This is a genomic window from Maricaulis maris MCS10, from assembly GCF_000014745.1.
Taxonomy (GTDB): Bacteria; Pseudomonadota; Alphaproteobacteria; order Caulobacterales; family Maricaulaceae; genus Maricaulis; species Maricaulis maris_A.
Genome location: NC_008347.1, coordinates 1,357,295 through 1,414,122, shown reverse-complemented (window position 1 = coordinate 1,414,122; position 56,828 = coordinate 1,357,295). Strand labels below are relative to the sequence as shown.

Sequence of the window (56,828 nt, the reverse complement as noted above, 5' to 3'; positions counted from 1 at the left end):
TCGAGTGCGTCTGCGAGGCGCGAAGCGGCAAAGCAATACGCATCTGCCAACACGCTAATCGTCGCCCCGGTCCGACCGAAGAATTTTCCGGGGCCCCGACCGCCGCGTCCTCCCTTATCGGAGCGGGACGCTAATGGTAACTGCCGATGCGCGGGGGAGCGCCTGATGCCCAGAGCACTGAAAACAGGCCGCACCCCGTCCATCTCGCCCCCGCCGTCACTCTCCGCCCTGTCCCGCCTTCCGGCAGGAAACAGGCGAATGTGCGCGGGCGCAGGAGACGACTTTAATGTCCAAGAAAATGCTGATCGACGCAGGTCATCCCGAGGAGACCCGCGTCGTCGTACTCGACGGTTCGAAGGTTGAGGATTTTGATTTTGAAGCGGCCGCTCGCCGCCCCATCCGCGGCAACATCTATCTCGCGAAAGTAACGCGGGTCGAGCCGTCGCTGCAGGCGGCCTTCGTGGAATATGGTGGCAATCGTCACGGCTTCCTGGCCTTCAATGAAATCCACCCGGACTATTATCAAATCCCCTTCGAGGACCGTCAGGCCCTCGCCGAGGAAGAAGCCTCTGCGGCTGACGACGAGGACGACGAGGTCGAAGAGACCAAGTCCGAATCGGTGCGGTCTGCCGACAATGCCTCCGAGGATGCGGACGGCGAAGGTGAGGCCGAGGCACCTGAAACCATTGGCGATGACAGCGAAGACGACGACATCAGCGACCAGCAGGCTGCCCGCCGCCGTCGCCAGATGTTCCGCAAATACAAGATCCAGGAAGTCATCAAACGGCGCCAGATCCTGCTGGTCCAGGTGGCCAAGGAAGAGCGCGGCAACAAGGGCGCAGCCCTGACGACCTATCTGTCGCTGGCCGGTCGCTATTGCGTGCTGATGCCGAACACGCCTCGCGGCGGTGGCATTTCCCGCAAGATTTCCAATGCCTCTGACCGCAAGCGTCTGAAATCTGTTGTATCCGAGCTCGAACTGCCCAAGGGCGTCGGCTTGATCATCCGCACGGCGGGTGCCTCGCGCACCAAGACCGAGATCAAGCGGGATGCCGACTACCTGCTGCGCCTGTGGACGAATATCCGCGAGCTGACGCTGAGTTCGGTGGCACCGTCGCTGATCTATGAAGAAGGCAATCTGGTCAAACGCGTCATCCGTGACCTGTATGACAAGGAAATCGACTCGGTCCTGGTGGAAGGCGAAGAGGCCTACAAGGAGGCGAAAGCCTTCATGAAGATGCTGATGCCGAGCCATGCCAAGAAGGTTCAGCACTACAAGGAAGCCGTCCCGCTCTATCTGCGCCATCAATGTGAGGCCCAGCTCGAGGCGATTTATTCTGATGTCGCCCCGCTCAAATCCGGCGGCTATCTGGTGATCAATCCGACCGAGGCCCTGGTCTCGATCGACGTGAACTCCGGCAAATCGACGCGCGAGCGGAATATTGAAGCCACCGCGCTGAAAACGAATCTGGAAGCCGCAGCGGAAGCTGCGCGCCAGATGCGCCTGCGTGACCTGGCCGGTCTGATCGTCATCGACTTCATCGACATGGACGAGAACAAGAATAATCGTGCCGTCGAGAAGAAGATGAAGGACATGCTCAAGCGTGACCGGGCCCGCCTGCAAGTGGGTCGGATCTCGCAATTCGGGCTGATGGAAATTTCCCGCCAACGCCGCCGGTCCAGCCTGCTCGAAGGCTCCACGACGACCTGCCCGACCTGTAAGGGCAGCGGCCATCTGCGTTCGACTGAATCGAGTGCACTGGTTGCCCTGCGTGGCTTGGAAAAGGAAGGCACACGCGGCCGCGCCAAGCGGATTCGCATTTCGGTGCCAACCGCCGTCGCGATCTATCTGTTGAACGACAAGCGCGATCACCTCCTGATGATCGAGCAACGCTTTTCGATGAGTATCGCCGTCACGGCGGACGACACGATCCTGGCACCGGAATTCTCGATCGAAGCGCTGGAAAACCGCGAACCGGGCGAAGAGCTTGTCATGGCCCCGCTGTCGGTCGAATCGATCGAGGAGATCGAGATCCCGGACGTTCCGGAAGAGGACGACTCGGACACTGACGACGAACAGGAAGGCCGCGAAGCCTCGGGTGGGCGCCGTCGCCGTCGTCGCCGCCGTCGCAAGCCGTCTTCCGATGACACCACGGCCGCCATGGAAGTGGTCAATGTCGAGGCCGAGGACAGCGATGAGGGCGACAATGCCGACAAGGCAGAAAGCCGTCGTGATGGGTCGGGTGAGGACGATGATGACCAACCCCGTCGTCGCCGCCGTCGCGGCCGGCGTGGTGGCCGTGGTCGTCGCCGGACCGAAGGCGAGACCAATGGCGAGGAAGCCGTAGCCGGCGAAGCGTCAGCCGACGCGCCAGCCTCAGATGCGCCGGCTTCCGACACCGCCAATCCGGACAGCTCAGCGACCGAAGCGTCGGCCGAAGCCGAACCGTCTGCGGACGCGGCTGAGCAAGCCCCCAAGCGCAAACGCGCGCCGCGTCGGCGTTCGACAAAGGCAGCGACAAATGACGAGGCTGCGGCTTCGTCCGATGCGGAAACCAGCACCGAGCCAGCCGCAGATGCGGGCCCGGCCGACGCTGTGGCAGAGGACGCGCCGAAGAAACGGACCCGCCGCCCGCGCAAAAAGGCTGCAGATCCGGCCCCTGAGGCTGCCGATACCGAAGCAGCAGCGACCGAAGCGGACAGCCCGGCCGCAGAACCGGCCAAGGCTGAAGAGACTCCCAAGCCGAAGCGTCGTACCCGACGCAAGAAGGTTGAAGAGCCTGTCGCAACGGACGAGCCGGCGGCTGAAGCATCCGCGCCGGCCCCGCAGGCGGACCCGACGGAATCCGGGGCCGAGCCACGTGATACCCAAGCCGACAAGACGGACGAGGCTGCCGAAGATGATGGCAAGCCGAAGCGCCGCGGTTGGTGGAACCGGACCGGATTGTTCGGAAACTGACCAGGATCAGGGTTGCCCGGCATCGCCGGGCAACCCATCTTGGTAGCATTGGCTGGCGTCTTGGGGTGACGTCGCTATGATGGACCGAGCGGGGGCCGATCAGTGGAGGCAGGATGTCGATCCTGAAAACCGTCGCCGCAGCCTGCGTTTTCGCTGTGGCCACATACACACCGGCTTTCGGCCAGTCCTTGATCCGGGACACCGAAATCGAGCATATGCTGCGCGATTATGCTGACCCCATTCTCGTCGCCGCGGGTCTGCAGCCGGCCGATGTCGACATGTATATCGTCGCGGACCCGTCCCTGAACGCCTTCGTGACCGGCGGCCAGAACATTTTTCTTCACACCGGAATCATCCTGGAATCGGGCACGCCGAACCAGCTGAAGGGCGTGATTGCCCATGAAACCGGACACATAGCCGGCGCCCACCTGGCGCGCGTCAATGACGGCATCGCGGCTGCCCAGGCGCCGATGTATGTCAGCCTCGGCCTGGGCGTCCTTGCGGCCCTTGCCGGCGAAGGCGGTGCCGCTGGCGCCCTGCTCGCCTCATCGCAGCAATTCGGCGCCCTTTCCTTCATGACCTACAGCCGCGCCCAGGAAGCCTCCGCCGACCAGGCCGGGCTTCAATTCATGGAGGCCACCGGCCAGTCTGCCCAAGGGCTGGTCCAGTTTTTCGAGCGTTTTCGCTATCAAGAAGTGATGTCGAATGCGCGGCGTTACCCGTATTTCCGCTCCCACCCGCTCTCATCGGAACGCATCGCGAATTTGCGGGGTGGCGCCACAGAGTCGCCTTACTATGAAACACTCGACGGTCCCGAGGAGCTTGCCCGCCTGCAGCGGATCCAGGGCAAGATCTATGGCTTTCTCGCCGAACCCGAGTTCGTGTTCTACCGCTATCCCGAAAGCGACCAGTCCCTGCCCGCCCGCTATGCCCGGGCGGTAGCCTATTACCATGACGCCCGACTTGAGCGGGCCCTTGAAGAGATTGCCAGCCTGTTGGCCGAGGAACCGGAAAACCCGTACTTCCATGAGCTTCATGCGCAGATGCTGTTTGAAAGCGGCCGCCCGGGGCAAGCCATTGCGCCCAATCGGCGCTCGGTCGAACTCGAACCGACCGCGCCCCTGCTGCGGATCAATCTCGCCACGTCTTTGATCGCGACTGACGATCCGGATCACCTCGAAGAGGCTTCGCAAAACCTCCGCGTCGCGCTGGATATCGAGCCGGACAATGGATTCGCTTGGTATCAGCTGTCGATTGTGCATGAACGCAATGGTGATACGGCCCTCGCCCAATTGGCGATTGCCGAGCAATCCTACGCCGCCGGCAACCGCCAGCGTGCGCACCAGTTTGCATCGCGGGCGAGAACGGCACTCGAGATCGGCACTCCGGCCTGGGTCCGGGCGACAGAGATCGAATCGGTTTCCCTGCCAACCGAGGCCGAGATGCGTCAGATCCGACGCCAGCAACGAAACTGATCGGACCGCGAATGGCGCCTCCGGCGGATGATGGCGACCACCCCATGGCGCTAACCGTGCAGGCTGTCGGTTCGCTCGACGAGGTCGCGCGCGAGGACTGGGACCGACTCGCCAATCCACAAGGCGCCGAATACGATCCCTTTATCAGTTGGGATTTCCTGCAAGCCCTCGAACAAAGCGGCTGTATCGGCGAGGGCACCGGCTGGCTCCCGCGCCACCTGATAGCCAGGGACGCCCGCGGCGACCTTGTGGGTAGCGTCCCTCTCTATGTGAAATCCCATTCGATGGGAGAATATGTGTTCGACCAGGCCTGGGCCGATGCCTATGAGCGCGCCGGCGGACGCTATTACCCGAAACTCCTGACCGCGGTCCCCTTCTCTCCCGTAACCGGACGTCGCATCCTCGCTGCATCGGCGGATCTGCGTCATGCCCTGATCCAGGCTACCTGCGACATGGCCCGGCGTTGGGGCGTGTCGGGCTGGCACGTCAATTTTCCGGCCGGGGAACAGCGCTCGGAGCTCGCAACCGCAGGCCTATTGCCCCGCATTGATCGCCAGTATGTCTGGCGAAACCGAAGCTATAATAGCTATGACGACTTCCTGGCAGACCTGTCTTCGCGCAAGCGCAAAGCCTTGCGCAAGGAAAGGACGGCAGCCCAATCGGGCATCACGATCGAGCATTTGAGCGGTGAAGAATTGCGCCCGGAGCACTGGGACGTGTTTTACGCCTGCTATCAGGAAACCGGCTCGCGCAAATGGGGATTCCCCTATCTGAACCGCACCTTCTTTGACCTCCTTCATCAGCGCATGGCAGATCGTGTGCTGCTGGTGATGGCCAAGAAGGACGGCCGATACATCGCGGCGGCCCTGAACCTGGTCGGCTCCCACGCACTGTATGGGCGCTATTGGGGAAAACTGGAGGACCATCCCTTCCTGCATTTCGAACTTTGCTACCATCAGGCCATCGACGCCGCGATCGCGCGCGGCCTGCACCGGGTTGAAGCCGGTGCCCAGGGCGAGCACAAACTTGCCAGAGGGTATGAACCAACCGAGGTCCATTCAGCCCACTTCATCGAGAATGAAGGTTTCGGTCAGGCTGTCGGTCAGTATCTTGAGCAAGAACGAGCGGCCGTCCGGGCCGATATTCGTGCCCAGGACGCCGACAGCCCGTTTCGCAAGGACTTGCCTGTATGACCTCCAAGTCGTCGACATTTTCCCCCTGGCAGGGTGAAGCCGTGGTTGTTGCCTGTACGCTGCAGGCGGCCGGCATTCCCGCAATTGTGGCCGACTGGCACTTCATCTCGATCAAGCCATCGCTCGAATTCGGATCGAGCCGACCACGTGTCCTGATACCGCCGGCCTATGTGGCGGACGCGCAGGACTGGCTCGACTTTGTCCGGCAGCAAACACTGGAGCCGATGTTCCCCTGCCCGGACTGCGGCGCTGAGACCCGTCGTACCCGGCGCTGGTTTGCCATGGCCATCATCACCCTGTTGGGCTCCTTTCACCCGTTTTTCTCTTCGCGTCGATGGTGCGAAGCCTGTCAACGCAGCCATGCGCCCGCCGCACCCGCGCCATTCACAGAAGAAGAACTGGGATATCCGGTCGCCGACACCACGCCGGGCTCAAACTGGTTCGAACGGTTGCGAACAGCCGGCATGAATGGTGCCTATGGACGCCCCGATGAATGACCGCCTCCGCGCGAACGCTGGACGCAGTCATGACGAACGCGCTACCCAATTTCCGATGCCATCACTAGCGGAGCTGAAGCCATGAGCCTCGACGGTCAATACGATCCTGACAATATTTTCGCCAAGATCCTCCGGGGCGAGCTGCCATGCGTGAAAGTGTATGAAGATGCCCACGTCCTCGCCTTCATGGACATTTTTCCCCAAGCGCCCGGACATGTACTTGTTGTTCCGCGCGAGGCCGCCCGCAACGCGCTGGAGATGACAGACGGCGCCCTGCAAGCCGCCATTCTACGCGTCAAGCGCATCGCAAATGCCGTGAAGTCAGCCCTCAGGCCGGACGGCATCATCCTGACCCAGTTCAACGGCGCACCGGCGGGCCAGACGGTCTTTCACGTCCATTTCCATATCATTCCACGACAGGATGGTGTCGCACTGGGAGCTCATGGCGGCGGACAGGCGGACATGGCAGTCCTCGAGGATCAAGCCAGGCGCATCGCCGCGGAGATCACGATGCCCTGATTGCGGTCAGCGCAATCGCCCTTCAAATCTCAGAAAGACCAACAGGGCGATGATCGCGCCCTGTAGCGTGAAGGAAAACAGGGCCCACGTGTCGACATCAACCAGGATTGAAAACAGGTTGTTACTGCCCATGATGACCCAGTCCGCACGATCGCAGACAAAAGACAGGATAAAGACGGGGAGCGCCCAGTGCCGTCCGGCGAGAGTCAGTCCGAGCGCCACCATGTTCAGGGCCACATGCGAAAAGAAAAACACTTCCTGGGTCATCGTCAGGCTGTGCACAAAGGCGGTGGCCAAGGCCTGATTTTCCCAGAGATCCAGTCGAGCCGAAACGTCATATCCGGCCCAGTAGAGCCCATAGGCGACCTGAACCGACAACAATCCGATCAGGATGTAGAAAGGCGTATCTCGCTGTTTCATCGAAGCCTCCGACATCGGACTGTCACCCGCCGACATTTCTCCATGAAATCTGCCGAGAGTCACCATTCCGGAACAGGCTCAATTGGGTCCGCCATGCTCCTGCAGCACGTCGAGGAAAATCTGTCCGAATGTCTCAAGCTTCTTCGGCCCGACCCCGTTGACTGACGCCATGAGCTCCAGATTGGTCGGTCGGAGCTGCGCCATGTCGATCAGTGTCGCATCGGAAAAGACAACATAGGCCGGCACGTTACGCTCGGCGGCCAGTTCGCGCCGCCTGGCCTTCAACGCCGCAAGCAGTGTGGCATCCACGGTCGACGGGTCTACGCTCGCCGACTTGGGAGCGCGCCGCGACTTGGGCGGTTTGGTGCTGATCTCACGGATCTTGAAAGTCTGCTCGCCTTTCAGGACCGCGCGGGCCTCACCCGCCAGCTTGAGCGCACCAAACCCCTGAATATCTATCTCAATCAGACCCGCCGCCACGCTCTGTCGGATCAAACCCTGCCAGAACGGTTTGGGACGGTCTGAGCCGACCCCATAGGTCGGAAGACTATCATGGCCCCGGGCACGAACCTTCTCGGTGTCGGCACCGCGCAGAACGTCGATGACGTGGGCGGCGCCGAACATTTCCCCGGTTCTGAGGATGGCCGAGAACAGTTTTTGTGCGTCCAGACTGCCGTCAATCAGCACCGGCGGGTCGAGACACAGGTCACAATTTCCACAGGCCTGCCGGCCGGTTTCGCCGAAGTAGGCAAGCAGTGAGATGCGGCGACAACGGGTCGCTTCGCAGTAGGCCAGCAAGCTGTCGAGCCGCTTGTGCTCGCGCCTTTTGTGCTCGCCATCCTCACCATCCTGATCGATGAACTGGCGCCGCATGCGGGCATCGGACAAGCCGAAAAGCATCATGGTTTCCGCAGGTTGGCCATCCCGGCCAGCGCGACCGATTTCCTGATAATAGGCCTCCATGGAACCGGGCATGTGAAGATGGAAGACGTAGCGGATGTCCGGCTTGTCGATGCCCATCCCGAAGGCGATGGTCGCCACCATCACGACCGCTTCCTCGGCCATGAAGCGTTCCTGGTTCTCGCGCCGGGTCTCGGGAGACAGGCCGGCATGGTAAGGCAAGGCGTTGAACCCCTCCTCGCGCAACAAGCCGGCAACCTCTTCGGTCGATTTGCGTGACAGGCAATAGATGATGCCGGACTCGGAACGGCGGTCATCAAGGAATTCCAGCAGCTGGGATTTCCACGACGCCTTGGCGGCGACGCCGAGAGTGAGATTCGGGCGATCGAAACCGTGCACCACGATCTCGCCCCCCTGACCGAACAGCTTGTCGGCAATGTCCTGGCGCGTCGCCTCATCGGCTGTCGCGGTAAAGGCCGCCAGCCGCGCCGACGGGAAGCGGGCGCACAATTTCGACAAGTCTTCATATTCCGGGCGGAAACTCGCCCCCCATTTGGAAATGCAATGCGCTTCGTCGACGACAAACATGGCCGGATCCAGCGCTTCCAGCGCAGCCAGCATGCGCGGCGTCATCAAGCGTTCCGGAGACAGGTAGAGCAATTGCACATCACCCGACTGGACCTGGCGCCAGGTCTCGACATTGTCGACGCGATCACGACCGGAATGAATCGCGGCGGCGGCGACACCATTGGCCTGCAGCGCGGCGACCTGGTCATCCATCAGCGCTGTCAGCGGCGAGATCACGACCGTCATCCCGTCCAGCATCAGCGCCGGAAGCTGGTAGCAGATTGATTTGCCGGCCCCGGTCGGCATCACACACAGTGTCGGACGTCCGGCAAGGATGTGGTCGACGATATCCGACTGTCCCGGACGAAACCCAGGAAAGCCGAACGTCTCACGCAGCATGTCTTCAGGGCGGGTTTGGAGCATGACATCGATCCGATCACGAGCCCCTGTTTTGCGGGACATTGCGATTGGCTTCAATCCGCCAGGCGCACGCCAGCGCCACAACTGCGCGGCAGATGTCGGCTTGGTGTCGTGGCGGGCACCACCCTGATGGGTTAAAACGGTCCCGCAAAATCGGAGCGACGATCAAAATGAGCCTGAAAACACTCCGCCGTTCGCGCGGTTGGTCACAAGCGGACCTGGCGCAGATTTGCGATCTCAGCGAACGCACGATCCAGCGGATCGAGAGTGGACGCACGGCGAGCTTGGAAGCGGTCAAGGCGCTGGCCGCCAGTTTCGACATGACGGCGGAAGAGATCCAAGCCCACCTTGCAACCCGCGCCCGGTCCGAACCACCTGGTCGACAGTCCAGCTGGCAAGCCTGGCTCTGGCACGCGCTCGCCTTTTCAATCTATGCGTCGCTTGTTACCGCTCTGGTCCATCGGTTCGATTCCGATATGCGGATCGCCGTCGGGGTCGGCCTGCTCGGCCTTGGCGCGCTGCTGGTGCATCTTGCGTTCAATCTGCACCGGCAGGAACGCCGAGCCCAACAGACCCTCTGAGCAGACCGACCGCGGCTGCTTGCTCAATACGCGATATTCGGTGACCACATCATCATCCAGGCTCCGAACAGGCCAAGCGCCGTGATACCCGCGCCAAGCGCGATGGCGCCGGTTACTGCCAGCTTGAAACCCGACGACCGGCTGTCGCGGGCCCGCATGTAGAATTCGAGCAGGACGAGCGGAACGAGGAAGGCGGCATAGGGCATCAGGATATCCGCCGGGCCATTCAAGGAACGGCTCATACCGGCCCCGCCACTGGCAATCGCCCAGGCCATATAGCCGACCCGGACAAACCACACACCATTGACCACAACGAACAGGCGCATGGCCCAGCGCCGATGCTGGTCGATCCGGCGCGCGATTGCATGGCGCAAGGTGAAACCAGCGGTCACCAGGATCAACAGGCCGTCAATCGTGGTCCCCAACGCGGCCAGATCATTCATGCGCGTGCCACGCACCCAGACCAGGAGGATGCCGCCGACCGCCAGAAAAACAGCGACCGACATGTACGCCCGGCCGTTCCAGCGGTGGAAGGTCGGGAAACGCCGCCGGACAATGGGAAGAAGCTGCATCACGCCAGAAACGCTGACAAAAGCCGCCAACAGGACGTGGGAGATAAAGCCAAGATTGCCGATCAGGTCGCCCTGGGCATAGCCGTCAATCAGGCCGGTCTCATTCCAGCGCTCGAACTCACCGGTCGCCGTGCGCGGGACGTAGGCGCCAATGATGTAGTAGGCGAACAACCATTGCCCGGCGGCGGCAATCGAGAACCAGAGCACACCACTGGCACCCAACAGGGCTTGCGGCGTGAAACGGTGAAGCCGGGGCGGAACGGCAGCGGTGTCGGACATGATCTAACCCTTGCAAAAATTCAACAAAAACGGCCAGCCGAGGCCGTGCCCCTAACCAATACGTCCCAACACCAGCGGTCTTGCCGATTTGGAAATCGGCCGGTTTTTTATGCCCTCACCCGTGCAAAGCTTGATCCTGGCCCGGAATGTGCGACACCATGGGCTGCGCCGGGGGGCGAGAAGACCAAGGACGCGCTGCCAATGCTCGAAGTCGCCAACGCCATCAAATTCGCCATTTGTATCGCGGCAATCGCCTCCATCCTGATCGTGGTCTCCCGTCGGCAGCGCAGCGGATTGCAGATTGCCTGGGCCTGCTTCTGCACCGGCCTGGCAGCGGTCATGGTCCGGGAAGTTTTCGGATCCACGCCCGCAGCACTGACCCCTCTCCTCATCGTCGCTGGATGTGCCAGCTGCAGCTGCATCTGGCTGGTCGCCCGCGGCCTGTTCCGCACCGATGTCAGGTTCGGCTGGCCGCAAGCATTGGTGGTCAGCGGCATTTTCCTGCCCGCGGTGCTGGTCCAGTTACTGACCGCGGCGTCAGCGGAGCGCGTCTTCGGGGTTGCCGGCATGGAGGCGATCACGGCGGCGACTTATGGCTTCCAGGGGATGTTGTCTTCCACCGTGCTGGTTCTGGCCTTTTGGGAAGGTCTGCGCGGCTGGACGCAATCGGCGCCGGTCGCCGAGCGTCGTCTGCGCGTCGCCTTCCTTGGCAGTTTCGGGCTCGGTGTCGGGATTTGCGTGATGTTGCTGGATCACGGCGACTCGACCCGTTTCGACCCAGCCCTGATGGCGCTCCTGCAAGCGGGGTGTGCCGCAACCATTTTCCTGGTCACCGGATTTGGCGTGGTCTGGCGCAGCCGGAACCCACTGCTGGCAGCCGGCCGGCAGCCTCACACTTCGTCCGAAGCCGACAAGCGCGCCGATCAAGAATTGGGAGAATATATCCGCGCTCGGGTGGAAGCCGATGCTCTCTATCTGGATCCGGACCTCAAGGTCGCCTCCCTCGCCCGACATTTGCGCGAGCCTGACTACCGGATCAGCCGCGCCATCACGGCTGGCCTGGGCGAGCGCAATTTCAATCGTTTCATCAACCGCTACCGGATCAATCACGCCAAAGACCTGCTGCGGGCCAATCCGCAAGGCACGGGCAGTATCCTCGATGTCGCCCTGGACAGCGGCTTCGCTTCGATCGGCCCGTTCAACCGCGCCTTCAAGGAGAGCGTCGGCATGACGCCGCGTGAGTACAGGAATGGCCGGATCAGACAGGCCGCCAGGCCAGTGCATTTGCCGCAACCTGCATCCCGCTGAGCCCTCTGCAATTGGCCCGAAACGAAAAACGGCGCCCCGAGGGGCGCCGTTTCTCATTGAACAGAAAGGTGAGAATCAGACCTCTTCCTTCTTGTCCTTTTTCTTGGCATTGCGCGGCAGGAGCCGGTCACCGGGTGTGACATGGAAGTCGAGGCGTTCGCTGTCGGCCGCGTCGACATCTACCTTCACAAGACCACCCTTCTTGAGCTCGCCAAACAGGATCTGGTCGGCCAGGGGCTTCTTGATGTGCTCCTGGATGACCCGGGCCAGCGGACGAGCACCGAAGCGGCTGTCATAGCCGCGCTCAGCGAGCCAGGCCGTGGCATCCGGCGTCAGTTCGAAGGTCACGCCGCGATCAATGAGCTGGGCTTCCAGCTGGAGGACAAATTTCTCGACCACCCGACCGATGGAGTCCGGCGACAGCGGCGCGAACGGAATGACCGCATCGAGGCGATTGCGGAATTCCGGCGTGAACAGGCGCTCGACGGCCTTGTCGGCTTCGTCGGTCTTCTTGCCCCGTCCAAAACCGATCGACTCCTTTTGCGCATCCGAAGCGCCCGCATTGGTCGTCATCACCAGGATGACATTGCGGAAGTCGACCTTCTTGCCGTTGGTATCGGTCAGCGTGCCATTGTCCATCACCTGCAGGAGGATGTTGAACAGGTCCGGATGGGCCTTCTCGATCTCGTCGAGCAGCAGCACGCAATGCGGATGCTGGTCGATGCCATCGGTCAACAGTCCGCCCTGGTCGAAGCCGACATAACCGGGCGGTGCGCCGATCAGGCGGGAAACGGCATGGCGCTCCATGTATTCAGACATGTCGAACCGCTGCAGCTCCACACCCATCGTATCCGCCAGCTGCTTTGTCACCTCGGTCTTGCCGACACCGGTCGGTCCCGAGAAGAGATAACAGCCAATCGGCTTGTTCGGCTCGCGCAGCCCCGCACGGGACAGTTTGATCGCCGTGGACAATTGGCTGATCGCCTCATCCTGGCCGAAGACAACATGCTTCAGCTCGGTTTCCAGATTGCGCAGCGACTGCTCGTCATCCTTGGACACGGATTTCGGCGGGATGCGGGCCATCGTGGCAACAATGCCCTCGACCTCTTTCACACCGATGGTCTTCTTGCGCTTGGACACCGGCTGCAGGCGCATTTGCGCACCGGCCTCGTCGATGACGTCGATCGCCTTGTCCGGCAGTTTACGATCACCCATGTAGCGCGAGGAAAGCTCGACCGCCGACTTCAGCGCGTCATTGGTGAAGCGGACATCGTGGAAGTCCTCGAAATACGTCTTCAGACCCTGCAGGATCTTGATCGCGTCCGGCACTGACGGCTCGGCAACATCGATCTTCTGGAACCGGCGCACCAGGGCCCGGTCCTTTTCGAAATGCTGGCGATATTCCTTGTAGGTCGTCGACCCCATGCAGCGCAGATTGCCCGACTGGAGCGCCGGCTTGAGCAGGTTTGACGCGTCCATGGCACCGCCCGACGTGGCGCCGGCACCGATGACGGTGTGAATCTCGTCGATGAAGAGGACGGCATTGTCCTTTTCCTCGAGTTCCTTGACGACCTGCTTCACCCGCTCTTCGAAATCACCGCGATAGCGGGTCCCGGCCAGCAGCGATCCCATGTCCAGCGAATAAATGGTGGCGCCTTCGAGGACATCGGGAACCTGGTTCTCGACGATCTTGCGCGCAATCCCTTCGGCAATGGCGGTCTTGCCAACGCCCGGATCACCAACCAGAAGCGGATTATTCTTGCGACGGCGGCAAAGGACCTGAACGCAACGCTCGACCTCTGAATCACGGCCGATCAGCGGATCAACACCGCCATTGCGGGCCTTCTCGTTCAGATTGACCGTATAGGCGGTCAGCGCGTCGCCATCCTTTTGAGGCTCTTCGGCCGGTTCGGTGCCGCGGACGGCCCGTTCTTCCGACGCGCCCGGCTTGCGCCCGATGCCATGGGAGATGAAATTTACCGCGTCATAGCGAGTCATGTCCCGCTCGGCGAGGAAGTAGGCCGCATGGCTCTCTCGCTCGGCAAACAGGGCTACCAGCACGTTGGCGCCAGTGACTTCTTCACGCCCGGCATTCTGGACATGGATCACGGCGCGCTGGATGACACGCTGGAAACCGGCGGTCGGCTTTGCGTCCTCATCATCGTCGACCACAAGCTCGGTGAGTTCATTGTCCACATACTCGGTCAGGGTCGCTCGAAGTTCATCGAGATCAACGTCGCAGGCTTTCATCACCGCTGCGCCGTCCTGATCGTCCACAAGAGCAAGAAGGAGATGCTCCAGGGTCGCAAATTCATGCCCACGCTCATTGGCGTATCCCAGAGCGCGGTGCAGGCTGTCTTCCAAGTCTGAAGAGAATGAAGGCACCACTCTATTCCTTTTCCATTGTGCACTGGAGCGGGTGTTGTGCCCGCCGTGCGGCGTCCATGACCTGGGCTACCTTTGTCTCGGCAACCTCATATGTGTACACGCCGCACATTCCGACACCGTTCTGATGAACATGCAGCATGATTCGCGCTGCATCCTCGGGCGACTTGCGGAAAATCCGGGCCAGAACCTCGACCACGAACTCCATAGGCGTGTAGTCATCATTGAGTAGCAGAACACGGTAAAGCGATGGTTTCTTCGTGGCTGGCCGCGTCTTCGTTGCGAGGCCGGTTCCCTCTTCAACGCCAGTATCGTCATGTTTTCGTTCGGTCATATTTTAATCGTGCTCGAATATTACTTCGCTACTCATCAGCACAGATAGGAATCCGCGCCGGACTTGGAAAGGGACGGTCCGCAGCACCGCCCGTCCCCCAGAATAACACGCCCGACAAATTCGTGCTTCCCGTTTCGCCGCGAAGGGCCTAAAAAGGCGCTCCCTGCATTCGACGGGGAGCCGCCGGACCACAACGGGCCCGGTCGGGGAGGACACCAGCGTTTCGCCATGCAGCCGGAAAACCGGCGCCGGGACGCACTGGACGCCGGGTGATCGTCATCCGCCATCCCAAGACGGCCGACAAGGCCACGCCGACAAGGCAAGACTGCCCGCAACAGGGCGACGCCGACAAAAAAAAGGGCCCGGTGACAGATCACCGGGCCCAGTCGGGGAGGAAAATTCAAAATCAGTCGTCGCGCGGTGATCAGCGCTGAACTTGTGCGAGTTCCATGGCGGCCGCGACGCGATCGTTCAGCGGCTTCACGGAATTCTTGAACAGGTCGGAGAAGAGATCCGAGGTCTTGTTGATCTCGGCGAGATAGTTATCCATCGCCGACTTGGTGTACTCGGACTGGATCTCGAAGACTTCCTGGACAGACTTGGCCGACGCGAGCTTCTTGCCCACGGCGACGCCGTCTTCAGCGGCCGATTTGGCATAGGTCACGGCGTTGGCATTGGCGGTCTCGAAACCCTTGCCGGCGACCGTCGCCGAGGCGATCAGGGCGTCGATGGTTTCTTTCTGGAAGTTGCTGGCCTCGGTGACCGATTTCAGCGTCTTCTCGAAACCTTCCTTGAGCGCTTCATTGCTCGAGGCGGTCATGCTCTCAATGGTATCGTTCATGGCAAAGCTCTTTGATGCACGGGCGGCCGGCTTGGGCGTCTGAGCCGAGGCGGTCGCCTTGGGGGCGGGGTTAGACGGCGAGGATTTCACGGCCGCCGTCGACTTCTTCGGCGCGGCCTTTTTGGCCGGAACCGATTTCGGCTTGGTCGCCGTCTTCGGTTTGGCCGGGCTCGCCTTTGCAGTCGCCTTCACCGCTTTCGCCTGGACCGATGCGCCCTTGGAGGCGCCCGGAGCAGTCGCTTTGGCAGCGTCCGCTTGCGTTGCGGTAGAAGTTTTTTCGACGTTACTCATCTCAGGTCACTGTCTGGTTGCTATGCTTGCTGCGAATGCTCTTCGCAATCGCAATATAAATACGAACTCACCCCCTCGCCGTCAAGCCAAATATTGTGCACCGCACAAAATATATCTGATGACCTCGTCCAAGCCTTAACCGGCTGGCAATGTGCGATGGGCAGGCTGCGCCAATGATCAAGTCAGCCCGCCTCCTCATCCTGTCCTGCAGCCTTGCCCTTTTGGGTCTGTCGACGCCTGCCCATGCGAACAATTCACGCTATGCGGCATTCGTTGTCGAGGAGAACACAGGCGTGGTCCTCCACTCACGCCGGTCCGAAGCCGAACGATTCCCGGCCTCGCTGACCAAGATGATGACGCTCTACATGCTCTTCGATGCGCTCGAGGCGGGTGAGATCGGCCTGAATGACCCGATCCGGATCTCGGCGAACGCAGCCAATGCCAGCCCCTCGCGCCTCGGGCTGGCACCGGGCTCGACGATCTCGGCCGAAAACGCCATTCGCGCCCTGGTGGTCAAAAGCGCAAATGATGTGGCCGTCGCGGTCGGTGAACGGCTCGGTGGCGGCGAAAGCCGCTTCGGCGAACTGATGACCGCGCGTGCCGCTGAGATCGGGCTGACCAACACCACTTTCCGCAATGCGTCCGGCCTTCCCAACAGCCGCCAGACGACGACGGCCCGCGACATGGCTCGTCTGGCAATCGCCTTGCATCGCGACTTTCCGCAATATTTCGACTACTTCAACGAAGAGACCTTCCGCTACAATGGACGCACCTATCGCAATCACAATTCGCTGGTTGGACGCGTCCGCGGTGTCGATGGCCTGAAGACAGGATATATCCGCGCCTCAGGCTTTAATGTGGTTGTCTCGGCCGAGCGCGATGACCACCGGCTGATCACCGTCATCATGGGCGGGCCGAGCGCCGCGGCACGGGATGCCCATGCCGAGGAATTGATCGAGGCTGCCTTCGCGACCCTGGAGCAACGTCAGGACACCCGCCTGTTCGCCGCCCTCTCCTCGCCGCGCATCAACCCGGTGCGGCAGCAGGACCTGATCGCCCGCGATGTCGCCGCACTTCATCTCAGCGAGCCGATCGAGATGGGATCCGCCAATCAGCCTCCAGCCCTGCAGATCGTGCTGGCCGACGAGGATGAGATGCGGGTCGATACCCTGCCACCAGCCCGCACCAACGCGAGTCGCTCCGCGACAACAGCGTCGACAACGGCATCGACAACGGCAGAGCCCAGCCTGATCCATGGTGCCTGGGCGATCCAGGTAGGGGCCTACAACACGGCCGATGCTGCTCACGACCGTTTGGCGGAAGTGGCGATTTATTCCGGCGCCCTCGGCTCGGCCCAGCCCGCCGCCCGGGCCGTCACCATCAGCGGTGACCGGCTTTGGCGGGCCCGATTTGAGGACCTGACTGAAGACAGCGCCCGCCTCGCCTGCCGCGATCTGTCAGCCCGTGATCACCCCTGCTTCGCGGTCGCTCCCGGTCGCTGATACAGGCTCCCTTGCCCGAAATGCCCTGACATGTGCGCGTCGGACTGGAATACTCCGGTCGGTTGACACAACCTTTCGGCTCGAACACTTTCGCGCGCCTTGGCCGCCGCTGGGCGGTCCCTGCCACATGTCTGGAACCAAGTACCGATGAATGTTGTCGTCGTAGAATCCCCGGCCAAAGCCAAAACCATCAACAAGTATCTCGGTGCGGACTACACGGTTCTGGCGAGTTTCGGCCATGTCCGTGACCTGCCCGCCAAGGATGGGTCCGTCAAACCGGACGAAGACTTCGAGATGGCCTGGGAAATCGATACCGCCTCCGCCAAGCGCGTGAAGGCGATTGCCGACGCGGTGCGCGAGTCGGACCGACTGATCCTCGCGACTGACCCGGATCGCGAAGGTGAAGCCATTTCCTGGCACTTGCTGGAAGCGCTGCAAAAGCGCCGCGTCCTGAAAGACGTGACGGTCCAGCGCGTGGCCTTCAACGCCATCACCAAACCGGCCATCCTGGAAGCCATGGCCCATCCGCGGGCCGTCGACATGGAGCTGGTCAACGCCTATCTGGCCCGCCGTGCGCTCGACTATCTGGTCGGATTCACCCTGTCGCCGGTGCTGTGGCGCAAATTGCCGGGATCTCGCTCGGCCGGACGGGTCCAGTCCGTTGCCTTGCGCCTGATCTGCGATCGCGAGCTGGAAATCGAGAAGTTCCGCTCCGAGGAATACTGGACCGTGGATGCCGACCTGACGGCCAACTCGGATTCCTTCCGGGCCAAGCTGGTCACCCTGGGCGGCAAGAAGCTGCAGAAACTGTCGATCAAGGACCGCGCCAGCGCCAATGCGGCGGTCGAGGCGGTCAACAGTGCCAACCTGTCTATCACCGGGGTCGAGGCCAAGCCGGCCAAGCGCAATCCGCCGCCGCCCTTCACCACATCGACGCTGCAGCAGGAAGCCGCGCGGAAGCTGGGCTTTTCGGCCACGCGCACCATGCAAACCGCGCAGAAACTCTATGAGGGTGTCACGCTGGGCGGTGAGACCACCGGCCTGATCACATATATGCGGACCGATGGCGTCACCATGGTGCCCGAAGCGGTCAGCCAGGCCCGCGATGTGATCGGCAAGGAGCACGGCTCACTCTACGTGCCATCAGCGCCACGCCACTACGCCTCCAAGGCCAAGAACGCCCAGGAAGCGCACGAAGCAATCCGCCCGACCAGCTTCTCGCGCCTGCCTGAAAAGCTGTCGCTGGATGCCGACATGGCGCGACTCTACCAGCTGATCTGGCGCCGGGCTGTTGCCAGCCAGATGGAAAGCGCCCGCTTCGAGCGGACCACGGTGGATATCGCCAGCCCGGACGGCCAAACGGCCCTGCGTGCTGTGGGCACGGTCCAGCTCTTCGATGGCTTCCTGGCGCTCTATCAGGAAGGCCGTGATGATGAAGAGGATGAGGGCGAGAACCGCCTGCCCAAGCTGACCCAGGGCGCAGCGGCCACGGTCGCCAAGACCCATGCCGACCAGCACTTCACCCAGCCACCGCCTCGCTTCACCGAAGCCTCGCTGGTCAAGCGCATGGAAGAGCTGGGCATTGGTCGCCCCTCGACCTACGCCTCGACCCTTCAGGTGCTGCGCGACCGCGAATATGTGCAGATGGAAAAGAACCGCTTCCATCCGTTCGACAAGGGCCGGGTGGTTATCGCCTTCCTGGAAAACTTCTTCGCCCGCTATGTCGAGTATGATTTCACGGCCTCGCTCGAAACGCAGCTCGACAAGGTCTCGGCCGGAGAGCTCGACTGGAAGCAGTTGCTGCGCGACTTCTGGACCGATTTCCGAGCCGCCATCGACGAGATCGGCGAGCTGCGCATCACCAATGTGCTCGATGCCCTCAACGAGGCCCTGGCGCCGCATATCTTCCCGGAAAAGGAGGACGGTACCGATCCCCGCCTTTGTCCTTCGTGCAAGGAAGGCACGCTGAGCCTGCGTCTGGGCAAGTTCGGCGCTTTCCTGGGCTGCTCGAACCATCCGGACTGCTCCTTCACGCGCCAGATGAGCCCTCCCGGTGAGGATGATGCCCAGGGCGATCGCGTGATCGTCCAGCATCCGGAAACCGGCAAGGATGTCGAACTGAAGAATGGCCGCTTTGGCTGGTATCTCCAGATGCAGCTGGATGGGGAAGATAAGCCGAAACGCTCTTCCATCCCCAAGGGCTGGGACGCGGCGACCCTGACCGAGGAACAGGCGATCAAGCTGATCGACCTGCCGCGGACGGTTGGCGAGCATCCCGATGACGGCCAGCCGATCACGGCCAATATCGGCCGCTACGGTCCCTATGTTCACCACGACAAGACCTACGCCAACATCCCCTCGGTCGAGGAAGTCTTCGAGATCGGCCTCAACCGCGCGGTCTCGGTGATCGCCGACAAACGGGCCAATGGCGGACGCCGGGGTGCGACGGCCTCTGCTCTCAAGGAACTGGGCGAGCACGACGGCAAGCCGGTCCGGATCATGTCGGGACGTTATGGTCCCTATGTGAAGTACGAGAAGATCAACGCCACCCTGCCCAAGGATACCGATCCGGAAAGCGTGACCCTGGAACAGGCCATGGAATGGGTCGAGGCGAAGGCTGCCAAGGGCGGCAAGAAGAAAGCCCCGGCCAAGAAAAAGGCCCCTGCCAAGAAGAAGGCGCCGGCGAAGAAGGCGACCGCCAAGAAGCCCGCTGCCAAGAAAACGGCCGCCGCCAAAGACAAGGCGGAATAGACCCGATGGCCGGCAAGACTGAGTTTGATGCCGGCCTGACCCGCGAGGCGGTCATTGATGCCGTCCGCGAGGGTGGTGGCGAGTTTGGAAAGCGTGAACTGGCACGGGCGATGTCCCTGAAAGGCAGCGATGCCAAGCGGGCGCTCAATGACGCTCTCGCCGCCCTGACCGAAGATGGCACCCTGACCCGCTCCAACAGCAAGACCTACTCGCTTCCCGGCGCCCTGCCAGCGGTTTGCGTCGTACAGCTGATCGGTCGTGACAATGACGGCGAGCTGCTGGCCGAACCAGTCCGCCCGGACCGCCACGCGCCCATGATCCGCCTGGCCCCCGGCGAAGGCGCCGGCGGCAAGGGCACGCCCGCCATCGGCATTGGCGACAAGGCGCTGGTCCGTCTCGCCCTGCAGGAAGATGGCAGCTACCAGGCGCGGCTGATCAAGAAGCTCGGCCAGAGCGCGCACAAGCTGTTGTGCATGCTGCGCAAGCCGCAATCGGGACCCTTCCGTCTGCTGCCGGTCGACCGGCGCTCGCGCCATGAGCTGGTGCCGGCGAAGGGCGAGGCTGAAAAGGCTCACGATGGCGATCTGGTCCTGTGCGAGATCGCCAAGGAACGCCGGCATGGCCTGAAGACCGCCCGGATTGTCGAGGTCGTCGGCGATGCCAGCGCGCCAGGCGCCGGCAGCCTGATCGCGCTTTATTCGCATGGGGTTCCCCAGGGATTTTCCGAGACCGAGCAGCGTGAGGCCGACGAGGCCCCGACGGCACGGCAGGGCAAGCGCGAAGACCTGCGCGCCCTGCCCCTGATCACCATCGACCCTGACGACGCCAAGGACCATGACGACGCCGTCTGGGCCGCGCCTGACGATGATCCCAAGAACCCCGGCGGCTGGCAGGTCATCGTCGCCATTGCCGATGTGGCGGCCTATGTGACACCCGGCAGCGCGCTCGATCGCGGCGCTTTCAAGCGTGGCAATTCGGTCTATCTGCCGGACCGCGTCGTGCCGATGCTGCCCGAACGCCTGTCCAACGATCTTTGCTCATTGCGCGAGAAGGAGGACCGGCCCTGCCTGGCGGTCCGGATGGTGTTCGACAAGTCCGGCAACAAGCGCTCGCACACTTTCATGCGTGGCTGGATGCGCTCGGCCGCCAAGCTCTCCTACACACAAGCCCAGGACGCCATTGACGGCCGCGATGGCGGTCCGGCGAATGCGCTGCTCGACGACGTGCTCAAACCCTTGTGGGGCGCCTATTTCGCCGCCCGGGAAGCGCGTGGTCGCCGCGAACCGCTGGAGATCGACGCACCGGAGCGCCGGGTCCGTGTCGGCGAGGATGGTCAGGTGATCGGGGTGGAAACCCGCCAGCGCTTCGACGCCCACAAGCTGGTCGAGGAGTTCATGATCCAGGCCAATGTCTGCGCCGCGGAAACGCTGGAGCAGAAACGCACGCCGCTGATCTATCGCGTCCACGAGCCGCCCTCACGCGAGAAGATCGACGCGCTGTCCGACTTCCTGCCGACCGTCGGCATGAAATGGGCGAAAGGCAACAAGGTCGAGACCGGGCGTTTCAATCAGTTGCTCAAGCAGGCCAAGAGCTCCGAGCACTATGAAACCATCAATGTGGTGGTCCTGCGCAGCCAGTCACAGGCGGTCTATGACACCGAGAACGAGGGGCATTTCGGCCTGAACCTGCAGCGCTATGCCCATTTCACCTCGCCGATCCGACGCTATGCCGACCTGACCGTGCACCGGGCCCTGATCCGGGCGCTGGGACTCGGCGATGACGGCCAGAGCGATGAGGAACGCAGCCGCCTGACCGTGATCGCGGAAGAAATTACCCATGCGGAACGACGGGCCATGGCCGCCGAGCGTGATGCGGTCGACCGTTTCATTGCCGCCTATCTGGCCGACAAGATCGGCGCCGAGTTCGCCGGCCGGATCACCGGGGTGACCCGGTTTGGCTGCTTCGTGAAGCTGGACGAGACCGGCGCTGACGGGCTGGTACCGATCTCCCGGCTGGGCGAGGAGCGTTTCGAGCACGACGAGAAACTCCACGCCCTGGTCGGCCTGCAGACCGGATCGCGCTACCGGCTGGGCATGCCGGTCATGGTGCGCATTGATGAGGCCCAGCCGGTCACCGGCGGCCTTCTGCTCGACATGCTGACCGAGGCTGAAAAAGGCGAGCGTCCGAGCGGTCGCCGGCGTCCCAAATCCGGCGGACCACCCAATGGTCGCCGCTCCGGCAAGCCGTGGAAGAAGGGGCGACGCCGGTGAGTGACGAGCATCACCGCAAGGATATCAAGCCGATGCGCCCGCGCCTGGCGGCGTCCCTGATCCTCACCCGGCGCGAGGGCGACCGGATTGACGTGCTGATGGGGCGGCGCTCGGCCAAGCATGTCTTCATGCCCAATAAATACGTCTTTCCCGGCGGCCGGGTCGACCGGGCCGACAGCTCGGCCCCGCTGGCCCGGGACCTGGATGCGCGGGTGCTGGATGTGATGTCACGGACCATGGCGGCCACGCGGGCCCGCGCCGCGGCCGCAGCGGCGGTCCGGGAAACGGCCGAGGAAACCGGCCTTCTGATCGCCCGCGAAGCGCCTATTCGTAGCCGCCACGTCAATTGGCTGCCCTTCCGTGACGCCGGCGCCGCGCCCGATCTCGGCTCTCTCAAACTCATCACCCGTGCCATCACCCCGCCCGGTCGCACGCGCCGCTTCGATACCTGGTTCTTCACTGCCGACGCCTCGGCCCTGCTCGACGACCGGGCGCCCGAGCCGAGTGACGAGCTGGAGGATGTCCAATGGGTAACACTGGCCGATGCCCGCCAGCTGGACCTGCCCTTCGTGACCCATTTCGTGCTGGATGAACTCAAGCGCGTCCAGCCGCCGGCTCCCGAGCCTCCGCGCTGCATGCGGGCCGTGCGTGGCAAGATGGTTGTCGAGGCCTTGTGAGATGATCCGGTTTCCGACCCGCCGCCGAACTCCGCACAAGTATTATGGCTGGATTGTCGGCAGCATATGGGCGGCAATGATGGCCCTCACTTACTACGTATTCGATCTGTTCCAGGGCAGTTTCTCCACCGACAATCTCCCCCGCCATGCTATCCAGCATGGCGTTGGTGGTGTGATCGTCGGGAGCGCCCTGCACTGGTGGACATTTCGCAAATTGCGCAAGGCCCATGAGATTGGCGGGAACGACTCGGATCAGGACATCCCACCTGCCGCCTGAACAAGACGTCCGGACCGGCCAGCGCTATAGCTGAGCCATGACCAACCCGCTCACCGATCCCCGTTTTGCCAATAACCGCTCGCTGATCGCGGCGATCTGTTGTGCAGCCGTGTGTGGCATCGTGTTCGGGCTTTCCATGCCGCTGATCTCGCTGCGCCTGGAGGGCATGACCTCATCGGGTATGATTGTCGGTCTCAACGGGGCGGCGGCGGCAGCCTCGACGCTTGTCATGGCCCCGATCGTGCCACGCTTGCTGTCCCTGATGCCGGGACGCGTTCTGATCGTGATCAGCCTCGTTCTGGCCGGCACGCTGCACGCCCTCTTTCCCGTCTTTGACAATGTCCCGGCCTGGTTCGTCCTTCGCTTTGTCATGGGTTGCTTCATGACGGTGATCTTCGTGATCTCGGAGACCTGGATCAACCAGATCGCCACGCCGCTGCGTCGGGCGACCATCCTTGGCATTTACGGGACCGTGCTGTCCGGCGGCTTCGGGATCGGTGCTTTTCTCTTCGGACAGCTGGGTGCGGTCAGCAATGCCGGCTTTTTTGCCGGCGGCTTGATCTTCATGATCGGTGCGCTGCCCATCATTTTGCTGCAAGGCCCCGCCGCCCAGGCCCCGGACAAGGATGAAGCCGCACCACGCGCCATTCTGGGCGCCGCGAAAGCGGCGCCGGCGGCCATCGGGGCGGCGCTCGCCTTCGGGGCACTGGAGACTGTCCTTTTCTCCCTGGCACCGGTCTATGGCGACCGCCTCGACCTCGATGAGCATGGCATTTCCCTGGTGGCGATGGCCGCCGCGGCGGGCGCCCTCGCCTTCCAGATCCCGTTGGGCTGGATCGCCGACCGCACCGATCGCCGCGAAGCGCTGAAATGGATCGCGACGACGGCCGCCATCACCCCGCTCGCCATCTGGGCTGTCGGTGACTATCTGCCGGGCATGATGCTGCTTTTCTTCATCCAGGCCGGCGTCGCTTCCGGGCTCTACACGGTCGGCCTGGCCCTGCTCGGAGAGCGCTTCTCCGGTGGCGGGATCGCGGCGGCCAATGCGGCTTTCATCTTCGCCTATGGTGCCGGCTCGCTCTTCGGGCCGCCCGCATCGGGCACCGCCATGGATATGGTCGGACCACAGGGGCTGATGATCGTCATGGCCGGCATCGCAGCAGTCTATGCTGCGCTGGTGTGGCGGCGTGCATCGCGAACAGCCGGGAACAGTTGACAGCGGCGCTGCCGTGCGTATGTTCGCGCGCTCTCGCATCGGCACGGGGTCGATCGCGCGCACACACTATGCACCAGGACATTTAGAGCCATGGCGAAGCCGACAACCATCAAGATCCGCCTGAACTCCACGGCTGGTACGGGTTATTTCTACGTGACGAAGAAAAATGCGCGCACCATGACCGAGAAGCTCGTGCTCAAGAAGTACGACCCGGTCGCCCGCAAGCACGTCGATTTCAAGGAAGCGAAAATCAAGTAGGACGGAATTTCCGTTCGAACGGTTTTCCCCGCTCGACCATCAAGTTTTGTCAGGCCGCGGCGTTGTCCGCGGCCTGAACTTGATTCCGGCCGGCAGTCTTGGCTGCATAGAGCGCCTCGTCAGCACGCCGCAGCAGGGCATCCAGCGCCTCGCCGCGATGGGCCTGGGCGATGCCGATACTGACCGTCACCGGCACGCTTGTGCCGTCCGACAGATCAAAGCCAGAACCGTCGATACTGCTCCGCAGCCGCTCGGCCGCTATGCGCGCCTCGGCCAGCCCCGCCCCGGGCATGACAACGACAAATTCTTCGCCACCATAGCGGGCCGCCAGATCGAGCGCCCGCAGGCCGGTCTGCAAGCGGGATGAAAAATCGCGCAGGACACGGTCACCGGCATCATGGCCGTAAGTGTCGTTGATGTGCTTGAAATGGTCGATATCGGCGAGAAGCAGGGAAACCGGCGCGCCACCATTGCTGGCGCTGTCCATCGCCTGCCGCAGGCGCGACGAGATGTAACGACGATTGTGCAGGCCGGTCAGCGCGTCAGTGACCGCCATCTCCATGCCTTCATCGAGATGCGACCGCAACTGGTCGGCATAGCGCTTGCGGCGCAGCTGGGTACGAGAGCGCGCTGCCAGCTCGCCGGCATCAACCGGCCGCTGGATAATGTCATTCACGCCCAGATCGAGCGCGCGCACAGCCTGCTGGACATCCGCCGGACGAACCACAGCCAGGATCGGCAGCTGCCGCGTCGCGGCATCTGACCGGATCCGCGCGCACAGGCGCAGCCCGTCATAGCCCGGTGAGGTCAGGTCGACGATCAACAGGTCGGCGTCATTGCGGGCAGCGATGATCGCCTCGGCAGGATCGTGGGTTTCCAGGATCTCGGCCTTCGACGGAAGCGCCGCAGCAAAGCGGCAGGTCGCACGCGGGTCGGCGCTGACGACGACCACGCGGGCCGGTGCGTCGATATCGTCCTGCACATCACCGGAAATACCCGCCAACGCCGAACTGGACTCGCGGTAGCGCAGCTCATCCAGCACCTCCTTGAGCCGCAACAGGCTGCGGATGCGGGCAAACATGCTGACATCATCGATCGGCTTGGTCAGAAAATCATCGGCGCCGGCTTCAAGGCCTCGGATGCGGTCTTCGCGCTGGTCCAGCGCGGTCACCATCACAACCGGGATGTGGCGGGTTGCGGGGTCATCCTTGATCCGCGAACAGGTGTCATACCCGTCCATCACCGGCATCATGACATCGAGCAGGATCAGGTCAGGTTGTTCAGCCTTGGCCACGGCGATCGCGTCGGCGCCGTTGGTCGCTGTGCAAACCTCAAAATATTCAGCCTGGAGACGGGCTTCAAGCAGCCGGACATTGGCGGCCTGATCGTCCACGACGAGAATTCTTGCACTCATCGACGACCACCCCTAGTCAAGAAATTGACGAACCGTCTGAATGAAGGTGGCAACCGTGATCGGCTTGGACAGATAGGCCTCGCATCCGCCTTCACGAATGCGCTCCTCATCCCCCTTCATTGCAAACGCGGTGACTGCCACAACCGGAATCGCGGCCAAGCTGTCATCGTCCTTGAGCCACTTGGTGACTTCAAGGCCGGACACTTCCGGAAGCTGGATGTCCATGAGAATCAGATCGGGCGTGTGTTCACGCGCCATTTCGAGCGCCTTGAAGCCGTCCTTGGTCTGCAGGGTCTCATAGCCATGAGCCTCCAGCAGATCGTTGAACAGCTTCATGTTCAGCTCGTTATCTTCGACAATCAGGACCTTTTTGGGCATGACCTGCAGCATGTCGGTGACGCGCTTCCCGTTGTTTGCACGTATTTTATCGTGCTTGTTGAACCCCACCTGCACTAAACCCGACTTTCCTTAACCAACCATGAGTCACAGGCCACTTTTCGGGTCGCCCGGTACAAGATAAGAACAAAAGGGGGCCAATCCAATATAGCCCGCAAGACAAGGGACGACAGGATGAATCGGATCGGCATCGACCTCGGCGGGACCAAGATCGAAGCGCGCCTGTTCGCACCCGGCGGCGAGGAACTGTGTCGACAGCGTGTCGCGACCCCGCGCAACTATACGGGCACGATATCCGAGATCGAGCGCCTGGTCATGGCCATGGAGGCCAAATACGGAGCCGCGCGGGTCGGCCTGGCACATCCCGGCTCCATCAGTCCCGAAACCGGCCTGATGCGCAATGCCAATTCGGTCTGGCTCAATGGGCGCCCCTTTCGCGAAGACCTGTCGGCCCGGCTCGACCGCCCTGTCCGAACAGCGAATGACGCCAATTGCTTTGCCCTGTCGGAAGCGCGGGACGGCGCGGGCCGTGGCGCCGGGGTCGTTTTCGGTGTCATTGTCGGCACCGGAGTCGGAGGCGGCATCGTTGCCGGCGGTCAGCTCATCAATGGCACCCAGGCAATCGCCGGCGAATGGGGACACATTCCCCTGCCCTGGCCGCATAAGGACGAGCTGGATCCACCCGGCTGCTGGTGCGGCAAGACGGGCTGTCTGGAGACCTGGCTGTCCGGACCGGGCCTGGCGGCCTGCCACGCCCGCGCGCACGGCGGCGCCCTCACCGCCAACGAGGTTTTCCTCGCCGCGCGGGATGGTGATGCCGCGGCCATTGAGAGTGTGGAGCGTCACGGCGAGCGGATGGCTCGGGGCCTCGCGGTGGTCATCAACATTCTCGACCCCGACGTCATTGTCTTGGGCGGCGGCGTGTCCAATGCAGATGGACTGATCGAACGGATCAACCGCACCCTGCCTGCCTGGCTGTTCTCGGACATATGTCGCACCCGGGTCGTCCGCCATCATCACGGCGATGCCTCCGGTGTACGCGGCGCGGCCTGGCTGTGGGATGACGATGGGGCGGCACTGTGAGCGAGGCCGGCCAATCCGGTTATTGCCGCGCCTGTCTCGCGCCGCTGCCAGGCCCGGCCGACGCCTGCCCGGCCTGCGGCAGTCACAAACTGCTGCGCCATGCCGAGCTGGACACGCTGTCCATCGCCCATGTCGATTGCGATGCCTTTTTCGCGGCCGTCGAAAAGCGCGACAACCCGGCGCTCGAGGACAAGCCTGTCATCATTGGCGGCCAGAAACGCGGCGTGGTGTCGACCTGTTGCTATGTCGCCCGGCTGTATGGCGTCCACTCGGCCATGCCGATGTTCAAGGCGTTGCAGGTCTGTCCGGATGCGGTGGTGATCCGCCCGGAGCACGGCAAATACACCCGCGAGGGTTACCGCATCCGCGACATGATGAAGGACATCACGCCGCTGGTGGAACCCCTGTCGATCGACGAAGCCTTCCTCGACCTCACCGGCACCGCCCGACTGCACGGCGCCTCTCCCGCCCTCTCCCTGCTGCGGCTGCAACGCCGGATCGAGCTGGAAGTCGGCATCACCGTCTCGGTCGGGCTGTCCTTCAACAAATTCCTCGCCAAGACCGCCTCAGACCTGGACAAGCCCAACGGGTTTGCGGTGATCGGTGAGGCTGAAGCGCTCGACTTCCTCGCCCCCAGGTCCGTGCGCTCGATCTATGGCGTCGGCCCGGCCTTCGCCGCCAAGCTCGAGCGTGACGGGATCCGCACCCTGTCCGATATCCGCCGCCAGGGCGACAAGCGCATGGCCGATCGCTACGGCGATATGGGCTACCATCTCTCCCGCCTGTCACGCGGCGAGGACCGACGCTCTGTTTCGACCGATCGCGAGCGCAAGAGCGTGTCCTCGGAGACCACCTTCAACGCCGATCTGTGTGATCGGGAGGTTCTGGAAAAACACCTCTGGCGCCTGTGCGTGAAAGTCGCTGACCAGATGAAGGCCAAGGCGATTTCCGGGCAGGTTGTGACCTTGAAGTTGAAGACGTCGGACTTCCGGTCGCGAACCCGCCGCCGCACCCTGAACGAGCCCAGCCAGCTGGCCGACACCCTGTTCCGGGTCGGCCAGCAATTGCTCGAGCCGGAACTGGACGGGACACGCTTCCGCTTGATCGGGATCGGATTTTCCGGACTGCGTGACGCTGTCGGCGATGCGGGTGATTTGCTCGACCCGCAAGCCATCCGCCGCGCCACCGCCGAACGGGCGATGGACAGGGCGCGTGACAAGTTCGGCAGCGATGCGGTGGTAAAAGGGCGGGGCCTCAGTTCGAAACCGAAACCGGGCTCGAAGCCGAAACCTGGTCAAACCAGTTGAAAACCATTGGCCAGAATGCCGCGGACTCCTTCTTGAAGGCACCATGATGGTCAACGCGGTCGGCCCCGATGTCGGACGGGTCGAGCCGCAAATGCTCGGACGGCGCATTCGGATAGAGTTGCAGCAGGTCTTCAGCCGAGCGTCGGGCGCAGAGGCGGTCATCGGAAAACGTCCAAGAGCGGATCGGTGCTGTCACCGCGTCAAAATCATGCGGGGTCAGTTGATCGAGAAAAGCGCCGAAATAGTCCGGCTTCGCCGCCCATTGCCGCCATTGCAGGAAAACATCGCGCGGCAGGGCCGTCCCGCCCCAAATGCCGCCGGCCGGGATATGCCCGGTCAGAGCGAGGCATGCCGGGCCGTACAAGAGCCAGAACATCAGCGCCGAGGGGCGATAGGACAGCTCATGGGCGCCCCAAAAACCCGTCCCGACCGTGATGAAGGCGTGGGCTCTGATCCGGTCTGCATTGTCGGCAAATCCGACCAGATGCCCGCCCACCGAGTGGCCAACCGCAAGGAGCGGTCCGTCCGGCACCAGGGCTGCGGCGCGATCCAGCGCGGCGGAATAATCAAGCCGGCCCCAGTCGACGATATCCGCCTTGAAGCCCCGCATCTGCTTGGGAGCCGAGCCTGCGATGCCGCGATAATCATAGATCAGGCAGGCATAGCCGCGTTCGGCGGCGGCAACAGCGAAGCGACGATACAGCCCCTTGGGAAAGCCGGTCCCGGACGAGATCAGGACCGCGGCACGCGGATTGTCCGGTGCGATGATCCGACCGGACAACGAATAGCCGTCGCGGGCATCGAATCGGATCTCGTCTTCATGGATCAGGGTCATCATCCTTCCACCATGCCGGATGACGCGCGCGTCAAGTCAAGCGTGCAGATTGCATGGGGCCGATACGCCGCTAATCTCCCGTCGAAACGTCACTGACTGGAGCCTGACATGTCCGCCATCGACACCCGCCTCGCCGAGCTTGGAATCACCCTGCCGGAACCGGTCGCGCCGGTCGCCAATTATGTGCCCTTCGTGCAAAGCGGCAGCCAGGTCTTCATTTCCGGCCAGGTCTCGATCGGCCCGGACGGGCTGGTGAAAGGAACGCTTGGCAAGGATATGGACGTTGCCGCCGGCCAGGCCGCAGCTCGCCTGTGTGCCATCAACCTCATCGCCCAGCTCAAAGCGGCCTGCGGCGGCGACCTGTCGCGGGTGAAGTGCGTTGTGAAGCTTGGCGGCTTTGTTGCGGCGGTACCGGGCTTCACCGAGATACCGCAAGTCATCAATGGCTGTTCCGACCTGATGGTCGAGGTCTTCGGCGATGCCGGTCGCCACGCCCGATCTGCGGTCTCCTGCCCGGTCTTGCCGCTGGGTGCGGCCGTCGAGGTCGATGGCGTGTTCGAAGTCGCCTGATGAAACGCCTCCGCGCCCGCGACTTTACTGCGGACCGGGCCTGGGGTGCCGAGCGCCTTGCCCTGTTCGGCTCCACCGGCGTCAGCCTGCACTGGACCGATCGCCCCTATCGCTGGCACCGCAATACCGGCGACGAGGTCTTCGTGGTGCTCGATGGCCGGGTCGAGATGAAATATCGCGAGGACGGTGAAGAAAAATCCATGCAGCTCGAAGCCGGCGACGCCTTGACCATCGGCGATGGCGAGGAACATGTCGCCCATCCCGTGGGCGAAGCGCGCATCCTCGTGATCGAGGATATCAACAGCGAGTGACGCTGTTCTTCCGGCCATGATGTGACCCGCAAGGGGCGAATGGTGGCTGCGCCGGACACCGCAACTGCGTATCGCACCACACAATGATTTTACACACGATGCGCTCGCCGCGCGCGACCAGGTCCGCTAGATATCGCGAGATACTGATGCAAGGGGTTTTCAATGATGTTGCGATTTGCCGGGGCCTTCGCCGCCATAGTGTTTTTGATGGGCTGCCAGCAACCCGCCGCCTCCGCCCAGCTGAGCGAGCCGGAGCGTGACGAGGTTCGCGAACTGATCCGCTCCTACATCCTGGAAAACCCTGAAATCATCGAGGAAGCGCTGATCGAGCTGCAGCGCCGGGCCCGGGCCCGCGAGATGCAGTCGGTCTACGACGCTCTCTCCGCCAATGAGGCGGCCATCTACAATGATCCGCGCGACCCTCGCCTCGGCCCGGATGACGCCGAAGTCGTGATCGTCGAATTCATGGACTACAAGTGCTCCTATTGCCGGGTCGCCGCCTCCTGGGTCGAAAGCGTGCGCGAGGAATATGGCGACCGGGTCCAGATCCTGTTCAAGGAATACCCGATCCTGGGCGATGAATCGGTGGAGGCCTCGCGCGCAGCGATCGCCGCCCTGCGCCAGGGTGACGAGGTCTATGCCGCCTTCCACATGGCACTCATCCGCTCGTCAGGACCACTGCCGGGCACTCGTATCGACCAACTCGCGGCCGTCTCCGGTGTCGATGTCGCGCAGATGCGGACCGACATGGAGGATCCGGAAATCCTCGCCCATATCAACCAGGTCCGCTCGCTGGGCCGGGCCCTGAATGTGACCGGTACGCCCTTCTTCATTGTCGACGGTGTGGTCGTGCCCGGCGCCAACGAGATGGCCCTGAACGAGGCGCTGTCCGCAGCCCTGCGCGGCTAGATCAGCCCGGAGAGCGGGCTCGACGGATCGGCATAGCGCTTCTTCGGCATGCGTCCGGCGAGATAGCTTTCACGACCGGCAATGACCGCATGGCGCATCGCCCGCGCCATGCGGATCGGGTCTTTCGCTTCGGCGATGGCGGTGTTCATCAACACACCGTCACAGCCCAGCTCCATCGCCACGGTGGCATCTGACGCCGTACCGACACCGGCATCGACAATGACCGGCACCTTGGTCTGTTCGATGATGAGGCGGATATTGACCGGGTTCTGGATGCCGAGGCCGGAGCCGATCGGCGCGCCCAGCGGCATGATCGCGCAGCAGCCGATTTCTTCCAGTTTCCTGGCGTAGACCGGGTCGTCCGAGCAATAGACCATGACGTCGAACCCGTCCTTGATCAAAAGCTCGGCGGCGCGCAGCGTCTCGGCCATGTCGGGATAGAGGTGTTTGGGGTCAGACAGGACTTCCAGCTTGACCAGGTTCCAGCCGCCGGCCTCGCGGGCCAGGCGCAGCGTGCGCACGGCATCTTCGCCGGTGAAACAGCCGGCGGTGTTGGGCAGGAAGGTGTAATCGTCCGGCGAGATGAAATCGACCAGGCGCGGCTCGTCCGGATTGGACAGGTTCACCCGGCGGATGGCGACGGTGATCATTTCGGCGCCGGAGGCCTCCAGCGCCTGGGCATTCTGGGCATAGGTCTTGTACTTGCCGGTGCCAATGATCAGGCGCGAGGTGAAGGTGCGACCGGCCACAACCAGCGGCTTGTCCTCGAAGGCTGTGTCCATCGTGACTGCGTCTTCCATCTCATCCACCTCCGACAAATGCGACTATCTCGATCCGGTCGCCATCGGCGAGCGCGGTCTGCTCATATTGCGAGCGCGGCACGATGGCCAGATTGCGCTCGACGGCGATCTTGCGGCCATCAAGGCCGAGGATCGTGACGAGGCCACTCACACTGGTATCGGGCGCGACCTTGCGGCCTTCACCATTGACTGTCAGCTGCAGCATGGTCTTCGCTGGCCTTTCTCTGAGTCCCTCGTTAGACCCGTGGTAAATCCCGTAACCGCTGAAAAGCAAGGCCATGACCCAACCGATTCACATACTCAACGGTCCCAACCTCAACCTGCTCGGCACCCGCGAGCCGGATGTCTATGGCACGTTGAGCCTGAAAGAGATCGAACAGGCCTGTGCCAGGCATGCCCGTGACTTGGGGTATGAGATCCTCTTTCGCCAGTCCAATCATGAAGGCGAACTGATTGACTGGCTGCATGACGCAAACGTCAATGCGTGTGCAGTTGTTTTCAACCCGGCTGCATTTACGCATACATCCGTCGCTTTGCACGACGCAGTTCGCGCGATAGAACCTCCGGTCATCGAAGTACATTTGAGTCAGACGGCAGCACGCGAAGCATTTCGGCACCACTCCTACATCGCCCTGGCGGCACGCGGATCGATCACCGGTTTGGGTCTGCAAAGCTATCTTCTGGGCATCAACGCTGCCATCACCTCTCTTGGCAACTGACGGAACCAAAGGCCTTACATCATGAGTTCTGATTCCCGCCCCCGCTCCCCGATCAGCGCGAAACTCGTCCGCGAGCTCGCCGACATCCTCCGGGAAACCGACCTGTCGGAAATCGAAGTCGAGCGGGGCGATCTGCGCCTCAAGATCGCCCGTCAGATTACCGCAGCGCCGGTCGTCCACAGCGTGGCCGCGCCAGCCGCCGCACCGGCTGCCATCGCCGCACCCGCAGCAGCTCCCGTTGCCGCAGCGGCTCCGGCGGCCTCCGCCGATGACCCGAATGCGGTCAAATCTCCGATGGTGGGCACGGCCTATCTGCGTCCCAATCCGGATGCCGGCAATTTCGTGACCGTCGGCGACCAGGTGAAGAAGGGCGATACCATCCTGCTGGTCGAGGCCATGAAAACGTTCAACCCGATCACGGCCGAAAAATCCGGCACGGTCAGCGCCATTCTCGTCGAGGACGGGCAGCCGGTGGAATTCGGCGAACCCCTCTTCGTCCTGTCCTGACGCGACCAGCAAGGCGAGCGACGACATGTTCGACAAGATCCTGATCGCCAATCGCGGCGAAATTGCCCTTCGCGTCCATCGCGCCTGCCGCGAGATGGGCATCCGGACTGTGGCCGTGCACTCAGAGGCCGATGCCAACGCCATGCATGTCCGCCTCGCCGACGAGAGCGTGTGCATCGGACCGCCGCCGGCCAACAAGTCCTATCTCAACATACCGGCCATCATCACCGCGGCCGAAGTCACCGGCGCCCAGGCGATCCACCCGGGCTATGGCTTCCTGTCGGAGAATGCCCGCTTCGCCGAAATCGTCGAAGCGCACGGCCTCGCCTTCATCGGCCCGACGGCGGCGCATATCCGCATGATGGGTGACAAGATCACTGCCAAACAGGCCGTCATGGATGCCGGAATCCCGGTCGTCCCCGGCTCGGAAGGCGGCGTCGACACCTATGAAGACGCCGTGCCGATCGCAGAGAAGATCGGCTATCCGGTCCTGATCAAGGCGGCATCCGGCGGCGGTGGCCGCGGCATGAAGGTGGCCGAGACAGCCGCCAACCTGAAAGAAGCCATGGACACGGCCTCGACCGAGGCCCTCGCAGCCTTTGGCGACGGCACGGTCTATATTGAAAAATACCTTGGCCGCCCGCGCCATATCGAGATCCAGATCCTCGCCGACACGCATGGCAATGTGGTCCATCTGGGCGAGCGCGACTGCTCGCTGCAGCGCCGCCACCAGAAGATCCTCGAGGAAGCCCCCTCACCGGCCCTCAACGATGATGATCGCAAGAAGATCGGTGATGTCGTCCGCAGGGCCATCGAGGCGATCGGCTATCGCGGCGTCGGCACGATCGAATTCCTGTGGGAAAACGGCGAGTTCTACTTCATCGAGATGAATACCCGCCTGCAGGTGGAGCATCCGGTCACCGAGATGATCACCGGCATCGACCTGGTGCGCGAGCAGATCCGCGTCGCCGACGGCCAGAAGCTCGACATCAAGCAGAGCGATGTGACCTTTGAAGGCTGGGCCATCGAATGCCGGATCAATGCCGAGAACGCGCGCACCTTCGCGCCGTCGCCCGGCCTTGTCACCGATTTCCACGCCCCGGGCGGTCTGGGCGTTCGCCTCGATTCCGCCCTTTACGCCGGCTATTCCATCCCACCTTATTATGACAGCCTGATCGGCAAGCTGATCGTGCACGGTCGCACCCGCGAGGAAGCGCTATTGCGTCTGCGCCGGTCGCTGGAAGAAATGGTTGTCGGCGGAGTGGAAACCACGATCCCGATCTTCCTCGACTTGCTCGAGGAAGCGGATTTCGTGAGTGGCAATTACCACATCCGCTGGCTGGAAGACTGGTTGGCAAGCCGGGAGAACTGATCTCCGCTGCCGACAGGTCCGGGAGAGATCATGCGCGGCTTTGGTGCCGAGGAATTGCTCAACTGCTATGCGCGTGGCGTCTTCCCGATGGCGGAAGGCCGCGACGATCCGCGCATCTATCTCCTTGATCCGGACGAGCGGGGCATCATCCCGCTGGACCAGTTTCACGCCTCGCGCAGCCTGCGAAAGACCGTCCGCCAGGATGTGTACCAGGTGACCATCAACCAGGACTTCGAGGCCGTTGTTGCGGGGTGTGCCCAGTCGGCACCCGGTCGCGAGGAGACGTGGATCAACGAGTCGATCATACGTCTCTATTCCCAGCTCCATGACGCCGGTTACGCCCACTCAGTGGAATGCTGGTCGGGAGCGGACCTGGTTGGCGGCCTCTACGGGGTCTCACTTGGCGCGGCCTTTTTCGGCGAGAGCATGTTTTCCTTGCGCCGGGACGCGTCCAAGGTCGCCCTGGTCCACCTGATTGCCCGCCTCAGGGCTGGTGGCTACAGCCTGCTCGACACCCAGTTTACGACGGAACATCTGGAGAGTTTTGGCGCCCGCACGATTTCGCGCAGCGACTATCGCGAGCGTCTGGCTGAAGCCTTGATTTTTGAAGCCGATTTCAGCGCCTTGCCGGACGAAATTACCGGTGCTCAGGCCCTGCAATCAATCACCCAGACGTCATAGACCGGGTGCTCGAGCGGGTTCTGGGCCGGGCGCGATGCAAACATCCAACCGGAAAACACCTGCTCGCCCTCGACATCGACACCAAAGCCATCGGTGCGGCGATCATTGATCTGCAGGAAGGCATAGGTTTCCGGGGTCTCTTCAGGCGGCCGTTTCCGGCAATATTGTGCGGTAATCGACAGCGCCCCGAACTGCACCGTGTCACCGATCTCGACTTCGAAATCCCGGGTCCGCGCGGTGACCTTGTCGAGGCCACGCAGCACGACCACCGTGCCGGGCTCGGACGATAGCGGACCCCGCTGGACAGTGTTGTCGGGATCATCGCGCCGCAGAAGGTCCGCGGCATCGGTCGCGCTGTCAGAGGTTGGCTGGGTATTGTCTTGCGCCCATGACGGCGCGGCAAGGACAAGCGAGACAATCGAAGCGAGAACACAGGTTTTCATGATGCATACCCTGTCGCGGGATTGTGACGCGGTAAAGGCGAATTATGCCTCGTCCGGGGACCAAGCCTGATAGTCGCCCGTGGTGGACTGGCGACGATCGCCCACAGCCAGGGATCCGGTCGGACGATAGGCATGCACCGTTCCGGTCAGGTTGGGATGGTGATCCTTTTCCCAAGCCTGGCGGGCGAGCGGCGTGTCGGTGGGCAATTCGTCAAAGGTGTGATGCAGCCAGCCATGCCAATCGGACGGCACGCGCGAGGCATCGGCATAGCCCTTGTAGATGACCCAGCGGCGTTTCTGGCCCTGGCCATCGGGACCGGTGACGCCGGATTCCTCGAAATAGCGATTGCCGTACTCATCCGAGCCGACCTGCTTGGCACCGCGCATGCGCAGCGTCAGGAAGGTTCCCGGCGTGGCGTCTTTCCACCACACAAACAGTTTTGCGATCAGTCCGAACATTGTCAGCGGCTCCGAGTCGGTCGAGGCAGGCTTGGCTTATATGCCCTTACGCGACGGGCGGGTCCAGTGTTGAACGCGGCGGGTTTCAGGACAACTCGTCGACACGATACACTGACGCTGCGCTCGAGCGATTCGGGTCAGGAGAGGAAAGCCGCATGCAGGTCTTCGGTCGCATTGCCCAATTCATCGCCGACTCCGATCTCGGCGGTGTCCCCGAAGCCCGGCAGCTGGGCAGCATTGATGCCGATGATGGCTCATTGTCGGGATCAGATCGCGCACTGGTCGCCCCCCCCGGGTGGAGCGATACCGCGGTTCAGGGCCTGGCCGATCTGCTCGACACACCCCGCCCGCAAACCACGGAACCGCGCAAGAGTGCCAAGACAATTGGCACACTGACCCCGTCCTGCGGCATTGGCGAAGAGCGCGCGCTGGAGACCGGCATGCCTGCCGTCGCCCGTCGCCTCGCCGGCTCACTCGCCTGGTCAGCAGCCCGCCAGGGCGCTTTCACAACAGACGCGGATGCTGACCTGTTTGCCGATGAATTGTCCGCCAGCCTGACCGGCCGGCTGGTGATGCCCGATGCCGGACTGATCCGCCATGGCGGCGTTGATTGGGCCTATGGTGACCCGGCGACGTCCACCTCCGCCCGGTCAGCCCCGTTGACGATCCGGGTCAATTCGCAGCAAGCGCCCGGCCAGTTGCGACGCGTCGCCGAGACCGCCCTGCGCGCCTCCGTGCTTGATGTCGGTGCCCGGGTCACCCGTGACCGCCTGGAGGCTATCGGCGAAGCCGTGCGCCGTTGCTCCGGCGATATCGAGGATTGCTTCGACCCGCGCCGCAATGCCGCGCTTTCGCGTGCCATGCGCCGGGCCCTGAAAGACGGTGTCCCCGAAGAGGCCGTCGAACGCGCTCTCGCGCTGGCCCGCCAGGGAACCGATGACGATGCCCTGTCCGAACTCATTCCTGACCCTGTTGAGCCCCGCCCTGCGGTACTGCATGTACCGCGCGCCTTTACCCGGGCCGTGGCCGACGACGAGGCGTGGACCTTCGAACAGGATGGCGGCGTGGTCCGTGCCCGAGATTTCCGGACCGGCATCGCGCGGACCATCTGGAGTTTCGGGGGGCCATCTCTTGCGTTCAATGCCAGCCCGGAAGAAACCGGCCCGACCATCCATTTAAACCTGCCCGCCTTTTTCGGTGACGACCGGGAGTTTCAGGCCGGGATTTTCTGCGACACAGTCCGCTACTGGGCCATTGCGCTGACCTTGAGCGCCCCGAAGGGTGCCGGTTCAGCCGGCTCCATAGCCCTGACCGGGCTGGGTGCCTTGCTGATGGCCGGTGGACAGGCCTTTGGCAGCCAAGAAGCCCGCGAAACAGCCGCGGCTCTCGGTCAGCTGGCAACCCGCACCTTGCGCGACGTGGCAATGGAGACAGGTGCCGCGGCACCCGGTCTCGGCGAAACGCCTCGTCTGGACGCCTTGCCGGACAGTTTCTGCCAGCTTGCCGAATACCTGTCCAAGGCCGCTCCCCCCTTCCTGCCGAAAGCGGCCCTCGCCCGGCCTGGCCCGACCCTGATCTGCCAGACGCCGGCGTCGGAGATCGCTGGCTTGCTTGACGCGGACAGTCTGGGAGCCCTGCCGGTCCGCTCAGCTGTCACCGCCGATGCCGGCATGGCGGGTGGGCAACGCTTGCGAGACTGCGCCCGGACCGGATTGTTGACGCTTGGCTGCTCCGTGACCGATGTCGAGCGGGCCGAAGACCACGCTGCCGGCCATGGCAGCCTGCGCGGCGCTCCGGGAATCTCGCTCGAGGACTTGATGGAACGCGGCGTCCCTGTCGCCGCACTGGAACGTCTCGAGGACTCCATCGCCGAAGGTGCGTCGGTCCGCCACGCGCTCAATCGCTGGACACTGGGCGACCGGGTCTGCCGCGATGCGCTCGGCCTGACCAGCGACGTTATCGAACGTCACGGCAACGCCTTGTGCAACGCAATCGGCTACACCGAAGATGATATCCGCGCCGCAGATGCCCATGCGCATGGCACCGGCGATCTGGCCGGTGCACCGGACCTTCCGGCCCGGATCCGCGCAGTGTTCGAGACCCCGAGCCTTCAGGACCAGATGATGATGGCGGCGGCCATCGAGAACCAGATCAGCGGCTATTGCCGCATGGAGTTGTCGCTGGACGGCAATGCCACCATTGACGATGTCGCTGCGCTGATCGACCTGGGTGGCGAGCTGGGCCTGCGGGACCTCTCGATCCGCCGCACCGCCTCGGGACTGTTCGACCTGCTCCCATCCATCGATTTCGACAAGGGCGACTACGCGGCTGAAGCAGAGCCCGTCGAGCGGATCGTTGAGCGGACGGTCGAGCGGGTGGTCGAAAAGCCCGCCGCGCGCCGCAAGCTCCCGGACCGTCGCAAGGGCTATATCCAGAAAGCGACCGTCGGTGGCCACAAGGTCTATCTGCATACCGGCGAATTTGACGATGGCGAGCTCGGCGAGATCTTCATCGACATGCACAAGGAAGGCGCGGCCTTTCGCTCGCTGATGAACAATTTTGCCATCGCGATCTCGATCGGCCTGCAATACGGCGTGCCGCTCGAAGAATTTGTCGACGCCTTCGTCTATACCCGGTTCGAGCCGGCCGGTGCGGTCCAGGGCAATGACTCGATCCAGCACGCCACCTCGATCCTCGATTACCTGTTCCGCGAACTGGGCGTGTCCTATCTGGGACGTGACGACCTGGCCGAAATTTCGCCGGACAAGGCTGATCCCGGCGGTCTGGGGCGCGGAGTCGAGGAAGAAAAGCTGGCGCGGGAAGATGCCGCCAAATTCATTTCCCGAGGCTTCTCGCGCGGCCAGGTCCCTGACAATATCCTGATGTTCGCGAATGCGCCCAAGAAGGCGGCGACCGGCGGCGATGCCACAACCGGCCACTATGAGATCGAGGACCAGGCGGCCAGCGGATCAAGCTCGCGCGACATCTCCGGCTATACCGGCGCGCCCTGCCCCGAGTGCGGACATTTTACCGTGGTCGAGAACGACAATGGCGGGCAGACCTGCGACGCGTGCAACTGGAGCGGTGGCTGACCTTCTGCGGCTGGCTGGCGCGACGGCGCAGGCCTTGCACGACAAGGCGCAACAACGCTTGGAGTGCTCCACAATGGTACGGCTCATTCTTGCCCTGACCGCCCTGTTATCAACATCCGGCCATGTTCTGGCCCAGGATGCCGGACAGATTGCGCGCGTCCAGGCTGGCCAGTCCTGCGCCGGTTGCAACCTGTTCCAAGTTGAACTTGCCTATCGTGACTTGCCCGGCATCGATGTGTCAGGTGCGCGATTGCGCCAGGCCAACCTCGCCCTGGTCACCATGAACCGGGCCGACTTCAACGGGGCGGACCTGTCGATAGCCAATCTGTTCGGGGGCCGCTTTACGGGCGCAAGTTTTCGCAATGCAGACCTGCAACGCGCCAACCTGGTCGGCGCCCATTTCGGTGGAGCGGACCTGACCGGGGCCAATCTGACCGGCGCCACCCTTTCCGGAGCGGAACTGGCCGAAGCGCGCGGGCTGACCCAGACCCAGCTTTCCAGCGCCTGTGGCGATCGCTCGACCCGCCTGCCCGCCGGCCTGAGTGTCCCTGACTGCCGCTAGCACGCGGCACGACGCTCTGGTCAGCCCGACTGTCACCTCATAGGATATACCTACGGGTTACCGTGATTTAAGTCGCTTTGCCGGGGACTGTGGCCTATCCGTGGGGACATGCGAAACAGTTTGATGACATTCGCCTCTGCTGCCGCGCTGCTGACCGTGGTGGCCGCGTCTGCCTTCGCCGGGGGCGACGACCATCCGCGCCGTGGCCTGGCCATCGGCGGCGAATGCGAAGGTTGCGACTTTTCCGACAAGAACATGGCCAATGCCGTCTTCATCGGCGCCAATTTCGAAGGGACGAGCTTCTCCCGGTCGGAACTCCATTCAGTCTCGATGATCGAGAGCCGGTTCAACGATACCGATTTCACCGACACCATCATGGTCAATTCACGCTTGACCGGGGTCACCTTTTCACGGGCCAACCTGTCCGGCGCGACGCTGTCCAACTCGATCATTGAGCGCGTGAACTTTTCCTCGGCTGACCTCTCCGAGACCGACTTCACCGGCTCCCAGATGGTCTTCGTGACCTTTATCGGCTCGTCGCTGAACGACACGCTGTTTGCCGACGCCCGGCTGCGCCAGGTCAATTTTCTTCGAGCCGACCTGAATGACACCAATTTCCGGAGTGCCGAGCTGCGCCGCGCCAATTTCGCCGAGGTTCATGGACGAGATGTCAATTTCCAGGACGCGGATCTGAGCGGCGCCAATTTCCGGAACGCCGATCTGCACGATGTCGACTTCACCGGAGCGATATTGCTGGGCGCCAATTTCTCTGGTGCCGAAATCCGGGAAACCACCGGTCTGAACAAGTCCACGCTTGCCGGCGCTTGCGGCAATGACGAAACCTCATTGGGCGAGGACATCGCCTTGCCTGCCTGCAGCGGCCAGCCTGTTTCGGCTCCTGGTGAGGTGTCCCTGGAATATGCCCTTCGCCTGACGGGTTCCGAGCGGGTCGAACGCATGGTCGAGCTACAGGCGCTGGAAAATGCCCGCATCGAAATCCTGTCAGAGATTGGCGCCGCCCTGCAATTGCACGCGACCGAACTCGACCGGGATGCGATCCGGTCCGCAGCCAATGAGGCGATGCGGGAGATCGCCCGGTCCGAGCGGGAATTGCGGCGCATCGAGCGACAGCGCGAGCACCGCCGCGAAGCTGTCAGCGATGAACGTCGGCGCATCATCGAGGATGCCCGCCGCGAGGCGATGCAAGCCAATGAGGCTGCCCGCGAAGCGCTCCGCGAGGATAGCCGGGCACGGACCGAATCGACACGGCGGGCAACGGCGCGCATCGAAACCGAACACGGCACCTATATCATCGAACTTCCCGATACCGACACCGACCCGATCTGGGTGGTCGACCATGACGAAACCCGCCATCACGTCTTCCCGACGCCGCCCGCAGCACCGGCTCCGCCGCGGCCCGATCCGGCGCATGAGAACCACGACACGCCGGACCACCCCGAGCCCTGATTGCGGCAATGATCGCCTGACAAAAAAGCCGACCCGGCGGGTCGGCTTTTTCGGTCTGATGTGGCGCGGTCAGCCTCAGCCCTTCTTGGCATCCGGCACGACCGTGCGAATGTGCAGCTCACGCAATTGCTTGAGCTCGACTTCGGCCGGCGCATTCATCATCAGGTCACGAGCCTGCTGGTCTTTCGGGAACATCACGACTTCGCGCAGGTTCTCGACACCGGCCAGCAGCATGATCATGCGGTCAACACCCGGCGCGACACCGGCGTGCGGCGGGGCACCATAGCGGAAGGCGTTGAGCATGCCGCCGAATTCCTCTTCCACCGTCGCCGCGTCATAGCCGGCAAAGGCAAAGGCTTTCAGCATCACGTCCGGACGATGGTTCCGCACGGCGCCGGAGGACAATTCCACACCATTGCAGACGATGTCGTACTGATAGGCTTTCAGCGCCAGCAGCGTGTCGGCATCGGTATCGGCGTCGAGCTTGAGGAAATCGTCCGGATCGATCTGCGGCATCGAGAACGGGTTGTGCGAGAAGTCGATCTTCTTGTTGTCCTCATCCCACTCATACATCGGGAAATCGACAATCCAGCAGAAGCGGAAAGTGTCTTTCTCGCACAGGTCGAGCTCAGCGCCGACCACATCGCGGGCCCGACCGGCAAAACCGGCGAACTCGCGCGGATCACCCGCCGCAAAGAAGCAGGCATCGCCGGCTTCCAGACCCAGTTCGACGCGCAGCGCCTCGGTCCGCTCCTCGCCGATATTCTTGGCGATCGGACCGGCCGCTTCCAGGCCGCCTTCGGCCTCACGCCAGAAGATATAACCCATGCCCGGCTGGCCCTCTTTCTGGGCCCAGGAATTCATGCGGTCACAAAAAGCCCGGCTGCCGCCGGTCTTGGCCGGGATAGCCCAGACCTGGACCTTGGGATTGCGCTCGAGCATGCCGGCAAACACCTTGAAGCCGGACCCGCGGAAGGTCTCGGAGGCATCGGACATCTTGATCGGGTTGCGCAGATCCGGCTTGTCGGACCCATACCAGCTCATCGCGTCCTTGTAGGCGATCTGGACGAAAGGCTCGTCCGGCACGGTGCGACCGTCGGCGAACTCGTCGAACAGGCCCTTCATGACCGGCTCGATCACGTCGAACACGTCCTGCTGGGTAGCAAAGCTCATTTCCATGTCGAGCTGGTAGAATTCGCCCGGTGCGCGGTCGGCCCGGGCGTCTTCATCGCGGAAACACGGTGCGATCTGGAAATAGCGGTCAAAGCCGGAGACCATGATCAGCTGTTTGAACTGCTGCGGCGCCTGCGGCAGGGCGTAGAACTTGCCCGGATGGACCCGGCTCGGCACCAGGAAGTCACGCGCCCCTTCCGGCGATGACGCGGTCAGGATCGGCGTCTGATATTCGACGAAATTCTCGTCGACCATGCGGCGGCGCAGGCTGTCGATGATCTTCGAGCGCAGCACGATGCGCTTGTGCAGGCTTTCCCGGCGCAGATCGATATAGCGGTGCTTGAGGCGAACTTCTTCCGACCAGTCCGGCTCACCAAAGACCGGCAGCGGCAGCTCTTCGGCTTCCGACTGGATTGCCAGCTCGGCCAGGCGGACCTCGATCTCGCCGGTCGGCAGGTTGGCGTTCACGGTCTCGTCGGAGCGGGCGATGACCTCACCGGTCACAGTGATCACGCTTTCAACACGCAAGCGTTCCAGCGTCGCGAAATGCGGGCTTTCCGGCTCCAGAACGACCTGGGTCAGACCGTAATGGTCGCGCAGGTCGATGAAGAGCAGACCGCCATGATCGCGCTTGCGGTGGATCCAGCCGGAAATCCGGGCCGTCTGGCCAACATGAGCCTTGCGCAGCTCGGCGCAGGTATGGGAGCGGTATGCGTGCATGGGAAAAGTGTCCGGTAAAACGGGGTTAGACAGGTTGTCGCGACATGCCGGTTTGCGGGGTGAAATGTCAAGGAGAGCGAGGGTCCGGGCGCAGTTGCGGGGCAGCAGTGATTGCGCCACGACGAGCTCGCCTGGCGTTTTGGGCAGAGAGGGTGTGCGGGATGCCGGCCGGAGCCGATAAAGCGCTGATTTTAATAACGGTAGCCACGACAAGCATCCCGCACGCGAAGATTTCCCGGGTTGCCTTCCAGCCCCCGAATCGAAGCCGACAGGATCAGGGCGGTCAATCGTTGTGCCGCGAGTCCTGCCGGCGGCCGCACCGGGTCTGGCGGTGGTCAACCCCACCAAACCGGATGCGCTCCGCTATCCCCAAACCCCCGGATAACCGGTCCGGGCCTCAAGATGGCCTGGGAACGGGAGGATTATGCGATGGCGCAAAAGGGGGGAGGATTAGTTTTCTGGATTTTTTCGCAGAGCACGTTTTCCCTCTCCCTTGGGAGAGGGGAAGGGTAAGGGGTAAATCCCGGTGAGCGCAGGAGAATTCCCCCTCATCCGCGCTACGCGCACCTTCTCCCAAGGGAGAAGGAAAGTGGCGCACAGCGGGGATAAGCTCACGCTTTGCGAGCAAGCCTCGCCAAAATACAGTCCCTTCAAACCAACCCCATTTTTCCCGGCCGCAGCCCCGCAAAAGCGGGGTGGAGAGCCGGGACCGACGCAACCATCCGGCAAATGATGAGTCTCCCATTGGTCCCGGATGGCGCTGCGCGCGTCCGGGAAAAATGAGAGGGGATGGTAGCAGGAGGGCGTTCACTGGCCCCAAAAAGAGGGGGCGCCAGAGCGCCCCCAGTTGCACGCCCTCGCGGGCCGCGCCACCAGATTGGTTATTTTTGGTTGGGATCGCCGATCAGCGGAAATATCCCAGGACCGTCGACGGGGTTGCATTGGCAATCGACAGCGCCTGCACACCCAATTGTTGTTTGACCTGAAGCGATTGCAAATGGGCGCTTTCCTTGGCCAGGTCGGCGTCAACGAGATTGCCAATCCCCGTCTCCAGCGCATCACTCAGCTTGCCAATAAAGGCCTTGTGGACACCCAGCGACTTGGAGCCGGTACCCAGCCGGGCCAGCGAGCCGTTGAGATTGTTCAGGGACGTCTCAATGGTTGCGACCAGCGTGCTGGCCTCGCCGGCCGATGCAAAAGAGGCCGTCGCAGACAGGGTCACCACCGCGCCGCCCTGCGACAGGTCTTCTGCAGCGATCGTTATCGAGGACGAGCCGCTGGCACTGGCGAGCGCCGCGATCTGCGACTTCGAGCCATCAATCAGATTGGTACCGTTGAATTCAGCCGTCTCGACGATCTTGCCGACCTGGTCGCGCAAGGCCTTGAAATCTTCGTTCAGGGCATCCCGCGAGGCCTGGTCGAGGGAGGTGTCGGACGCGGCGAGCGCCTTTTCCTTCATCTCGACCAGCGTATCGGAAATCGCTTCACCACCCGCCAGCGCAACATCCACTGTCGAGGCTGACAGGTCCAAGGATTGGGCGACGGCGACATAGCTTCGGACATCGGCGCGCATCGACTGGGCAATGGCATAGACGCCGCCATTGTCCTTGGCGGATCCGACCGCCAGGCCGGTATTGATCCGGGCCTGTACGGTCTCCAGATCGCGATTCGTCCTGTTCAGACTTTGCAGGGCAACCATGGCCCCGGCATTGGTGTTGATAGTCGCCATTTCTTGGCTCCCCCACACTTTTGAATTCCACCACCGGATCCGGCCTGGCCAACCTGTTTTCGGTCGGTCTCGATTGCCGTTCGGTACGATAAAGCTACCCGGGACTCATAAAATATTCGCTAACGGGACGGCCGAAATTCCCTTGCAGGCAAGGTGAGTTCGCAATTTCGAATACGATTCCAACACTTTGCATATTCAAATTCCGAGCCCTCAATTGCCCTTCCGGACGCGCCGGACAAACCCATGCACGGCGAAAGACAGGCCATTTTGCCAAGGCCGTGGCCCCTCCCTTGCCGCGGACACCCCATTACGCCCTGGCACCGTTTCGCGGGGGCGCGGCGCTGGCCAGCAGCCCCCATTTCCAAAAAAAGCCTCATGTAAGTGACTATTCACTTGCATCGCCCGAAACGCCTCGCTATAGGATGTGTAAATGATCATTCACTTACAGCCCTGAGGGGGACTTGAAATGACCGGGATGCTTCGAGACGGCCTGTTTGATGGCTCCAACCCGAATGTCGGTGTGACGGCCAGGACCGGCACCACCAAGGCGCGGATCGAGCGCGCCGCGCTGCAGCTGTTTGCCAGCCACGGCATGGACGGGGTTTCGATCAAGCAGATCGCCGAGGCCTGCACGATTTCGGACGGCGCCATGTATCGCCATTTCAAGTCCAAGGACGCGCTGGCCCGCCTGATGTTTGAGGCCATCCACAAGAAGCTGCTCGACATGGTCGCCGGCCATCTGACCCCGGAGGCCTCGCTGGAAGACATCTCCCGCGCCCTGGTCACGGCCTATTGCAATCTGGCCGATGAAGACCCGGCGCAATTCACCTACCACCTCACCCACCGCAACTATTTCATTGCCGCGTCAGGCGATGGCGGGGCGGACCCGTCGGATCTGATGACCGATTGCATCGCCCAGGCGATGGAGCGCGGCGAGATTCCCGAAGGTGATCCGGAGTTGCGCTCAGCCATGGCGCTGGGCGTGGTGATGCAGGCGGCCGAGTACAGCCTCTATGGCCGGATCGACCGTCCGCTCTCCCAGCATATCGACCAGTTCACCCGCGGCATCATGGCCGTGCTGCGCTCGTAATCCCACTCGCCCTTTCAACGCCACACCCTTTTTCCAGCGAAAGACAGGACACACGTCATGCGCTCTTTCATCTTCAATATCGCCTATTGGTCCCTCTCCGGCTTCTACGCCATCATTTGCGCCGTTCTGGCGCTGATCCCGGGCCGCACCGTGCTGATGCACGGGCTGCGCTCCTATGCCCGCGCCACGCTGATCCTGATGCGCCTGGTCTGCGGCATCAAAATCGAGGTGCGCGGCACCCCGCCCAAGGACCAGCCGGTGGTGATCGGTGCCAAGCACCAGTCCTGGGGCGACGGCATTGTGATGATGGCCAAGTGTGGCGATGTAAATTTCGTCTGCGGTGACCACATGCTCAAATTCCCGCTGATCGGCTGGGTGCTGAAGCGCTGCGGCGCCATCATCCTGTCCAACCAGGGCGGCCCGGCGGCGCGTGAAAGCCTGATGGCCGGCATTGTCCGCTCGCAGGGTGAAGGGCGTCCGCGCCCGGTCCTGATCTATCCGGAAGGGCATCTGACCGAGGTTGGTACCGGCATGCGCTTTCGTTCCGGCGTCTGGCACATGGCCCGCGCCCTGGAGCGTCCGATCGTGCCGGTCGCAACCAATCTGGGCCAATGCTGGCCGCAACAAAAATGGTCGAAATTCAAGGGCACGGCGGTGATCGACTTCCTCGATCCGATCCAGCCGAGCGGCAACCGCGATGCTGACCTGGCCGAACTGCAGACCCGCGTCGAGACCCGCTCACGCGCTCTGGAGGCCGAGTTTGCGCCGACCGCCAATCCGTCGCACGCTCCATCCGGACAATCGGTGATCTGCGCGTAAGACGCAGACCCGCCTGTCGATCCGGGGAGGATCCGATGCGCTCATTCATCTTCAACTTCATCTTCTGGCCAACCCTCATCGTCTTCGCGCTCATCACCTGGGTGATCAGTTTCAGCGGCTGGCGTGCCGGCGTACGGACACTGATGCGCGCCGCCTGCCGGACTGTTCGCGGCCTGATGCGCTACATTCTCGGTGCCCCGGTCGATGTACGCGGCACACCGCCGACGGGACAGGCCGTCATTATCGCCGCCAAGCACCAGTCCTGGGCCGATGGCTTCTTGATGATGGCAATCATGGGCGACATCAATTTCGTGATCGGCAATGAGATCGGCAAATTCCCGCTGGTCGGCCGCATCATCCGGGTGTCCGGTGCGACCATGGTCAACTCGCCGGGCCTGACCGGCGCCCAGGGGGCCCTGGCCGAAGCCATCAATGCCGCCGCCGACGATCCGCGCCCGCTGCTGATCTATCCGGAAGGCCGCCTGCCACCGGTCGGCGAGAGCTTCCGCTACCGAAAGGGCGTGCACCTGATGTATGAAACCCTCGAGCGGACGGTGATCCCGGTCGCCACCAATAGCGGGCTGCGCTGGCCGCAGAACCGCTGGACCAAGCATCCCGGCCCTGCCGTCATCGAATTCCTCGATGCAATACCGCCCGGCCTGCCACGCGACGATTTCCTGCCGCGCCTGAAACTGACCATCGAAACCCGCACCCGTGCCCTCGAAGCCGAGGGCCAGGCCACCAAGGAGGCCCGCTCATGAGTGCCAAGATCGCCGCCCAGCTGGTCACCCAGCGCCGCTTCCTGCCGCTTCTGATCACCCAGTCGCTCGGCGCTTTCAACGATAACTTCTTCCGCTATTCCCTGGTCACATTGGTGACCTTGGGCGGGTTGACCCTGTTCGACATCGAACGCGACATGATGGTGCCCATCGCGGCATCCCTGTTCACGATCCCGATCTTCCTGTTCTCGGCCATCGCCGGTCGCATGGCGGACAAGTTTGACCGCACGCGGATCATGCGCTTCGCCAAGTTCGCAGAGATCTGGCTGATGCTGATCGTTGCGCTCGGCTTTCTTCTGGAACAACCGCTTTTGTTGATGGTCGCCCTCTTCCTCATGGGCACGCAATCGGCCCTGTTCACGCCGGCCAAGAATTCGGCGCTGCCGACCCTGTTGAAGCCTGAAGAACTGGTCCCGGCCAACGCCATGATGTCTGGCCTGCTCAACGTCTCGGTCCTGGTCGGCATCGGGCTGGGGACCTGGTTGGTGATGCGGCCCTTCGGTCCTGAACTTGTCGGTGTGGGCCTGGTTGTCATGGCCACCCTCGGCTGGCTGGCCAGCCGGCAATTGCCGGAAGCCAAGGCATCCCATCCTGAAATGCCACTCACCTTCAACTTCATCGGCGAGACCGTGCGTGTCCTCAATTATGCCTTCAAGGCACCGCAGGTGCTTCGCCCCCTGCTCGGCGCGGCCTGGTTCTGGATGCTGGCGGCGTCGATCATCACGCTGATGCCGGTCTTCACCGCCTCGGTCCTCGGCGCGGATGAGAGCGTGATCCTTTTGTTCAGCGCCCTGTTCACCATCGGCGCAGCCATCGGGGCACTCCTGTGTGGCGCCCTGTCCGGTGAGGGTGATGCCCTGCCCTTCTCGATCACCGGCGCCATCGGCCTGGTGGTGTTCACCACCGATGTCGCCCTGATCACCTGGTCCAATCCGCTGGTGCCCGAGGGCGCTGCGCTGATCGCAGCCGATGCCTTCCTGGCCGACAAGGCCAATTGGCGCATCCTGATCGATCTGGGACTCGCCGCCATCTCGGCCGGCCTGTTCGTGGTGCCGCTGCAAGCCATGGCCCAGCGCCGGGCGCCGGCAGAGCTGCGCGGTCGCCTGCTGGCGGCGGGCGGGATCATGAATGCGGCGACGGCGACGCTGGGCCAGTTCACCCTTGCTGGCATTGCCCTGATGCAGCTGCCGATCCAGATGGCCTTCCTGATGATCGCCTTCATCTCCGGCCTCGCCGTCCTGTTCATTCTGTGGCGTCTCAACCTGCGCCGCGGCGCCACAGCCTGAGCCCTATTTGCTTCGGCCGGCCCGGAAAGCGTCTCCGGGCTGGCCGAATCGATAGCCAAATCACCCGGTCCGCGCTAAATGCCCGCACCATGACAATGATTACCACGACCGAGGCCCTCGAAGCGGCCTGCGACGCCCTCCTGCAGCATCCCTATGTCGCTGTGGACACCGAGTTCATGCGCGAGACGGTTTACTGGCCCCAGCTGTGCCTGATCCAGGCCGCCGCCGGTGAAACCGAGGTCATCATCGACCCGCTCGCCGAGGGTATCGATCTGGAACCCTTTTGGGAGCTGATGGCGGATGAGCGCATCATCAAGGTCTTCCACGCCGCCCGCCAGGATCTGGAAATCTTCTTCCATCAGGGTGGCGACGCGCTGATCCCGCATCCGATGTTCGACAGCCAGGTTGCCGCCATGGCGCTCGGCCTGGGCGACTCGATCGCCTATGACGCGCTGGTCCGGACACTGCTGAACAGGCCGATTGATAAAGGCCCGCGCTTCACCGACTGGTCGCGCCGCCCGCTGTCCGATGCCCAGACCAAATACGCCATCGCCGATGTCACCCATCTGCGCGACCTCTACCCGATGATGGTCGAGCGGCTGGAAAAGACCGGCCGCACCGAATGGCTGGCCGGCGAGATGAAAACACTCACCAGCCCGTCGACCTATCGCCTCGACCCGGAGGAAAGCTGGCGCCGGATGAAGCTGCGCAAGACGACGACCAAATGGGTCGCTTCCCTGCGCGCCGCCGCGGCCTGGCGCGAGACCGAGGCCCAGACCCGCGACATGCCGCGCCAGCGCGTGATGAAGGATGACGCGATCTACGAGATCGCCAATGTCGCCCCGACCGCGCCGGAACAGCTGACCGGCCTGCGCGCCGTGCCCAAGGGCTTTGAACGCTCCAGCGCCGCCAAACGCCTGTTCGACAAGATGAGCGAAGCCCTCGCCGACGCCGAGGCCTATGCCCCCAAGGTCGAAAAGCCGGCCCCGCCGCCGCAGGGTGTCGGTCCGACGGTCGAACTCCTGAAAGTTTTCCTCAAGCTGGTCGCCGACGAAAAAGACGTCGCCCCGCGCCTGATCGCCAATGCCGCCGACCTGGAAAAGATCGCCGCCGACGACAAGGCCGACGTCCAGGCCCTGACCGGCTGGCGCCGCGAGGTCTTCGGCGAGCCCGCCCTCAAGCTCAAGCGCGGCGAGATGGCGCTGGCTTTGAAGGACGGCAAGGTCGTCGTGGTGGACACGAAGGGCTGAGGGTCGGGCTGAGCGCCTCGCCTCACCTCTATAATTGCGCGGATCACCTGGACGAGAACCTGCGAGTGAGGCGGCATGTCCGGTGTGCGACCTGGTCCCAGAACTCAGCGCTCCGGCGCAGACGTAACCATCAACCCCTTGTCAGCCAGCGGGCCGAATCCGGTTCTTCAGCTCAAGGGTGAAACCGCGCAGCGGCGGCGAGGCCGCCCTTGACCTGAAGAACCGGATTCGGCGGACTCCCGGCAAGAGGTTTATGGCGGGGTGTGCGCCTGCGGCGCGGGGTTAGCGGGAATAATTGTGTCTGAAACAAACCGGGACAGACACCAACTTCACTTAATACAGAACCGCCAATTCTGCCCGAAAATGGTAACAGGTGTCCGAAGAGATCCCCGTGACAGCCTGCCCCCCCTCACTCAGCCCTTCGGGCCACCTTCTCCCACGGGAGAAGGACGCGCCGCCCCTCACCTCACCGCGGCGCTACCTCCCCAACCCACTCACATAAACCACCTCGCCCGTCCGCCCCACAGCGGCCGCGAGCTGGTCGAGCAGGGCGACGGAGCGTTCGACATAGAGGTCGCGGACGCTTTCATCGACTTCCAAGCGGATCACGTCCGGGCCGACGGTGAGTGAGTAGCGGTCCAGCAAGGCGGGGGATCGCCCGGACAGCTTGGCGCCGAGGCGCAGCGACAGGCCGAGCATCTGGGCCAGATTGTGCTGCTCCTCGGTGATCAGGTGGAAGATCGGATCATCCTCCAGCACGGCGCGCTTGCCGGCATAGCGATAATGGATGGCGGCAGCGAGGAAGACCCGTTCGGCATGGCTGACGCCGGCAAAGGGCGCGTAGAGCACGATGTCACGGGCCAGGTCGGCGCGATGGTCCGGGTGCTGGCGGGCGCCCAGATCGGTGAGCCGCGTGGCGGCCTCGTGCAGGATCTGGTCGCGGACATCACCGAAGGCGGTTTCGAGCGCTCCAAAGGCCGGCACCAGCCAGCGCGCCAGGGCGCGGCCGAAATCGGGTGTGGGGGCATTGGGCCGGGCCATCGCCTCGGCGCCGGCGATCAACGGGTCCTGGGCCAGCAGCGCCGGCGGCAAGCCGGACGCCAAGACGCCTTCGCGCACACCAAAGGCCGAGAAAACCAGGCGCTCGAAGCCGCCATGCTTCATGATCCGGCCCAACAGCAAGGCCGCATAGGGCAGGGTCGACACACGGCGCGAGGAGACACCGGGCGTGCCGCGCAAGGAGGCCGGGCTGAGCCGCGTCGCCAGACGGGTCAGCTCGTCGGCCCGCTTGGCGGTCAGGGCAAATTCATGGACCACATTGAGCGGATAGCCAAAACGGGCAAAGGCCAGCTGGCCCAGTGCGCGCCAGGCACCGCCAACGGCATAGAAGGCGCCGCCCTGCCCGGTCAGCTGACCGGTCGCCAAAAGCTGCGCGTCGATCGCGGCGATGGTGACGGCCTCGTCCATCGGGCCGTCATCAAGCATTTCCTGCGGACCAAGCGCTGTCGTCACCCCGCGTCCGGGCAGGCCGTCATGCATCGTCGTCAGCTCGAGGCTCGACCCGCCCAGATCGCCCATCAGGCCCTGGGCGTCCGGAATGCCGGCGCCGACACCCATGGCCGACAGACGGGCCTCGTCCTCGCCGGACAGCACCCGCACCACGAATCCTGTCAGCTCGGCAACCTCGGCAATGAAATCGGGGCCATCCTTGGCGTTGCGGACAGCAGCCGTGGCGACAACATGGCGGTCACCGACGCCCTTGGCATCGAGCAGGCGCTGAAAGCGCTTGAGCGCGCGCAAGGCAATCTCGCGGCCTTCGGGATGCAGCTTTCCTGTATCATGAACGCCGCGCCCGAGGCCCGCCATGACCTTCTCGTTGAAAATCGGCCAGAGCGAGCGCCCCTCGACCCGGAAATGGACCAGGCGAACCGAGTTCGAGCCGACATCAATAACCGCGATGTCGCGGTGGATGGCCTGCTCGGCCATGAAGTCGGAGGGCGGAATGGGCTGGGTCAAACGGGCTCAGCCATTGCTGTCGACAAGCACGGGCGGTTGGTCATTCTTCAGCGCATGGCCGCGCCCGGACAGGGACGGGTTGGTCATGAAATAGGCGTGGGCGCTGAAGCGCTTGTCGACATTGGCTGTGTCGACGCGGCGATAATCACCCTCCCCGTCCATGTACCAGGACTGGTCGGTATCATTGAGATTGGCGACCATGATCTGGTCGAGCACCTGGCGGTGCACGGTCGGGTTCTGGATCGGGCAGAGATGCTCGACCCGGCGGTCCAGATTGCGCGGCATCCAGTCGGCCGAGGAGATGTAGACCTTCGCCGCCGGCGACGGCATCGCCCGGCCATTGGCAAAACAGACGATGCGTGAATGCTCAAGGAAACGGCCGACGATGGATTTGACCCGGATATTGTCGGACAGGCCGGGAATGCCCGGACGAAGACAGCAAATGCCGCGCACCACCAGCTCAACCTTCACACCCGCCTGGCTGGCCCGGTAGAGCGCATCGATGATCTCTGCGTGGACCAGCGAGTTGAGCTTGGCCCAGACGGCAGCAGGCTTGCCCTCACGGGCATTGGCAATCTCCTGGTCGATATGGGCGAGGATCGATTCCTTCATCCCGATCGGCGAGACTTCCAGCCGCTCCAGATTGTCAGGCCGGGCATAGCCGGTGACATAGTTGAATACGCGGCCCGCATCGCGCCCGAAGGCCGGATCCGCGGTGAACAGCGACAGGTCGGTATAGATACGCGCCGTGATCGGGTGGTAATTGCCGGTGCCGAAATGGGCATAGGTGCGCAGGTCCGAGCCCTCTCGGCGCACAACCAGCGAGATCTTGGCGTGGGTCTTGTACTCGATAAAGCCGTAGACGACCTGAACCCCGGCCCGTTCCAGGTCGCGGGCCCATTTCAGATTGGCTTCCTCGTCGAAGCGCGCTTTCAGCTCGACCAGGGCGGTGACATTCTTGCCGCTTTCGGCCGCTTCGATCAGGGCCGCGACAATTGGGCTGTCCTTGGAGGTGCGATACAGCGTCTGCTTGATCGCCACCACATCGGGATCGGCAGCCGCCTGGCGCAGAAACTCCACCACCACATCGAAACTCTCATAAGGGTGGTGGACGATGATGTCCTTCTCGCGGATGGCCGAGAAGCAATTGCCACCATGATCGCGGATCCGTTCGGGATAGCGCGGCTCGTAGGGGGTGAAGCTGAGATCGCTGCGATCATCGGGGATGAGCTGGCTGACCTGGGCCAGGCCGAGCAGACCGTCGACCGGGACGATATCCTGCGGGCCGGCATGCATGTGCATGACGATCAGATCCCGCAAGGCCGGGGACATCCCCTCATCAATGGTCAGACGCACCACCACGCCGCGGCGGCGCTGTTTGAGCAGGTTTTCAAACTCCAGCATCAGGTCTTCGGACTCTTCCTCGACCTCGATATCGCTGTCGCGGATGACCCGGAAACTGCCCTTGCCGACCACTTCATGGCCGGGAAAGAGCGTATCGACGAACATCGTCAGAACGCTTTCCAGCGTCATGAAGCGGCGATCCGGACGGCCGCCATCCTTGCGCGGGCGGCTGGGCAGTTCGACGAATCGCTTGACGCCGCTGGGCAGCGGTATCAGGGCATTCATCAGCTTGCCGGTCCCCTTCTTGCGCAGCTGAAGGGCCAGCGCGAAGCCGAGATTGGGGATGAATGGGAAAGGGTGAGCCGGATCAATCGCCAGCGGCGTGATCACCGGCAGGGTGTGTTTGAGAAATTCCTCGCGCAGCCATGCTTCATCACTCTTCGAGACCTGGCTGGCCTCGAGCACCTTGATGCCGGCCTTGCCGATTTCCGTCTTCAGCGTGCGCCAGAGTGTCTGCTGCTTGAGCATCAACTCACCGGCCAGGGCGTGAATTTTCTCCAGCTGCTCGGCCGGGGTCAGCCCGTCAATGCTGGTCGCGGTCACGCCATTGTGGACCTGAGCGCGCAGGCCGGCGACGCGGACCATGTAGAACTCGTCCAGATTGCTCGCCGAAATCGACAGGAAGCGCAATCGTTCGAACACCGGATGGTCCGGATTGGCCGCCTCGTCGAGCACACGCAGGTTGAAGCGCACCCAGGACAATTCCCGATTGAGGAAGCGTTTGGGTGAGCCCATCAGGGCGTCGGTATCGGCGAAGTCTCCCACGGGAGCGTTCATGCCGCGTCTCCAGTCTCGGTCCAGCTGTCCAGGATTTCGCGCGCGATGGCGCGGGTGATCGGTGTTTTCTTGACGAGCGCCAGCTTGTCCATGCGTTCCGCGAGGATACGCACCGCCGCGACAGAGCGCTCCATGCGCGGCAGGAGATAGTCTATCACGCCGGGACGCACCGGCGCGCCCCTGTCGGCCAATTGTTTCTCCAGCACCCGCGTCAGCAGTACATCATCGGCCTCGTGCAGGTCGACATGGACCAGCGCCCGCAGCCGCGACACCAGATCCGGCACGCTGACTGTCCAGTGCGCCGGACGCGTCCGCGCCGTCAGCAACAAGGCGGGAATCGCGCCTTCGGCAGCGCGGTTGAAGAGATGGAAGAGCGCGTCATCATCAACACCCTGATCGACATCCTCGACGACCATGGCGCAATCGGGTTCCAGCGCGGCCAGACGGTCGCCGAGCGTCGAAGCGGGCAGGACCAGCGCCTGCTGGCGCCCGGCCCAGATCGCGGCGAGGTGTGACTTGCCGGCGCCTTCCGGTCCGATCAGGGCCATGACATTGCGCGGCCAGTCGTCCGGCCGGCCCAGCACATCGCGCGCGGCCGCGTTCGACGGCCCGGCAATGAAGGCGGCGGCGCTGAAATCCTGTCGCGCCGGAAGGTCCAGCGCCATTTGCGGTGTCATCGACATCATCATCGCCGTCGCGCGTCTCAGCGGGCTGACAGAACGACCCAACCCAGTCCGGGATGTTCTTCAATTGTGGCACCGCGCGCGGCAAGCTCGGAGGCCAGCTGCTCGAACGCGCCCCGATAATCCACGGTCATGCGCGCGCCATCACGCGACAGTGCATCCAGCTGGGCGCCTTCGACCAGCGAGGCGCGGCTGAGCGCTTCCTGCAGGCGGAGCCATTCGTCCAGACTGCCATACATGACCGTCACCCGCAGCGAGGTCGTCTCGAAATCACGCACCACCGAGCGGCGCTTCCAGTCGTCCTCGCGGTCGGTCACGAAAGCGCGGGCTGCATCACTCCAGCCACCATAGACGATTTGCGGGCCCCAGGTGTCGGTGACGATCTCACCGGTCGGCTCGACGGTAACCAGATAGCCACCGAAACGACGCACCCCATCGCGCTCTCCGGCCCGCAAGATCGCGATCCGGTTGGTGCCATACATGGCGGCCGTGTTCACGAGCGCGCCCTCGTCCAGCTGCAAGGCCTGGCGTGGCGTGATCGGCACCGGGACCGAGCGCGATGGACGGTCGGGAACCAGGACCGGCGTCAGCGAGCTGTCGAAATCCTGGCTGGTCCAGGCCGAGCGCCAGGGATTGTCATCCCACAGGCTGAAACCATTCGCGCCTTCATGCACCGGAAGCACCAGCAAGGGCCGGGCCTGCGATTCGACAAAAGGCACGCCATAGGCATCCATGACGCGCCGAACGGTACGCGGATCGAAAGTCACTTCCAGCTCGGCCAGATAGCGGGTGGCGCTGCGCTGCTCGTCGGAAATCTGCAGGCCGGCAATCATCTCGGCGATGATGGCCGGATCCAGTGCCAGGCCGGAGACCATCTCGCCGGTGGGCGACAGGTGGGCTTCCAGTTCCAGCTCGGTGCCGGCCCGGTCTTCAGCCAGGGTCAGGCGCTCGATCAGGCGACGCGCCGCAGCGGTCTGGCCCTGGCGCATGGCCGATGTCTGGGCCTGAAGCGCGTTGTCGGCGGTCGCATCAATGGCGACACCGGAAATCGTGTAGGGGTCGTCGGCCAGGGCTGCCGGCAGGCAGGCGAGGCTCAGGCTGAGCGCAGCTATGATGAAACGCACGGTGGCGACTCCTGTTACTTGGACTGTGCCCGCACTATAACCACACCCTGCCGGGCGTGAAGCCCGCGGCTTGCGTCCGGGGCGTGTTTCGACATACACCGCGCCTGTTTTTACAGACCTGTTTTTGCAGAGGTAAGGAAACGGCATGTCCGGAACCGGAAACCCAGATCGCCCGAACGGGCTGACCTATGCCGATAGCGGCGTCTCGATCGATGCCGGTGACGCCCTGGTCGACCGCATCAAGCCACTGGCCGCAATGACGCGCCGGGCGGGTGCGGCGGCGGACCTGGGCGGCTTCGGTGGCGCCTTCGACCTCAAGGCGGCCGGCTATACCGATCCCATCCTCATTTCCGGCACTGACGGCGTCGGCACCAAGCTGAAGCTTGCGATTGCCACCGGCAAGGTCGACACGGTCGGCATCGACCTCGTCGCCATGTGCGTCAATGACGTGCTGGCCCAGGGTGCCGAACCGCTCTTCTTTCTCGACTATCTGGCCTGTTCCAAACTCGACCCGGCGCGCGGCGAGGCCATCGTCTCGGGCATCGCGACCGGCTGCAAG

General features: G+C 63.1%; 51 protein-coding genes (1 of these 51 cut by a window edge). 32 read left to right on the top strand and 19 right to left on the bottom strand.

What is annotated here, in order from left to right:
- Window positions 1-286: 286 nt before the first annotated feature.
- The 5 genes from MMAR10_RS06735 to MMAR10_RS06715 all read left to right on the top strand — a co-directional run bounded on the left by MMAR10_RS06735 (window position 287) and on the right by MMAR10_RS06715 (window position 6,643).
- Complete coding sequence (locus MMAR10_RS06735) at window positions 287-2,959, top strand: Rne/Rng family ribonuclease (protein ID WP_011643235.1); 2,673 nt, start codon at window positions 287-289, stop codon at window positions 2,957-2,959.
- A 113-nt stretch (window positions 2,960-3,072) separates the two neighbouring features.
- On the top strand, window positions 3,073-4,434 hold the full coding sequence (locus MMAR10_RS06730; RefSeq protein WP_011643234.1) for a M48 family metalloprotease: 1,362 nt from the start codon (window positions 3,073-3,075) through the stop codon (window positions 4,432-4,434).
- An 11-nt stretch (window positions 4,435-4,445) separates the two neighbouring features.
- On the top strand, window positions 4,446-5,627 hold the full coding sequence (locus MMAR10_RS06725; protein WP_011643233.1) for a GNAT family N-acetyltransferase: 1,182 nt from the start codon (window positions 4,446-4,448) through the stop codon (window positions 5,625-5,627).
- Window positions 5,624-6,124 (top strand): hypothetical protein, encoded by a 501-nt coding sequence (locus MMAR10_RS06720; RefSeq protein WP_011643232.1) that lies wholly within the window; start codon window positions 5,624-5,626, stop codon window positions 6,122-6,124. The genes MMAR10_RS06725 and MMAR10_RS06720 overlap by 4 nt, the downstream gene beginning before the upstream one ends.
- An 81-nt stretch (window positions 6,125-6,205) precedes the next feature.
- Entirely contained in the window at window positions 6,206-6,643 is a 438-nt protein-coding gene (locus MMAR10_RS06715) for an HIT family protein (protein WP_011643231.1), read from the top strand.
- A 6-nt stretch (window positions 6,644-6,649) separates the two neighbouring features.
- Here MMAR10_RS06715 and MMAR10_RS06710 read toward each other — a convergent pair whose 3' ends face one another.
- Together MMAR10_RS06710 and recQ are read right to left on the bottom strand one after the other, a co-directional pair.
- The gene (locus tag MMAR10_RS06710; protein WP_150099726.1) at window positions 6,650-7,063 is read right to left on the bottom strand and encodes a hypothetical protein; all 414 of its coding nucleotides are present in this window, start codon (window positions 7,061-7,063) and stop codon (window positions 6,650-6,652) included.
- Between the two features lie 78 nt (window positions 7,064-7,141).
- Window positions 7,142-8,953: a DNA helicase RecQ gene (gene recQ, locus MMAR10_RS06705; RefSeq protein ID WP_041637389.1), complete on the bottom strand. Its 1,812-nt coding sequence runs from the start codon at window positions 8,951-8,953 to the stop codon at window positions 7,142-7,144.
- Window positions 8,954-9,120: 167 nt separating this feature from the next.
- On the opposite strand from recQ, the gene MMAR10_RS16130 reads away from it, so the two are divergent.
- The gene (locus MMAR10_RS16130) at window positions 9,121-9,531 is read left to right on the top strand and encodes a helix-turn-helix transcriptional regulator (protein ID WP_011643228.1); all 411 of its coding nucleotides are present in this window, start codon (window positions 9,121-9,123) and stop codon (window positions 9,529-9,531) included.
- Window positions 9,532-9,554: 23 nt separating this feature from the next.
- On the opposite strand, the gene MMAR10_RS06695 is transcribed toward MMAR10_RS16130, so the two are convergent.
- On the bottom strand, window positions 9,555-10,382 hold the full coding sequence (locus tag MMAR10_RS06695) for a DUF2306 domain-containing protein (RefSeq protein WP_011643227.1): 828 nt from the start codon (window positions 10,380-10,382) through the stop codon (window positions 9,555-9,557).
- A 201-nt stretch (window positions 10,383-10,583) separates the two neighbouring features.
- Here MMAR10_RS06695 and MMAR10_RS06690 point away from each other — a divergent pair, with 201 nt between their 5' ends.
- The gene (locus MMAR10_RS06690; RefSeq protein WP_011643226.1) at window positions 10,584-11,690 is read left to right on the top strand and encodes a helix-turn-helix domain-containing protein; all 1,107 of its coding nucleotides are present in this window, start codon (window positions 10,584-10,586) and stop codon (window positions 11,688-11,690) included.
- A gap of 75 nt (window positions 11,691-11,765) precedes the next feature.
- Here the strand turns inward: MMAR10_RS06690 and clpA are convergent, their stop codons facing one another.
- From clpA to phaP, 3 genes are all read right to left on the bottom strand, one after another.
- Window positions 11,766-14,075, bottom strand: a complete 2,310-nt coding sequence (gene clpA / locus MMAR10_RS06685) for an ATP-dependent Clp protease ATP-binding subunit ClpA (RefSeq protein WP_041637387.1) — start codon at window positions 14,073-14,075, stop codon at window positions 11,766-11,768.
- 4 nt (window positions 14,076-14,079) lie between these two features.
- Window positions 14,080-14,409 (bottom strand): ATP-dependent Clp protease adapter ClpS, encoded by a 330-nt coding sequence (clpS, locus tag MMAR10_RS06680; protein WP_011643224.1) that lies wholly within the window; start codon window positions 14,407-14,409, stop codon window positions 14,080-14,082.
- A gap of 424 nt (window positions 14,410-14,833) precedes the next feature.
- Window positions 14,834-15,541: a phasin family protein gene (gene phaP, locus MMAR10_RS17150; protein WP_011643223.1), complete on the bottom strand. Its 708-nt coding sequence runs from the start codon at window positions 15,539-15,541 to the stop codon at window positions 14,834-14,836.
- A gap of 173 nt (window positions 15,542-15,714) precedes the next feature.
- Between phaP and MMAR10_RS06670 the strand changes: the two genes are divergently transcribed.
- The 7 genes from MMAR10_RS06670 (at window position 15,715) to rpmG (ending at window position 24,492) form a co-directional block, all read left to right on the top strand.
- A complete protein-coding gene (locus MMAR10_RS06670) occupies window positions 15,715-17,043 on the top strand; it encodes a D-alanyl-D-alanine carboxypeptidase (RefSeq protein WP_150099725.1) in 1,329 nt (442 codons plus the stop codon).
- A 147-nt stretch (window positions 17,044-17,190) separates the two neighbouring features.
- Entirely contained in the window at window positions 17,191-19,794 is a 2,604-nt protein-coding gene (gene topA / locus MMAR10_RS06665; protein ID WP_011643221.1) for a type I DNA topoisomerase, read from the top strand.
- Between the two features lie 5 nt (window positions 19,795-19,799).
- The gene (gene rnr / locus MMAR10_RS06660) at window positions 19,800-22,064 is read left to right on the top strand and encodes a ribonuclease R (protein ID WP_011643220.1); all 2,265 of its coding nucleotides are present in this window, start codon (window positions 19,800-19,802) and stop codon (window positions 22,062-22,064) included.
- Window positions 22,061-22,741, top strand: coding sequence for an NUDIX hydrolase (locus MMAR10_RS06655; RefSeq protein ID WP_011643219.1), 681 nt, complete (start codon window positions 22,061-22,063; stop codon window positions 22,739-22,741). Before rnr ends, MMAR10_RS06655 begins: the two co-directional genes overlap by 4 nt.
- Before the next feature lies 1 nt (window position 22,742).
- Window positions 22,743-23,018 carry a hypothetical protein gene (locus MMAR10_RS06650; RefSeq protein ID WP_041636849.1) on the top strand — a complete coding sequence of 92 codons (276 nt, stop codon included), beginning with the start codon at window positions 22,743-22,745 and terminating at the stop codon, window positions 23,016-23,018.
- A gap of 37 nt (window positions 23,019-23,055) precedes the next feature.
- Window positions 23,056-24,234: an MFS transporter gene (locus tag MMAR10_RS06645; RefSeq protein WP_011643218.1), complete on the top strand. Its 1,179-nt coding sequence runs from the start codon at window positions 23,056-23,058 to the stop codon at window positions 24,232-24,234.
- A gap of 90 nt (window positions 24,235-24,324) precedes the next feature.
- Window positions 24,325-24,492, top strand: coding sequence for a 50S ribosomal protein L33 (gene rpmG, locus MMAR10_RS06640; protein ID WP_011643217.1), 168 nt, complete (start codon window positions 24,325-24,327; stop codon window positions 24,490-24,492).
- 49 nt (window positions 24,493-24,541) lie between these two features.
- Here rpmG and MMAR10_RS06635 read toward each other — a convergent pair whose 3' ends face one another.
- Together MMAR10_RS06635 and MMAR10_RS06630 are read right to left on the bottom strand one after the other, a co-directional pair.
- The gene (locus MMAR10_RS06635) at window positions 24,542-25,906 is read right to left on the bottom strand and encodes a PleD family two-component system response regulator (RefSeq protein ID WP_011643216.1); all 1,365 of its coding nucleotides are present in this window, start codon (window positions 25,904-25,906) and stop codon (window positions 24,542-24,544) included.
- A 12-nt stretch (window positions 25,907-25,918) separates the two neighbouring features.
- The gene (locus tag MMAR10_RS06630) at window positions 25,919-26,284 is read right to left on the bottom strand and encodes a response regulator (protein ID WP_041637383.1); all 366 of its coding nucleotides are present in this window, start codon (window positions 26,282-26,284) and stop codon (window positions 25,919-25,921) included.
- 192 nt (window positions 26,285-26,476) lie between these two features.
- Between MMAR10_RS06630 and MMAR10_RS06625 the strand changes: the two genes are divergently transcribed.
- Window positions 26,477-27,385 carry an ROK family protein gene (locus MMAR10_RS06625; protein ID WP_011643214.1) on the top strand — a complete coding sequence of 303 codons (909 nt, stop codon included), beginning with the start codon at window positions 26,477-26,479 and terminating at the stop codon, window positions 27,383-27,385.
- Entirely contained in the window at window positions 27,382-28,692 is a 1,311-nt protein-coding gene (locus tag MMAR10_RS06620) for a DNA polymerase IV (protein WP_011643213.1), read from the top strand. Before MMAR10_RS06625 ends, MMAR10_RS06620 begins: the two co-directional genes overlap by 4 nt.
- On the opposite strand, the gene MMAR10_RS06615 is transcribed toward MMAR10_RS06620, so the two are convergent.
- Complete coding sequence (locus MMAR10_RS06615; RefSeq protein ID WP_011643212.1) at window positions 28,640-29,530, bottom strand: serine aminopeptidase domain-containing protein; 891 nt, start codon at window positions 29,528-29,530, stop codon at window positions 28,640-28,642. The genes MMAR10_RS06620 and MMAR10_RS06615 overlap by 53 nt on opposite strands.
- Before the next feature lie 105 nt (window positions 29,531-29,635).
- Here MMAR10_RS06615 and MMAR10_RS06610 point away from each other — a divergent pair, with 105 nt between their 5' ends.
- The 3 genes from MMAR10_RS06610 to MMAR10_RS06600 all read left to right on the top strand — a co-directional run bounded on the left by MMAR10_RS06610 (window position 29,636) and on the right by MMAR10_RS06600 (window position 31,317).
- On the top strand, window positions 29,636-30,097 hold the full coding sequence (locus MMAR10_RS06610; protein WP_011643211.1) for a RidA family protein: 462 nt from the start codon (window positions 29,636-29,638) through the stop codon (window positions 30,095-30,097).
- On the top strand, window positions 30,097-30,408 hold the full coding sequence (locus tag MMAR10_RS06605) for a cupin domain-containing protein (RefSeq protein ID WP_011643210.1): 312 nt from the start codon (window positions 30,097-30,099) through the stop codon (window positions 30,406-30,408). Before MMAR10_RS06610 ends, MMAR10_RS06605 begins: the two co-directional genes overlap by 1 nt.
- A 162-nt stretch (window positions 30,409-30,570) precedes the next feature.
- Entirely contained in the window at window positions 30,571-31,317 is a 747-nt protein-coding gene (locus MMAR10_RS06600) for a DsbA family protein (protein ID WP_011643209.1), read from the top strand.
- Here the strand turns inward: MMAR10_RS06600 and MMAR10_RS06595 are convergent.
- Both MMAR10_RS06595 and thiS read right to left on the bottom strand, forming a co-directional pair.
- Window positions 31,314-32,117: a thiazole synthase gene (locus MMAR10_RS06595; protein ID WP_011643208.1), complete on the bottom strand. Its 804-nt coding sequence runs from the start codon at window positions 32,115-32,117 to the stop codon at window positions 31,314-31,316. The two genes, MMAR10_RS06600 and MMAR10_RS06595, sit on opposite strands and share 4 nt — an antisense overlap.
- A 1-nt stretch (window position 32,118) precedes the next feature.
- Window positions 32,119-32,319 carry a sulfur carrier protein ThiS gene (thiS, locus tag MMAR10_RS06590; RefSeq protein ID WP_041637380.1) on the bottom strand — a complete coding sequence of 67 codons (201 nt, stop codon included), beginning with the start codon at window positions 32,317-32,319 and terminating at the stop codon, window positions 32,119-32,121.
- 76 nt (window positions 32,320-32,395) lie between these two features.
- On the opposite strand from thiS, the gene aroQ reads away from it, so the two are divergent.
- Genes aroQ through aat form a run of 4 tightly spaced genes read left to right on the top strand, consistent with a single transcriptional unit; the run spans window position 32,396 to window position 35,396 of the window.
- On the top strand, window positions 32,396-32,836 hold the full coding sequence (aroQ, locus tag MMAR10_RS06585) for a type II 3-dehydroquinate dehydratase (protein WP_011643206.1): 441 nt from the start codon (window positions 32,396-32,398) through the stop codon (window positions 32,834-32,836).
- Between the two features lie 21 nt (window positions 32,837-32,857).
- Window positions 32,858-33,343 carry an acetyl-CoA carboxylase biotin carboxyl carrier protein gene (accB, locus tag MMAR10_RS06580; protein ID WP_011643205.1) on the top strand — a complete coding sequence of 162 codons (486 nt, stop codon included), beginning with the start codon at window positions 32,858-32,860 and terminating at the stop codon, window positions 33,341-33,343.
- 25 nt (window positions 33,344-33,368) lie between these two features.
- Window positions 33,369-34,715, top strand: a complete 1,347-nt coding sequence (gene accC, locus MMAR10_RS06575) for an acetyl-CoA carboxylase biotin carboxylase subunit (protein ID WP_011643204.1) — start codon at window positions 33,369-33,371, stop codon at window positions 34,713-34,715.
- A gap of 30 nt (window positions 34,716-34,745) precedes the next feature.
- Window positions 34,746-35,396 carry a leucyl/phenylalanyl-tRNA--protein transferase gene (gene aat, locus MMAR10_RS06570; protein WP_011643203.1) on the top strand — a complete coding sequence of 217 codons (651 nt, stop codon included), beginning with the start codon at window positions 34,746-34,748 and terminating at the stop codon, window positions 35,394-35,396.
- On the opposite strand, the gene MMAR10_RS16125 is transcribed toward aat, so the two are convergent.
- Window positions 35,363-35,839: a DUF2155 domain-containing protein gene (locus MMAR10_RS16125; RefSeq protein WP_011643202.1), complete on the bottom strand. Its 477-nt coding sequence runs from the start codon at window positions 35,837-35,839 to the stop codon at window positions 35,363-35,365. The two genes, aat and MMAR10_RS16125, sit on opposite strands and share 34 nt — an antisense overlap.
- A 42-nt stretch (window positions 35,840-35,881) precedes the next feature.
- Entirely contained in the window at window positions 35,882-36,298 is a 417-nt protein-coding gene (locus MMAR10_RS06560; protein ID WP_011643201.1) for an NADH:ubiquinone oxidoreductase subunit NDUFA12, read from the bottom strand.
- Between the two features lie 155 nt (window positions 36,299-36,453).
- Here MMAR10_RS06560 and MMAR10_RS06555 point away from each other — a divergent pair, with 155 nt between their 5' ends.
- The 3 genes from MMAR10_RS06555 to MMAR10_RS06545 all read left to right on the top strand — a co-directional run bounded on the left by MMAR10_RS06555 (window position 36,454) and on the right by MMAR10_RS06545 (window position 41,419).
- Window positions 36,454-39,390, top strand: coding sequence for a ribonucleotide reductase-like protein (locus MMAR10_RS06555; protein ID WP_011643200.1), 2,937 nt, complete (start codon window positions 36,454-36,456; stop codon window positions 39,388-39,390).
- Window positions 39,391-39,463: 73 nt separating this feature from the next.
- Window positions 39,464-39,952, top strand: coding sequence for a pentapeptide repeat-containing protein (locus MMAR10_RS06550; RefSeq protein WP_011643199.1), 489 nt, complete (start codon window positions 39,464-39,466; stop codon window positions 39,950-39,952).
- Window positions 39,953-40,075: 123 nt separating this feature from the next.
- Entirely contained in the window at window positions 40,076-41,419 is a 1,344-nt protein-coding gene (locus MMAR10_RS06545) for a pentapeptide repeat-containing protein (RefSeq protein WP_041636848.1), read from the top strand.
- Window positions 41,420-41,494: 75 nt separating this feature from the next.
- On the opposite strand, the gene aspS is transcribed toward MMAR10_RS06545, so the two are convergent.
- Complete coding sequence (gene aspS / locus MMAR10_RS06540; protein ID WP_011643197.1) at window positions 41,495-43,312, bottom strand: aspartate--tRNA ligase; 1,818 nt, start codon at window positions 43,310-43,312, stop codon at window positions 41,495-41,497.
- Between the two features lie 904 nt (window positions 43,313-44,216).
- Entirely contained in the window at window positions 44,217-45,041 is an 825-nt protein-coding gene (locus MMAR10_RS06535) for a flagellin (RefSeq protein WP_011643196.1), read from the bottom strand.
- A gap of 466 nt (window positions 45,042-45,507) precedes the next feature.
- Between MMAR10_RS06535 and MMAR10_RS06530 the strand changes: the two genes are divergently transcribed.
- The 5 genes from MMAR10_RS06530 to rnd all read left to right on the top strand — a co-directional run bounded on the left by MMAR10_RS06530 (window position 45,508) and on the right by rnd (window position 50,265).
- The gene (locus tag MMAR10_RS06530; RefSeq protein WP_011643195.1) at window positions 45,508-46,131 is read left to right on the top strand and encodes a TetR/AcrR family transcriptional regulator; all 624 of its coding nucleotides are present in this window, start codon (window positions 45,508-45,510) and stop codon (window positions 46,129-46,131) included.
- 57 nt (window positions 46,132-46,188) lie between these two features.
- A complete protein-coding gene (locus tag MMAR10_RS06525) occupies window positions 46,189-46,950 on the top strand; it encodes a lysophospholipid acyltransferase family protein (protein WP_011643194.1) in 762 nt (253 codons plus the stop codon).
- 35 nt (window positions 46,951-46,985) lie between these two features.
- Window positions 46,986-47,711: a lysophospholipid acyltransferase family protein gene (locus MMAR10_RS06520; protein WP_011643193.1), complete on the top strand. Its 726-nt coding sequence runs from the start codon at window positions 46,986-46,988 to the stop codon at window positions 47,709-47,711.
- On the top strand, window positions 47,708-49,015 hold the full coding sequence (locus MMAR10_RS06515) for an MFS transporter (protein ID WP_011643192.1): 1,308 nt from the start codon (window positions 47,708-47,710) through the stop codon (window positions 49,013-49,015). Before MMAR10_RS06520 ends, MMAR10_RS06515 begins: the two co-directional genes overlap by 4 nt.
- Before the next feature lie 89 nt (window positions 49,016-49,104).
- Window positions 49,105-50,265, top strand: a complete 1,161-nt coding sequence (gene rnd, locus MMAR10_RS06510; RefSeq protein WP_011643191.1) for a ribonuclease D — start codon at window positions 49,105-49,107, stop codon at window positions 50,263-50,265.
- Window positions 50,266-50,742: 477 nt separating this feature from the next.
- Here the strand turns inward: rnd and MMAR10_RS06505 are convergent, their stop codons facing one another.
- From MMAR10_RS06505 to MMAR10_RS06490, 4 genes are read right to left on the bottom strand one after another with little or no spacing between them, the layout of a single operon-like run.
- Complete coding sequence (locus MMAR10_RS06505) at window positions 50,743-52,281, bottom strand: Ppx/GppA family phosphatase (protein ID WP_150099723.1); 1,539 nt, start codon at window positions 52,279-52,281, stop codon at window positions 50,743-50,745.
- Between the two features lie 6 nt (window positions 52,282-52,287).
- Complete coding sequence (locus tag MMAR10_RS06500) at window positions 52,288-54,462, bottom strand: RNA degradosome polyphosphate kinase (RefSeq protein WP_011643189.1); 2,175 nt, start codon at window positions 54,460-54,462, stop codon at window positions 52,288-52,290.
- Window positions 54,459-55,139: a hypothetical protein gene (locus MMAR10_RS06495; protein ID WP_041637374.1), complete on the bottom strand. Its 681-nt coding sequence runs from the start codon at window positions 55,137-55,139 to the stop codon at window positions 54,459-54,461. Before MMAR10_RS06495 ends, MMAR10_RS06500 begins: the two co-directional genes overlap by 4 nt.
- A gap of 26 nt (window positions 55,140-55,165) precedes the next feature.
- Window positions 55,166-56,269 carry a DUF2066 domain-containing protein gene (locus tag MMAR10_RS06490; RefSeq protein ID WP_011643187.1) on the bottom strand — a complete coding sequence of 368 codons (1,104 nt, stop codon included), beginning with the start codon at window positions 56,267-56,269 and terminating at the stop codon, window positions 55,166-55,168.
- A 145-nt stretch (window positions 56,270-56,414) separates the two neighbouring features.
- Between MMAR10_RS06490 and purM the strand changes: the two genes are divergently transcribed.
- Window positions 56,415-56,828, top strand: partial view of a phosphoribosylformylglycinamidine cyclo-ligase gene (gene purM / locus MMAR10_RS06485; protein WP_011643186.1) — the 5' portion only. Its footprint extends 627 nt past the window's final position; only the first 414 of its 1,041 coding nucleotides appear in the window; its start codon is at window positions 56,415-56,417; the stop codon falls past the right edge of the window.

Excerpts from the sequence above, each read along its gene's own strand:
- aroQ (WP_011643206.1), top strand. The coding sequence starts at position 32,396 with ATGACCCAACCGATTCACATACTCAACGGTCCCAACCTCAACCTGCTC.
- aspS (WP_011643197.1), bottom strand. The coding sequence starts at position 43,312 with ATGCACGCATACCGCTCCCATACCTGCGCCGAGCTGCGCAAGGCTCAT.
- MMAR10_RS06520 (WP_011643193.1), top strand. The coding sequence starts at position 46,986 with ATGCGCTCATTCATCTTCAACTTCATCTTCTGGCCAACCCTCATCGTC.
- MMAR10_RS06610 (WP_011643211.1), top strand. The coding sequence starts at position 29,636 with ATGTCCGCCATCGACACCCGCCTCGCCGAGCTTGGAATCACCCTGCCG.
- MMAR10_RS06630 (WP_041637383.1), bottom strand. The coding sequence starts at position 26,284 with ATGCCCAAAAAGGTCCTGATTGTCGAAGATAACGAGCTGAACATGAAG.
- phaP (WP_011643223.1), bottom strand. The coding sequence starts at position 15,541 with ATGAGTAACGTCGAAAAAACTTCTACCGCAACGCAAGCGGACGCTGCC.
- MMAR10_RS06695 (WP_011643227.1), bottom strand. The coding sequence starts at position 10,382 with ATGTCCGACACCGCTGCCGTTCCGCCCCGGCTTCACCGTTTCACGCCG.
- MMAR10_RS06555 (WP_011643200.1), top strand. The coding sequence starts at position 36,454 with ATGCAGGTCTTCGGTCGCATTGCCCAATTCATCGCCGACTCCGATCTC.
- MMAR10_RS06720 (WP_011643232.1), top strand. The coding sequence starts at position 5,624 with ATGACCTCCAAGTCGTCGACATTTTCCCCCTGGCAGGGTGAAGCCGTG.
- clpS (WP_011643224.1), bottom strand. The coding sequence starts at position 14,409 with ATGACCGAACGAAAACATGACGATACTGGCGTTGAAGAGGGAACCGGC.
- MMAR10_RS06560 (WP_011643201.1), bottom strand. The coding sequence starts at position 36,298 with ATGTTCGGACTGATCGCAAAACTGTTTGTGTGGTGGAAAGACGCCACG.
- MMAR10_RS06635 (WP_011643216.1), bottom strand. The coding sequence starts at position 25,906 with ATGAGTGCAAGAATTCTCGTCGTGGACGATCAGGCCGCCAATGTCCGG.
- accC (WP_011643204.1), top strand. The coding sequence starts at position 33,369 with ATGTTCGACAAGATCCTGATCGCCAATCGCGGCGAAATTGCCCTTCGC.
- MMAR10_RS06545 (WP_041636848.1), top strand. The coding sequence starts at position 40,076 with ATGACATTCGCCTCTGCTGCCGCGCTGCTGACCGTGGTGGCCGCGTCT.
- MMAR10_RS06600 (WP_011643209.1), top strand. The coding sequence starts at position 30,571 with ATGATGTTGCGATTTGCCGGGGCCTTCGCCGCCATAGTGTTTTTGATG.
- rnr (WP_011643220.1), top strand. The coding sequence starts at position 19,800 with ATGGCCGGCAAGACTGAGTTTGATGCCGGCCTGACCCGCGAGGCGGTC.
- MMAR10_RS06495 (WP_041637374.1), bottom strand. The coding sequence starts at position 55,139 with ATGACACCGCAAATGGCGCTGGACCTTCCGGCGCGACAGGATTTCAGC.
- MMAR10_RS06650 (WP_041636849.1), top strand. The coding sequence starts at position 22,743 with ATGATCCGGTTTCCGACCCGCCGCCGAACTCCGCACAAGTATTATGGC.
- MMAR10_RS06670 (WP_150099725.1), top strand. The coding sequence starts at position 15,715 with ATGATCAAGTCAGCCCGCCTCCTCATCCTGTCCTGCAGCCTTGCCCTT.
- MMAR10_RS06725 (WP_011643233.1), top strand. The coding sequence starts at position 4,446 with ATGGCGCCTCCGGCGGATGATGGCGACCACCCCATGGCGCTAACCGTG.
- accB (WP_011643205.1), top strand. The coding sequence starts at position 32,858 with ATGAGTTCTGATTCCCGCCCCCGCTCCCCGATCAGCGCGAAACTCGTC.
- MMAR10_RS06550 (WP_011643199.1), top strand. The coding sequence starts at position 39,464 with ATGGTACGGCTCATTCTTGCCCTGACCGCCCTGTTATCAACATCCGGC.
- MMAR10_RS06625 (WP_011643214.1), top strand. The coding sequence starts at position 26,477 with ATGAATCGGATCGGCATCGACCTCGGCGGGACCAAGATCGAAGCGCGC.
- MMAR10_RS06515 (WP_011643192.1), top strand. The coding sequence starts at position 47,708 with ATGAGTGCCAAGATCGCCGCCCAGCTGGTCACCCAGCGCCGCTTCCTG.
- topA (WP_011643221.1), top strand. The coding sequence starts at position 17,191 with ATGAATGTTGTCGTCGTAGAATCCCCGGCCAAAGCCAAAACCATCAAC.
- MMAR10_RS06535 (WP_011643196.1), bottom strand. The coding sequence starts at position 45,041 with ATGGCGACTATCAACACCAATGCCGGGGCCATGGTTGCCCTGCAAAGT.
- MMAR10_RS06525 (WP_011643194.1), top strand. The coding sequence starts at position 46,189 with ATGCGCTCTTTCATCTTCAATATCGCCTATTGGTCCCTCTCCGGCTTC.
- MMAR10_RS06605 (WP_011643210.1), top strand. The coding sequence starts at position 30,097 with ATGAAACGCCTCCGCGCCCGCGACTTTACTGCGGACCGGGCCTGGGGT.
- MMAR10_RS16125 (WP_011643202.1), bottom strand. The coding sequence starts at position 35,839 with ATGAAAACCTGTGTTCTCGCTTCGATTGTCTCGCTTGTCCTTGCCGCG.
- MMAR10_RS06530 (WP_011643195.1), top strand. The coding sequence starts at position 45,508 with ATGACCGGGATGCTTCGAGACGGCCTGTTTGATGGCTCCAACCCGAAT.
- MMAR10_RS06595 (WP_011643208.1), bottom strand. The coding sequence starts at position 32,117 with ATGGAAGACGCAGTCACGATGGACACAGCCTTCGAGGACAAGCCGCTG.
- MMAR10_RS06735 (WP_011643235.1), top strand. The coding sequence starts at position 287 with ATGTCCAAGAAAATGCTGATCGACGCAGGTCATCCCGAGGAGACCCGC.
- aat (WP_011643203.1), top strand. The coding sequence starts at position 34,746 with ATGCGCGGCTTTGGTGCCGAGGAATTGCTCAACTGCTATGCGCGTGGC.
- MMAR10_RS06615 (WP_011643212.1), bottom strand. The coding sequence starts at position 29,530 with ATGATGACCCTGATCCATGAAGACGAGATCCGATTCGATGCCCGCGAC.
- MMAR10_RS06730 (WP_011643234.1), top strand. The coding sequence starts at position 3,073 with ATGTCGATCCTGAAAACCGTCGCCGCAGCCTGCGTTTTCGCTGTGGCC.
- rnd (WP_011643191.1), top strand. The coding sequence starts at position 49,105 with ATGACAATGATTACCACGACCGAGGCCCTCGAAGCGGCCTGCGACGCC.
- MMAR10_RS06715 (WP_011643231.1), top strand. The coding sequence starts at position 6,206 with ATGAGCCTCGACGGTCAATACGATCCTGACAATATTTTCGCCAAGATC.
- MMAR10_RS06710 (WP_150099726.1), bottom strand. The coding sequence starts at position 7,063 with ATGAAACAGCGAGATACGCCTTTCTACATCCTGATCGGATTGTTGTCG.
- MMAR10_RS06500 (WP_011643189.1), bottom strand. The coding sequence starts at position 54,462 with ATGAACGCTCCCGTGGGAGACTTCGCCGATACCGACGCCCTGATGGGC.
- recQ (WP_041637389.1), bottom strand. The coding sequence starts at position 8,953 with ATGCTCCAAACCCGCCCTGAAGACATGCTGCGTGAGACGTTCGGCTTT.
- MMAR10_RS06645 (WP_011643218.1), top strand. The coding sequence starts at position 23,056 with ATGACCAACCCGCTCACCGATCCCCGTTTTGCCAATAACCGCTCGCTG.
- MMAR10_RS16130 (WP_011643228.1), top strand. The coding sequence starts at position 9,121 with ATGAGCCTGAAAACACTCCGCCGTTCGCGCGGTTGGTCACAAGCGGAC.
- MMAR10_RS06690 (WP_011643226.1), top strand. The coding sequence starts at position 10,584 with ATGCTCGAAGTCGCCAACGCCATCAAATTCGCCATTTGTATCGCGGCA.
- rpmG (WP_011643217.1), top strand. The coding sequence starts at position 24,325 with ATGGCGAAGCCGACAACCATCAAGATCCGCCTGAACTCCACGGCTGGT.